Annotated in this window: 47 protein-coding genes (1 of these 47 cut by a window edge); 22 read left to right on the top strand and 25 right to left on the bottom strand. The window is 72.4% G+C overall.

Going from position 1 to position 57318, the window contains the following annotated elements; translation table 11 throughout:
* Together ABZ930_RS02005 and ABZ930_RS02000 are read right to left on the bottom strand one after the other, a co-directional pair.
* Positions 1-851, bottom strand: the 5' portion of a protein-coding gene (locus ABZ930_RS02005) for a helix-turn-helix transcriptional regulator (RefSeq protein ID WP_361539896.1). The gene continues 229 nt to the left of window position 1, outside the view; the window shows 851 of its 1080 coding nt (coding positions 1-851); it begins with the start codon at positions 849-851; the stop codon falls past the left edge of the window.
* A 1-nt stretch (position 852) separates the two neighbouring features.
* Positions 853-1737, bottom strand: a complete 885-nt coding sequence (locus ABZ930_RS02000; protein WP_361539894.1) for a DUF4097 family beta strand repeat-containing protein — start codon at positions 1735-1737, stop codon at positions 853-855.
* Between the two features lie 215 nt (positions 1738-1952).
* Between ABZ930_RS02000 and ABZ930_RS01995 the strand changes: the two genes are divergently transcribed.
* Positions 1953-2765 carry a hypothetical protein gene (locus ABZ930_RS01995; protein WP_361539892.1) on the top strand — a complete coding sequence of 271 codons (813 nt, stop codon included), beginning with the start codon at positions 1953-1955 and terminating at the stop codon, positions 2763-2765.
* Positions 2766-2777: 12 nt separating this feature from the next.
* Here the strand turns inward: ABZ930_RS01995 and ABZ930_RS01990 are convergent, their stop codons facing one another.
* Positions 2778-2963: a DUF6104 family protein gene (locus tag ABZ930_RS01990; protein WP_010061466.1), complete on the bottom strand. Its 186-nt coding sequence runs from the start codon at positions 2961-2963 to the stop codon at positions 2778-2780.
* Between the two features lie 172 nt (positions 2964-3135).
* On the opposite strand from ABZ930_RS01990, the gene ABZ930_RS01985 reads away from it, so the two are divergent.
* The 7 genes from ABZ930_RS01985 to fxsT all read left to right on the top strand — a co-directional run bounded on the left by ABZ930_RS01985 (position 3136) and on the right by fxsT (position 14383).
* Positions 3136-3480, top strand: coding sequence for a CU044_2847 family protein (locus tag ABZ930_RS01985; RefSeq protein WP_361539889.1), 345 nt, complete (start codon positions 3136-3138; stop codon positions 3478-3480).
* Positions 3480-5459 carry a trypsin-like peptidase domain-containing protein gene (locus tag ABZ930_RS01980; RefSeq protein ID WP_361539886.1) on the top strand — a complete coding sequence of 660 codons (1980 nt, stop codon included), beginning with the start codon at positions 3480-3482 and terminating at the stop codon, positions 5457-5459. Before ABZ930_RS01985 ends, ABZ930_RS01980 begins: the two co-directional genes overlap by 1 nt.
* Before the next feature lie 154 nt (positions 5460-5613).
* Positions 5614-6624 carry a MoxR family ATPase gene (locus tag ABZ930_RS01975; RefSeq protein ID WP_361539883.1) on the top strand — a complete coding sequence of 337 codons (1011 nt, stop codon included), beginning with the start codon at positions 5614-5616 and terminating at the stop codon, positions 6622-6624.
* A gap of 3 nt (positions 6625-6627) precedes the next feature.
* Entirely contained in the window at positions 6628-9939 is a 3312-nt protein-coding gene (locus tag ABZ930_RS01970) for an SAV_2336 N-terminal domain-related protein (RefSeq protein WP_361539880.1), read from the top strand.
* A complete protein-coding gene (locus tag ABZ930_RS01965) occupies positions 9936-10097 on the top strand; it encodes a hypothetical protein (protein WP_361539878.1) in 162 nt (53 codons plus the stop codon). Before ABZ930_RS01970 ends, ABZ930_RS01965 begins: the two co-directional genes overlap by 4 nt.
* Positions 10098-10144: 47 nt before the next feature.
* Positions 10145-11344 (top strand): FxsB family cyclophane-forming radical SAM/SPASM peptide maturase, encoded by a 1200-nt coding sequence (locus ABZ930_RS01960; protein WP_361540359.1) that lies wholly within the window; start codon positions 10145-10147, stop codon positions 11342-11344.
* Positions 11345-11413: 69 nt separating this feature from the next.
* A complete protein-coding gene (gene fxsT, locus ABZ930_RS01955; RefSeq protein ID WP_361539875.1) occupies positions 11414-14383 on the top strand; it encodes an FxSxx-COOH system tetratricopeptide repeat protein in 2970 nt (989 codons plus the stop codon).
* A gap of 77 nt (positions 14384-14460) precedes the next feature.
* On the opposite strand, the gene ABZ930_RS01950 is transcribed toward fxsT, so the two are convergent.
* The 4 genes from ABZ930_RS01950 to ABZ930_RS01935 all read right to left on the bottom strand — a co-directional run bounded on the left by ABZ930_RS01950 (position 14461) and on the right by ABZ930_RS01935 (position 21158).
* On the bottom strand, positions 14461-18255 hold the full coding sequence (locus ABZ930_RS01950) for a multifunctional oxoglutarate decarboxylase/oxoglutarate dehydrogenase thiamine pyrophosphate-binding subunit/dihydrolipoyllysine-residue succinyltransferase subunit (RefSeq protein WP_361539872.1): 3795 nt from the start codon (positions 18253-18255) through the stop codon (positions 14461-14463).
* Positions 18256-18495: 240 nt separating this feature from the next.
* Positions 18496-19644 carry a HAMP domain-containing sensor histidine kinase gene (locus ABZ930_RS01945; protein WP_361539869.1) on the bottom strand — a complete coding sequence of 383 codons (1149 nt, stop codon included), beginning with the start codon at positions 19642-19644 and terminating at the stop codon, positions 18496-18498.
* The gene (locus ABZ930_RS01940; RefSeq protein ID WP_361539866.1) at positions 19641-20378 is read right to left on the bottom strand and encodes a response regulator transcription factor; all 738 of its coding nucleotides are present in this window, start codon (positions 20376-20378) and stop codon (positions 19641-19643) included. Before ABZ930_RS01940 ends, ABZ930_RS01945 begins: the two co-directional genes overlap by 4 nt.
* A 93-nt stretch (positions 20379-20471) precedes the next feature.
* On the bottom strand, positions 20472-21158 hold the full coding sequence (locus tag ABZ930_RS01935) for a spermidine synthase (protein ID WP_361539863.1): 687 nt from the start codon (positions 21156-21158) through the stop codon (positions 20472-20474).
* 261 nt (positions 21159-21419) lie between these two features.
* On the opposite strand from ABZ930_RS01935, the gene ABZ930_RS01930 reads away from it, so the two are divergent.
* Positions 21420-22121 carry a rhomboid-like protein gene (locus ABZ930_RS01930; protein WP_361540356.1) on the top strand — a complete coding sequence of 234 codons (702 nt, stop codon included), beginning with the start codon at positions 21420-21422 and terminating at the stop codon, positions 22119-22121.
* Between the two features lie 60 nt (positions 22122-22181).
* Here the strand turns inward: ABZ930_RS01930 and ABZ930_RS01925 are convergent, their stop codons facing one another.
* Positions 22182-22832, bottom strand: coding sequence for a GNAT family N-acetyltransferase (locus ABZ930_RS01925; RefSeq protein ID WP_361539860.1), 651 nt, complete (start codon positions 22830-22832; stop codon positions 22182-22184).
* Between the two features lie 163 nt (positions 22833-22995).
* On the opposite strand from ABZ930_RS01925, the gene lon reads away from it, so the two are divergent.
* On the top strand, positions 22996-25398 hold the full coding sequence (gene lon, locus ABZ930_RS01920) for an endopeptidase La (RefSeq protein WP_361539858.1): 2403 nt from the start codon (positions 22996-22998) through the stop codon (positions 25396-25398).
* A 68-nt stretch (positions 25399-25466) separates the two neighbouring features.
* On the opposite strand, the gene ABZ930_RS01915 is transcribed toward lon, so the two are convergent.
* Complete coding sequence (locus tag ABZ930_RS01915; RefSeq protein WP_361539855.1) at positions 25467-26294, bottom strand: lysozyme; 828 nt, start codon at positions 26292-26294, stop codon at positions 25467-25469.
* 347 nt (positions 26295-26641) lie between these two features.
* On the opposite strand from ABZ930_RS01915, the gene ABZ930_RS01910 reads away from it, so the two are divergent.
* Positions 26642-27076, top strand: a complete 435-nt coding sequence (locus ABZ930_RS01910; RefSeq protein ID WP_361539852.1) for a MarR family transcriptional regulator — start codon at positions 26642-26644, stop codon at positions 27074-27076.
* Between the two features lie 294 nt (positions 27077-27370).
* On the opposite strand, the gene ABZ930_RS01905 is transcribed toward ABZ930_RS01910, so the two are convergent.
* Positions 27371-28159, bottom strand: a complete 789-nt coding sequence (locus ABZ930_RS01905; RefSeq protein WP_361539849.1) for a hypothetical protein — start codon at positions 28157-28159, stop codon at positions 27371-27373.
* A gap of 604 nt (positions 28160-28763) precedes the next feature.
* On the opposite strand from ABZ930_RS01905, the gene ABZ930_RS01900 reads away from it, so the two are divergent.
* The 6 genes from ABZ930_RS01900 (at position 28764) to ABZ930_RS01875 (ending at position 34561) form a co-directional block, all read left to right on the top strand.
* Positions 28764-31454: a nitrate- and nitrite sensing domain-containing protein gene (locus tag ABZ930_RS01900; RefSeq protein WP_361540353.1), complete on the top strand. Its 2691-nt coding sequence runs from the start codon at positions 28764-28766 to the stop codon at positions 31452-31454.
* Entirely contained in the window at positions 31451-31942 is a 492-nt protein-coding gene (locus ABZ930_RS01895; RefSeq protein WP_361539846.1) for a roadblock/LC7 domain-containing protein, read from the top strand. The genes ABZ930_RS01900 and ABZ930_RS01895 overlap by 4 nt, the downstream gene beginning before the upstream one ends.
* On the top strand, positions 31939-32355 hold the full coding sequence (locus tag ABZ930_RS01890) for a DUF742 domain-containing protein (RefSeq protein ID WP_111666305.1): 417 nt from the start codon (positions 31939-31941) through the stop codon (positions 32353-32355). The genes ABZ930_RS01895 and ABZ930_RS01890 overlap by 4 nt, the downstream gene beginning before the upstream one ends.
* Positions 32336-32953: an ATP/GTP-binding protein gene (locus tag ABZ930_RS01885; protein WP_361539843.1), complete on the top strand. Its 618-nt coding sequence runs from the start codon at positions 32336-32338 to the stop codon at positions 32951-32953. The genes ABZ930_RS01890 and ABZ930_RS01885 overlap by 20 nt, the downstream gene beginning before the upstream one ends.
* A 35-nt stretch (positions 32954-32988) precedes the next feature.
* Positions 32989-34245 carry a styrene monooxygenase/indole monooxygenase family protein gene (locus tag ABZ930_RS01880; protein WP_361539840.1) on the top strand — a complete coding sequence of 419 codons (1257 nt, stop codon included), beginning with the start codon at positions 32989-32991 and terminating at the stop codon, positions 34243-34245.
* Between the two features lie 184 nt (positions 34246-34429).
* Positions 34430-34561, top strand: coding sequence for a hypothetical protein (locus ABZ930_RS01875; RefSeq protein ID WP_361539837.1), 132 nt, complete (start codon positions 34430-34432; stop codon positions 34559-34561).
* Here the strand turns inward: ABZ930_RS01875 and ABZ930_RS01870 are convergent.
* Complete coding sequence (locus ABZ930_RS01870) at positions 34532-34933, bottom strand: hypothetical protein (RefSeq protein ID WP_361539834.1); 402 nt, start codon at positions 34931-34933, stop codon at positions 34532-34534. The genes ABZ930_RS01875 and ABZ930_RS01870 overlap by 30 nt on opposite strands.
* Before the next feature lie 183 nt (positions 34934-35116).
* On the opposite strand from ABZ930_RS01870, the gene ABZ930_RS01865 reads away from it, so the two are divergent.
* Positions 35117-39535 (top strand): HAD-IC family P-type ATPase, encoded by a 4419-nt coding sequence (locus ABZ930_RS01865; protein WP_361539831.1) that lies wholly within the window; start codon positions 35117-35119, stop codon positions 39533-39535.
* Positions 39536-39553: 18 nt separating this feature from the next.
* On the opposite strand, the gene ABZ930_RS01860 is transcribed toward ABZ930_RS01865, so the two are convergent.
* From ABZ930_RS01860 to ABZ930_RS01845, 4 genes are all read right to left on the bottom strand, one after another.
* On the bottom strand, positions 39554-40693 hold the full coding sequence (locus ABZ930_RS01860; RefSeq protein ID WP_361539828.1) for an NlpC/P60 family protein: 1140 nt from the start codon (positions 40691-40693) through the stop codon (positions 39554-39556).
* Positions 40694-40831: 138 nt separating this feature from the next.
* Positions 40832-41110: a hypothetical protein gene (locus ABZ930_RS01855; protein ID WP_361539825.1), complete on the bottom strand. Its 279-nt coding sequence runs from the start codon at positions 41108-41110 to the stop codon at positions 40832-40834.
* A 28-nt stretch (positions 41111-41138) separates the two neighbouring features.
* Positions 41139-41864 carry a helix-turn-helix domain-containing protein gene (locus ABZ930_RS01850; protein ID WP_361539822.1) on the bottom strand — a complete coding sequence of 242 codons (726 nt, stop codon included), beginning with the start codon at positions 41862-41864 and terminating at the stop codon, positions 41139-41141.
* Between the two features lie 112 nt (positions 41865-41976).
* The gene (locus ABZ930_RS01845) at positions 41977-42915 is read right to left on the bottom strand and encodes a diiron oxygenase (protein ID WP_361539820.1); all 939 of its coding nucleotides are present in this window, start codon (positions 42913-42915) and stop codon (positions 41977-41979) included.
* A gap of 125 nt (positions 42916-43040) precedes the next feature.
* On the opposite strand from ABZ930_RS01845, the gene ABZ930_RS01840 reads away from it, so the two are divergent.
* Positions 43041-44144 carry a ferritin-like domain-containing protein gene (locus ABZ930_RS01840; protein ID WP_361539818.1) on the top strand — a complete coding sequence of 368 codons (1104 nt, stop codon included), beginning with the start codon at positions 43041-43043 and terminating at the stop codon, positions 44142-44144.
* A 132-nt stretch (positions 44145-44276) separates the two neighbouring features.
* Positions 44277-45125 (top strand): hypothetical protein, encoded by an 849-nt coding sequence (locus ABZ930_RS01835; RefSeq protein WP_361539815.1) that lies wholly within the window; start codon positions 44277-44279, stop codon positions 45123-45125.
* On the opposite strand, the gene ABZ930_RS01830 is transcribed toward ABZ930_RS01835, so the two are convergent.
* The 6 genes from ABZ930_RS01830 to ABZ930_RS01805 form a co-directional block, all read right to left on the bottom strand.
* The gene (locus ABZ930_RS01830; RefSeq protein ID WP_361539813.1) at positions 45106-45567 is read right to left on the bottom strand and encodes a DUF3291 domain-containing protein; all 462 of its coding nucleotides are present in this window, start codon (positions 45565-45567) and stop codon (positions 45106-45108) included. The genes ABZ930_RS01835 and ABZ930_RS01830 overlap by 20 nt on opposite strands.
* Before the next feature lie 67 nt (positions 45568-45634).
* Entirely contained in the window at positions 45635-47107 is a 1473-nt protein-coding gene (locus ABZ930_RS01825; protein ID WP_361539810.1) for a penicillin-binding transpeptidase domain-containing protein, read from the bottom strand.
* Positions 47104-48489, bottom strand: a complete 1386-nt coding sequence (locus ABZ930_RS01820; RefSeq protein ID WP_361539807.1) for an FtsW/RodA/SpoVE family cell cycle protein — start codon at positions 48487-48489, stop codon at positions 47104-47106. Before ABZ930_RS01820 ends, ABZ930_RS01825 begins: the two co-directional genes overlap by 4 nt.
* A 40-nt stretch (positions 48490-48529) precedes the next feature.
* A complete protein-coding gene (locus ABZ930_RS01815; protein ID WP_361539805.1) occupies positions 48530-48883 on the bottom strand; it encodes an SH3 domain-containing protein in 354 nt (117 codons plus the stop codon).
* A 147-nt stretch (positions 48884-49030) separates the two neighbouring features.
* Positions 49031-50347: a HAMP domain-containing sensor histidine kinase gene (locus ABZ930_RS01810; RefSeq protein WP_361539803.1), complete on the bottom strand. Its 1317-nt coding sequence runs from the start codon at positions 50345-50347 to the stop codon at positions 49031-49033.
* Positions 50344-51105, bottom strand: a complete 762-nt coding sequence (locus tag ABZ930_RS01805; RefSeq protein WP_361539800.1) for a hypothetical protein — start codon at positions 51103-51105, stop codon at positions 50344-50346. The genes ABZ930_RS01810 and ABZ930_RS01805 overlap by 4 nt, the downstream gene beginning before the upstream one ends.
* A gap of 314 nt (positions 51106-51419) precedes the next feature.
* Between ABZ930_RS01805 and ABZ930_RS01800 the strand changes: the two genes are divergently transcribed.
* Positions 51420-52223: a nuclease-related domain-containing protein gene (locus ABZ930_RS01800; protein WP_361539797.1), complete on the top strand. Its 804-nt coding sequence runs from the start codon at positions 51420-51422 to the stop codon at positions 52221-52223.
* A gap of 314 nt (positions 52224-52537) precedes the next feature.
* Here ABZ930_RS01800 and ABZ930_RS01795 read toward each other — a convergent pair whose 3' ends face one another.
* Both ABZ930_RS01795 and ligD read right to left on the bottom strand, forming a co-directional pair.
* The gene (locus ABZ930_RS01795; RefSeq protein ID WP_361539794.1) at positions 52538-53440 is read right to left on the bottom strand and encodes an ATP-dependent DNA ligase; all 903 of its coding nucleotides are present in this window, start codon (positions 53438-53440) and stop codon (positions 52538-52540) included.
* Positions 53437-54324, bottom strand: coding sequence for a non-homologous end-joining DNA ligase (gene ligD, locus ABZ930_RS01790; RefSeq protein WP_361539791.1), 888 nt, complete (start codon positions 54322-54324; stop codon positions 53437-53439). Before ligD ends, ABZ930_RS01795 begins: the two co-directional genes overlap by 4 nt.
* A gap of 68 nt (positions 54325-54392) precedes the next feature.
* Between ligD and ABZ930_RS01785 the strand changes: the two genes are divergently transcribed.
* Positions 54393-55382, top strand: a complete 990-nt coding sequence (locus ABZ930_RS01785; protein WP_361539788.1) for a Ku protein — start codon at positions 54393-54395, stop codon at positions 55380-55382.
* 115 nt (positions 55383-55497) lie between these two features.
* Here ABZ930_RS01785 and ABZ930_RS01780 read toward each other — a convergent pair whose 3' ends face one another.
* The gene (locus ABZ930_RS01780) at positions 55498-56640 is read right to left on the bottom strand and encodes an acyltransferase family protein (RefSeq protein WP_361539785.1); all 1143 of its coding nucleotides are present in this window, start codon (positions 56638-56640) and stop codon (positions 55498-55500) included.
* Positions 56641-56780: 140 nt separating this feature from the next.
* The gene (locus ABZ930_RS01775; RefSeq protein ID WP_361539783.1) at positions 56781-57200 is read right to left on the bottom strand and encodes a helix-turn-helix transcriptional regulator; all 420 of its coding nucleotides are present in this window, start codon (positions 57198-57200) and stop codon (positions 56781-56783) included.
* Positions 57201-57318: the final 118 nt, after the last annotated feature.

Raw genomic sequence — 57318 nt, 5'->3', positions numbered from 1 at the left:
TAGTCGGCCGGGACCGCGTCCGACGCGGGGCGGAACTCGGGCTCGGGCGCCGGCGGTGTGCGCGGGGTGTCCTTGCCGAAGCTCTTGCCGAACTCGCCGAACTCCTTCGCCAGTTCGGACAGGCCCTCGCGGACACCCGTCGGCCAGTCACCGCGCGTGAAGTGGTCCTGCACCTGGTCCTGGACGCGCCGGGCCATGCGCTGGAACTCCTCCTGCGCCTGCTCCCGCACCCGGTCCTGCGCCTCCTTGGCCTGGCGGCGCGCCCGCTGGGCCTCGTCACGGGCCCGCCGGCTCTCGTCCTTCGCGCGCCGCGCCTGCTCCTTCCACTCCTGCTTGGCCCGGCGCATCTCCTCCTTGGCGGCCCGCCAGGACTCCTTGTCCGTGAGGTCCGTGAGGTCCTTGAGATCGCCCAGGTCGCCCAGATCACCGAGGTCGCCCAGCTTGCCGAAGGTGCCGCTCCGGGCGCGGGTGCCGGCCGCGGCGGCCCGCACCTCGCGGCGGAGCTCGCCCGCCGCACCCCGGACGTCGTCGCGGATCTCGGCCGCCAGCTCGGCGACCGACTCGCGGATCTCCAGCTCCAGATCGGCCAACTCGCCGCTGCGGTCCGCCAGTTCGGCCCGGCCCGCGTCCGTGATCGCGTACACCTTGCGGCCGCCCTCGGTGGTGTGGGTGACCAGGCCCTCGCTCTCCAGCTTCGCCAGGCGCGGATAGACCGTGCCCGCCGACGGCGCGTACAGCCCCTGGAAGCGCTCCTCGAGGAGGCGGATCACCTCGTACCCGTGGCGGGGGGCCTCGTCGAGCAGCTTGAGGAGATAGAGCCGGAGGCGCCCATGGGCGAAGACGGGAGACATGTCAGAGCACCTTCTTGTCGGCCTTGTCGGCGGGGCTGTCCTGCGGGGCGTCGTGCGGCTCCATGTCCGACGGGTCGTCCTCGCCCGGTGGCCTGCGCAGCAGCGCGATGGAGCCGGACACCGTCGTCGCCCGCAGTTTCCCCGAACCCGCGCCGAGCCGACCGCTGATCTTGTGTGCGCCCCACTGGCCGGAGACCCGGAGGCCGTCGAAGGCGTTCGACATCGCTCCGCTCGCCGTGTTCGCCTCGACGTCGGTGTCCGCCGGGTGCGGGATACGGATGGCGATCTCGCCGGAGACGCTGGTGAGCGCCACGTCCGTGGGGCCCGCCGGGTCCAGGTCCACGATCATCGAACCGCTCACGGTGTCCGCCTTCACGAGGGGCCCCGAACCCTCGACGACGGTCAGGTCCCCCGAGACCGAATTGAACCGGAGGTCGCCGGTGACCGCCTGTGCCTCGACGCTGCCGGAGACCGTGCTGGTGCGGACCGGGCCGGTGACGCCCACCAGGGTCGTGTCGCCGGTGACCCCCTTCACCTCCGTGCGCCCCGCCATGCCCGAGACGACCGCGGCCGCGCCGACCACGCCGACCTCTACCCGGGTCCCCGTCGGAACCGCGAGCGAGACGACCGCGCTGCGCCGGAAGCCCTTGTGGTCCAGCCACTTCAGGAAGCCCTTCCAGGGCAGGTCGTCGTACGCGACCGAGAGCACGCCGCCCTCCTGGCTCACGCGCAGCGGAGATCCCTCCAGGTCCGAGACCTCCAGGCGGGCGGAGCCCTCGTCGGTGCCCATCACGTTCACCGTGCCGTTCACGATGCGGACGTTCAGGGTCGTGACCGGATCATCGAAGACGAGCTTCTGCGGTTCCGCGACGGACCACTCGGACATGGCGCGACCTCCTTCGGGGCGAGTACGGGCATACGCGGGCGTGTGCGAGAGAGTGCGGACCGACGCCGGGCCGACACGCCATATCGCGTTCCCCGAAAACACGATATATCGCGGGTGGGGAAAGTCAAGACTGTCGCGATCGTCCGTCTCGCGACCGCACGCGCGAAGGCGGTCATTTGTGGTCCATACCGGGTGAATTGCCCTAGCGTGGGGCCATGCCGTCCTCCGAACCCGCCGGCGCCCTGCTGCTGTGCCGCGCCGAACCAGCCGTCGTCGGACCCGCCGCGCAGCTCCTGCGCGAGCGGATGGTGCTGGCCCGGGCCGGAAGCGAGTGGAGCGTCCTCGTACCCGAGACGAAACCCTGGCTGACCGACGAGGAGTCCGTCGAGCAGGTGCTCGGCGGCTGGGCCGGAGCGCTCGCCGTCGGCGCGCCCTGGCCGGTGCTCGCCCTGTGGTGGGACGCCGACCGCGGCGGCTTCACGCTCGCCTCCGGCTTCCGCCGCCCGGTCGGCTACGTCTGGCTGGCCAACGGCACCCCGGTCGGCGAACACGAGGCCCTGCGCACCTTCGCCGCCCGCCTCGGCCTCGACCCCGTACTCGACATGCAGTCCCTGGAAGCCCTCGCCCTGCCCGACTCCGAGGCCGACGCGAGAGCCCGGCTGCGCGGTCTGCTCGCCGTCCTCACCCGCGCCGGGCTCACCCTCCCCGCCGGGCTGAGCCCCGGAGAGCCCGCCGACCGGCTGCGCGAGGTCGCCCGCGTCCAGCCGGGCGCGGAGCAGGTCGACTGGACGGGTTGGCGGGACGCCGTGCACGCGGAGCTCGACGTCGTGGAGAGCAGCAGCATCGGGCCCTGGCTGCGCGGCCCCAGGGCCCGATGCCTGGCCGCGGCACAGCTCGCCGCCGGAGTGCCGCTCGCCTTCCACGGCCTGCGCCGGCGCAGCCCCGGCTGGGCGACCGCCGGGGCGATCCTGCTCGCCCACGGCGCGCTCGGCTTCGTCTACGACCGGGTGCGCGCCGCCCGTTCCTGACGGACGGGCGGGCTACTCGTCCTCGTCGTCCTCGTCGTCGAGCCGCGCCAGCCAGGTCGCCAGACGCTCCACCGGAACCTCGAAGTCCGGGTTCAGGTCGACGAACGTCCGCAGCTGCTCGGCGAGCCACTCGAACGTGACCTCCTCCTCGCCGCGCCGCTTCTCCAGCTCTTCGATGCCACGGTCGGTGAAGTACATGGGTCGAGTCTCTCCCGGATGCCTCGTGCAGATGGTTCTCGGCCAGCCTACGTAGAGTGCCGGACGCTTGGCCGGATATGGCCCCAGCAGGGCTCGCCCGCAACCGCGACGCCGCTTAACCTCGTCGCAGTTCACGACGTGCACACATCAGGCGGCAGGGGACGGGGGAGCGGTGGGCGCGATACAGGAGATCAGACTGCCGGACGGAACGGTCGTGCACGCACGGCTGAGCGCCTCCGAGGCGTACGGCGGTGACGACCAGGACATCGGCGTCGTCGACGGCGTCGTGGCCAAGGTCGAGCAGCTCGGCGAGCTGGTGCAGGGCGTGGGGCAGTCCGTGCTCGCCGCGGCCCGCGCCGCCCGCCCCGACACCGCCACGATCACCTTCGGCGTGGAGCTGACGGCCAAGTCCGGCGGAGCCCTCGCCGTCCTGGCCTCCGGCGAGGCGAAGGCCTCCATCCAGGTCACGCTCGGCTGGTCCTTCGCGGGGAACGGCACCGCTGCCGGATCGGCGTGATGATCGAGGCAGGCTCCCGCCTCGACTCACTCGCCCGTGCCGCCACCGTCCATCTGCTCCCCGCCGGGGTGGACGGGCCCGTGCAGTGGGGCAGCGGCTTCTTCGTGGCGCCGGGGCTCGTGGTGACCGCCGCCCATGTGCTGCGCCCCTACCTCGCGAAGCGGCAGGGCCTGCAGTTCGCGGTGCGCGGGGACGGGTTCCACGACGGCATCCCGGTCGCCGCCCGCCTGGAGAGCTGGCTGGTGCGCGATCCGGCCCGCGAGTCCGTGCCGGCCGACCAGGATCTCGCCCTCGTCCGGCTGCTCGACCCGGACGTGGAGCACGAGTGCCTGTGGCTGGTGGATCGCGCCGTCGAGTACACGGGACCGCTGCGCGTGTACGGATACCGGCCCGACGAGTCGGCCTCCGGCAGGCGCGTCGTGCCGTGGAGCGTCGATGCCGAGATCAATGTGGTGGACGGCGCGAGCGGGCTGCGCTTCAAGCCCGACGCCGATTTCCCCTCGGGTGTTTCCGGAGGCCCGCTGATCGACGCGGACACCGGTGCCGTCGTCGGTGTCGTCAAGTCCCGGCGCACCCAGAGGGACGGCGGGGCGGCCGTCTCCTCGCTCGCGCTGCGCGAGTTCGGGTCGCGCTACCGGAAACTGGTCGAGGACCACGACCGCTGGCACGGTTCGATGCCCTGCTCCGCCGACACCGGCGACAATTGGGTCGACCTGCAGTCCACCGAGCTCGGGCCGGTCCCGCAGTGGACGCCGGCCGACCGGCGCAAGGCCCTCGACCTGCTGGCCCGGGTCCCGGCTCCGTCCGACGCCCACGCGGTGCGCAAGCTCGCACTCGTGGCGCGCAGCGGCTCCCGCTGGCCGGGCGGGGACCCGGCCGTGTGCAGCTGGCGCGACGGTCACGGACTGCTCTACGAGGGCCGTCTGCCGCTGTCGCCCCTGACGTTCCTGCGCTACCTCGCCCTGGTCGGCGCGTACGCCTCCGTGCGGGGGGCGGACACGACCCCTCTGGACGCCTGGGTGAAGGAGCGGCTCCGCGCTCACCCGGACCGTTCGATGCACGCCCTCGTGACCGACGCCCGCCTCCCGGACGAACTGCGGCCCGCGCGGGACGAGCCCGCGCGCGTCACCGTGCCCTATCCTGCGCCCGGCGACGGCAGCACAGTGGTCACCGTCGTCCTCGACCCGGTCATCGGCGCCGTTCCCACCCGCTTCTTCTGGCAGATCTGGGTCGACGACGGCACCGGCGAGCCGCTCCTCGCCGCCGCGGACGGGTCCGCGGAGGGGTTGCCGTCGCATGAGCTGGCCCAGGTGCTGGGGGTGCCGCTGGCCCGTGTGTTCCGCTCCGGCGACCGTGAAGGACGACCCGCCCCGCTCGAAGTCGCCCTGCCCGTCGAGGAGTTCGACACGGAGGTGCACCGCTGGCGGTTCGCCACCGTGGCCGCGCTCGACGACCACCAGTACCTCGGTGCCCAGCGCCAGGTCGTCCTGCGCGATCTGGCACGGCGGCTCGAACCCGGCAATGAGGTGTGGACCGCCCGCTGGCGGGGGCTGCGCGACGCCACCGCCCTGACCGCCCACCGAGCGCCGGAGCACGGCCGGACGCCGCAGGCCGCCCGCTACGCCAAACTGCCCGCCACGCATGTGCCCGTGCTGTGCCGCCCGGCGGGCCGGGGCCTCGGCCGGCAGACGATGACCGCGATCCTCGAAGGCGGCCACCCCGTCGTCCTGTGGCACATCGACGGGCACACGGGGCGCGGCTGCGACGAGGCCTGCGAGGAGCTGCACCAGCGCGCGACGGACCTCATCGGCCGCGTCGGCTCGGTCGCCGAACTCCCCGACAGCGTCCGGGTCGTCCGTGAGGAGATCAGCTCCCACCGCGCGGACCGGCGCTGGGCGGAGCCCCTGGCGCTGCTGTACGACGATCCCGACCGGCCGGTCCCGGGCGGCGATCTCGACGTGGTGGACGCGCCCCAATGAGCGCCGGGCGGAACAACCACGCGTCCAACTCCCGGCCGGAAAGCAGCGGTTGGATGCGCGGTGTTGGGTACATTCCCAAGGGCCCGTCGCGTGGGAACGCTGCCTCCGTCGGCCATGACGTGGCATTCCACCGACCGTCGACGAGGAGCGCACCATGACCGAATGGTTCGTCTACGAGGGCGACGGCAGGCCGGATCCGGACAAGATCCGTCGGCTTCCGGACCCTCCGCCGTGGCGTGCCTTCGACGCTGAACCGGTGGCGTACGACGTGCCCGACGTCGACTCGGCGACCCTGCGCAGACTCGGCGCCACCACGGTCCCCCTGCCCGTCCAGGACGAGCGGGCGCTGCATCTGGTCAATGCGGCCCTGTATCTGCGCCGCCCCATGCTCGTGACCGGCGACCCGGGCGCGGGCAAGTCGACCCTCGCGCACGCGCTCGCGTACGAACTCGGCCTCGGGCGCGTCCTGGAGTGGCCGGTCGTCAGCCGCAGCGAACTCAAGGACGGCCTCTACACGTACGACGCGATCGGCCGCCTGCACGACGCCCAGCTCGACCGGGGCGACGCCGGGACCTCGTCCGAGGACATCGGCCGTTACATCAAGCTGGGCCCCCTCGGAACGGCACTGATCGCGGCCGACCGGCCCCGCGTGCTGCTCATCGACGAGCTGGACAAGAGCGACATCGACCTGCCGAACGACCTTCTCAATGTCCTGGAGGAGGGCCGGTTCGCCATCCCGGAGCTGGAGCGCATCGCCGACCGCGCACCGGAGGTCCTCGTCCTCACCGACGACGGGCGCCGGGTGAAGGTCACCGGCGGAGTGGTCCGCTGCCGTGCGTTTCCCGTCGTCGTGCTCACCAGCAACCGCGAGCGGGAGTTCCCCGCGCCCCTGCTGCGCCGCTGCATCACGCTGGACCTGCAGTCCCCACGCGACCAGAGGCTCGCCGCGCTCGTCCAGGCCCACTTCGGTGAGGGCGCCTACGAGGCCCATCACGACATCGTCGAACTGTTCACCGAGACCGAGACGGACGGCGCGATGCGCCCCACCGACCAGCTGCTCAACGCGATCTTCCTCACCCAGTACACGGCCCGCGAGCAGACCCCCGCACGGCGTGCGGAGACCGCCGGACTGCTGATGAGGCCGCTCGACCACGGGACACGATGACCCGTGTCCGCAGCCCGCGCGTCCCACGACCCCGGTGAGCCAAGCCGTGCGGGCACGCTGCTCACCGCGTTCGCGGGGCGGCTGCGGGAGGCGGAGCTCGACCCGGGCGTCGAGGAGCTGGCGGACGCGATGTGGCTCGCCGGATACCTGGACCCCGGCACGCCGGGCGTCGCAGGCCTTGCCGCGGGGCCCCCGGCGCCGTCAGGGCCGGAGCCGCCACCGGTGGCCGCGCCGATCTCCCTGCCCGATCCCTCGCGGCAGCAGCCTTCCGCGGCCCCCACCGGACTCGATGTGGCTGGACGCCTGTTCGTGCCCTCGGGCGACGACCGACAGCCGCACGGGTTGCGTGCCGTCCCGGTCCGGGTGCCGGCCCCGCCCGTGCTGCCCGACCCCGTGGGGCTCCAGCGCGGCCTGCGCCCTCTGCAGCGCTACCGGGCACCGGTCCGGCCGGCCGCCCGGCTGCTCGACGAGCAGGCCACGGCCGAACTCGCGGCCCGGTCCGGCGGGTTGGTGATCCCCGTGCTCGCCCCGCGGCGGCGCAGGGAGGCCCGCCTCCTGCTCCTCATGGATCTGTCGACGTCCACCGTCGTCTGGCGGGAGGCCCTCGACGAGCTGCGCCTCGTGTGCGAGCGCGCGGGCGCCTTTCGCGAAGTGCAGGTCCAGTACCTGCACGAGGACGAGGACGGTTGCCCGGGCACCGCCGCGGCCGTCGGCAACGCCGGCCGGCTGCGTGACCCCGCCCAGCTCACCGACCCCACAGGACGCCAGCTCATCATGGTGCTCAGCGACTGCGCGGGCCCCATGTGGCGCAGCGGCCGCATGCAGCGACTGCTGCACCGCTGGGCGCGCTCCGCGCCGGTGGCCGTCGTCCAGCCGCTCCCACAGGTCATGTGGGAGCGGACTCACCTTCCCGCCCGCCGCGGCGTGCTGCATCGCCGCGAAGGCCCCGCGGGACGCCTGGAGTTCACACCGGACCGCGGCCGTCCCGTGCCGGACGCGCTGCCCGTGCCGGTGCTCGCCTTGCGCCGCTCCTCCGTCGAGGGCTGGGCCGGGCTGATGGCGGGGTCGACCGGGCGGGCACTGCGCACCGCCGCCGGCTGGGTCGGCGCCGCTCACCCCGCCTCGTCGAGCCCGGTCCGCGCGCACCAGGAGGTCCCGGCGAGAGACCGGGTCCGTACGTTCCTGCGCCGGGCCACACCGCCCGCGCGCAAGCTCGCCCTCAGCCTCTCCGTGGTACCGCTGTACCTGCCGGTGATGCGCCTCGTCCAGCACGCGATGCTCGCCGGAAGCGGGCCGGACGTCCTGGCGGAGGTGTTGCTGAGCGGGCTGTTGCGGCGACGCGGCGACGCCGACGACCCGGAGGAGGTGCGCTACGAGTTCCTGCCGGACATCGCCCCCGAACTGCGTCGGCACGTCGACCCGCAGGAAGCGGAGCTGCTGCTCAAGCACTGCTCGGAGTACGTGGCCCGCAACTTCGGCCGCACCGCCCGCAACTTCCCGGCGCTCGCGGCCGCCTATCTGCGCGGCACGGTCCCGGCACCGGGTCCCGACGCCTCCCTGGAGCCCCTGGCCCAGGGCCGCGAGGAGCCGCCGGGCCTGCGGGCCTTCGCGGAGGTCTCCCTGGAGGTGCTGCGGGACCTGGCGCCCCGGGTGCCGCTCCCGGCCGGAGCCGGGGCGGGCGGAGACGCCCCGCTGGGGTACACCGAGCTGGTGCGGCGCGGGCTGACCGCCGAGAAGACGTACGCACGCGAGGGGAACGTACGGGAGCTGGAGCGGGCCGTCGAGCTGTACCGGGAGGCGGGACGGGCCGCGGGCACACAGGACGAGCGGTCCCACGCCGCGGAGTCGCTGGGAAGCGCACTGCTGCGACAGGCCATGGCCGGGGCGCCGCCGGAGAGCCTGCTGGAGGCGCTGGAGGCGCTGCGCGGGGCACCGTCGCTCTCGCCGCGCGGTCTCGTGGCGCTGGGACGGACCCTGGTGCAGCTGGCGGCGGCCGTGGACCATCGGGAGCTGTCGTTCGACCGTCTCCCCCTCCCCTTGCGGGACTGGGCGCAGGCGCAGGCCACGGACGAGACCCCGGCCGAGGAGTGGGCCGTGGCCGAACTGCTGCATCAGGGAGCCGGTGAACTCACGGCCCTGGCGGAGGAGGACCCCGAGGACGGGGAGTTTCCGGTGCTCCTGCTCGCTGCCACGCGCCAGCTCCTCGCCTACTACTACCGTGTCACGCGGCCGGACGGCCACTTCCGGGCGGCCCGCCCCCGTGACTGGTTCACCGGCCAGCTGGAGCTGGGTCTCGCCGCGCTGGAGATGCTGCCCGATGACACGTCCGCGCATCGCGTGCGGGCCGAACTCCGTCTCGCCCTCGCCAAGTTCTACGACGGACGCCTGCTCGGCGATGTCACACGGGACGAGGACGACCACGCGCGCGCGCTGCTGAACGCCGGCCTGGCGCAGGCCCAGTTCGAGATCTTCCTGGAGAAGTCCACCGATCCCGACGCCGAGGCCTGCCTGGGGCTGGCCGCCGCGCTGGGGATCCTGGGGGAGGACCCCGCCGCTGTCGTCGCGGCCCTGGACGAGGCACTCGCCGCCGCGGCGGAAGCCTCCCCGGAGCGCTTCGAGGCGCTGACGCGCACCGCCGAGTTCTGGGACGAGCGGTACCGGGACAGCGGAGAGCGGGACGACATCGACCGCGCCGTCGACGCGTGGGAGCGGGCCCTCCAGCCGCTGGGACCCGACGACGAGAAGCGGGCCGAGACGCTCACCCACCACGGGCGCGCGCTGCTCGAACGGGCGATGCTCCCGGACACATCCGCCGAGGACAGCCACCTCGCCGTGCAGGCACTGCGGGAAGCGGTCGACGCGACACCGGGCGGCCACCGGCTGCTGCCGTACCGCCGGATCGTTCTGGCCCGCGCCTGCATCACCCGGTTCCAGGGACAGGGTGTGTCGAGCGACCTGCACGAGGCCGACTGGATACTCGCCGAGGCGGCGCGCGAGTCCGACGACCCGGCGGAACTCGTGCTGATCTGGTTCCTGCGGTCCGTGGGCACCCGGCTGCTCGCGGACCGCACCGCGCGCCGGGACCTGCTGCACGTGGCGCTCCAGCACATCGAGACGGCCCTGGAGACCGCTGCCGAGTCCGGGCACGACTGGCTCGGCGACATGCACGGCGCCCGCGCCGACCTGCTGTCCGCCCTCGACCGCCCCGGCGAAGCCGTGACCGCCTACCGCGCGGCCCTCTCGCTGACGGCGGATGCCGGCGATCGCGCGCACCTGGAGGCACGCATCGCCGAGCTCGAGGCGGCCCCCGAGTGACGCCCACCCCACCGCACGGGCCGGACGACACCCCGCTGCCCGAGTTCAGGCTCCCCGCGCGCAGCGACCACCCGGTCCTCAGTGCCGTACTGGACGAACTGCGGCTGCGCGCTGTCGACCCCGAGCCGGTCGTGGCCCACTACGAGGACGCGCCGTGACCGCGGCCGCCGGGCGGACGCCGCGGCATCCGCGCTGGCCGCACGCCCTGCTCGACACCACGGCCCACACCCCGGTCCCGTTCCGCCAGTTCGTCCTGAAGGTCCACGGCCGGTGCAACCTGAACTGCTCGTACTGCTACGTCTACCACGCCCAGGACGACAGCTGGCGCGACCGGCCGGCCCGTGCCGACGAAGACGTCCGGCGCGCCACCGCCCGCCGGATCGCCGAGCACGTCACCACGCACGGGCTGCGCCGCGTACGGATCGAACTGCACGGCGGAGAGCCGTTGCTCAACGGTCCCGAGCACGTCCTCGCGTACGTCGACGCCGTCCGGACGGCCGTCCCCGCGTCCTGCGAGGTGCGCGCCACCGTCCAGACCAACGGCACCCTCCTCACGGCCTCCGTGCTCGACCGCCTCGCCACCGCGCGGGTGCGCGTCGGGCTCAGCCTCGACGGCGGCCTGGCCGCGCACAACGCCCGACGCGCCGATCACGCCGGACGCCCCGCCTGGCCCGCGGCGCATGCCGCCGCACGACGCCTCGCGGGCCGGCCGGGGACCTATGCCGGGATCCTGTGCACCGTGGACCTCGCCGCCGATCCACTCGACGTGTACCGCTCGCTCGTCGCGCTCGGCCCGCCCGGCATCGACTTCCTGCTCCCGCACGGCAACTGGGGCGCCCCGCCCCCGGGCCTCGGCGACCGGCGGCCCGCCCGGCACCGGCCCGACCCCGCGCCGTACGGTGCCTGGCTCGCGGACGTCTTCGACGCGTGGTGGGGCGCCGAGGACCAGGGGCGGGTCCGGGTCCGGCTGTTCCACGAGATTCTGGCGCTGCTGCTCGGCGCGCCGAGCACCGCCGAGGCCGTCGGGCTCTCGCCGGTCGCCGCGGTCGTCGTGGAGACCGACGGGGCCATCGAGCAGGTCGACTCGCTCCGGTCCGCCTACGCGGGCGCCCCCGCGACCGGTCGCGACGTCTTCCGGCACAGCTTCGACGACGCGCTGCGCCACCCCGGCGTCGCGGCCCGACAGATCGGCGCGCGTGCCCTGGGCGCGGAGTGCCGGGCGTGCCCCGTCGGCGCGGTCTGCGGCGGCGGCAACTACGTCCACCGCTACGCTCCCGGCTCCGGGTTCCGGCACCCGAGCGTGTACTGCGCCGACCTGGAGCGGCTGATCCGGCACGTGGCGCACGCCCTCGCCCAGCAGGTGTCCGTACCTTTGCGGAAATACGGGCCAACTTCCTTTGTCTGACGGGTTTTTGGCGCACACTTGAGTGACCTGTGCACACCCGTGACAGGACACCTGGAAAGGGGCAGGCGCATGCGGGGTGAGTCGGCCCACGTCACGGTCGTGTTCGCCGGGCAGAGCGAGTCCTGGGCCCGATGGATCGAGTACCAGGTCAGAGTGGCCGGCAGGGCCACCGCCCTGGTGCGCTGGGACCCGCTGCGGCGCCCGCCGACGCCCGAGGCGCTCACCGACCTGCTCAGCGCGCCCGGCCGGGTGCTGCTCGTCATCGACGACTGGTACGAGCGGCTCGGCAAGGCCCGCTTCGAGGCCTGGGGCTCGGTGCTGCGCGACGCGCTCCCGCACTACCAGGGCCGGATCGCTGCCGTGTCGGTCACCGAGCAGCCGCTGCCGGACGCGGTGATCCCGCTCGCCCCGGTCGCGCTGCGCGGTCTGCCGCCGGAGGTGGCCAGGAGCCGTGTCCTGGAGTGCGCCGGCATCGGTTCCCCCGAGCCGCCCGTCGTGCTCGACCGCGGGCCGCGCTTTCCGGACTACAAGCCGCAGGTGGTCAACGCACCGCGTGCCAACCGCCGCTTCCTCGGGCGGGCCGAGCTGCTCCAGCGGATGTACGACGCCTTCCGCGGGGCAGGAGAGGGCATCACCTCCGTCGTGCTGCACGGACCCGGCGGCATCGGCAAGACCCAGCTCGCCCAGGAGTACGCCGACCGCTTCGGCGGCGACTACGACATCATCTGGTGGGCGGGCGCCACCAACCGGCTCACCGCGCGCGAGAAGCTCGCGGCGCTCGCCCCCGAGCTCGGCCTCGACACCCACGGCGAACTCGGCGCAGACGTGCGCGCCGTGCGCCGTCGGCTCGGCTCGACCTCCCAGCCCTGGCTGCTGGTCCTGGACGCGGCGGACGCCCCCGGCAAACTGAGCGACCTGATCCCCGAGGGCGACGGTGCCCACCGCGGCCACGTGCTGATCACCTCCCTGGACACCGAGTGGGCCAAGCACGCGGAGGCCATCGCCGTTCCGCCGTTCGACCGCACCGAGTCGGTGGCGTTCGCGGTCCGCCGTACCGAGCGGCTCGCCGAGGAGGACGCGGACCGGCTCGCCGCCGCGGTCCAGGACCTGCCGCTGCTCCTCGACCAGACCACCGCCTGGCTCGACCTCAACCCCATGGCGGACGTCCACGACTACATACGGGACATCGAGCGGGGCGAGGACCGCATCGGTGCCGTCGAGTCCCCGGACTACCAGCAGAACTACCAGGTGGTGTGGGCCAAGCTCCTCAACACCCTGCGCCAGGACTCCCAGCCCGCCTGGCAACTGCTCAACCTCCTGGCCTGCTTCTCTCCCGAGGTCGTCCCCGTACGGCTGCTGCAGACCACGCGGGCCGGCGAGCTGCCGCCCGCCCTGGCCGATCTGGTCAGCGAGCCCAGCAGCTGGAACTCGGCACTGCGCAAGCTCTCCGAGATCACCTCCATGCGGGTCGAGTACGAGGAGGGCCCGCGCGACATCCAGGTGGTGCGTACCCTGCGCATGCACCGCCTCTTCCACCGGTACGTGCGGTCCGTGCAGGCCCCCGACGACGCCGCGCGCAATGCCGAGGTGGCTCGCCGCGTCCTCGTGTCCGCGGATCCGCGCGACACGGCGTCACCGGGCAACTGGAACCGCTACGCCGACCTCATCCCGCACCTCGACCCCTCCCACGCGCTCCAGTCGCGCGACGAGGACGTGCGCGGGCTCGTGCTCAACTGCATCGAGTACCTGAGGACGCGCGGCGAGCACACCGATGGCCGGCGGCTCTCGCGGCAGGCCGTCGACGCATGGCAGGACGAGTACGGCCCCACCGACCGATCCGTACTCGTGGCCGTGCACCAACTCGCCAACAACCTGCGGTCGCTGGGCCGGTACGCGGAGGCGGAGGACGTCGGCCGCGAGGTCCACGACCGCCTCGCCGCAGCCCCGGAGGGCGTCGGCCCGATCGAGCTGATCCGTGCGAAGGACGGCCTCGGCGGCACCTTGATGGCGCTCGCCCGCTTCGACGAGGCACGCGCCCTGTTCGAGGACGCGGCGGCCCGGGCCACCGCCGAACTCGGCGGCGAGGACGTGCCGCGGACCCTGTCCATCCGTAGCAACCTCGCCGTCGCGATCGGTCTCCAGGGCCACTACGCGCAGGCACACGCACTGCATCGGAAGATCTTCGAGACGCGCGTGCGGCTGCTCGGCGACAAGAACGCGCTGACGCTCAACTCCGCCCTGCGCACCGCGTGGATGCTCCGACTCCTCGGCCGCTACCGGGAGGCCCTCGCCATCCAGGGCCACAACTCGCGACTGCACCGCCAGGTCCTGGACCGCAGACACAGCCAGACCCTGGAGGCGGAGCACAACTACGCGCTGTGCGCCCGGCGCGAGGGCGACCTGGCGTTTGCCCGGTCCCTGATGCGCGCGGTCCGCGAGCGCGTGGTCGGCCGGCGGGGCGAACTCCATCCCGAGTCGCTCCTCGTCTCGTGCGACTACGCGATGCTGCTGCGCGAGCTCGGCCACACGCAGGAGGCGCTGGAGCTCGCCGAGGCCACCGCGGGGCGGTACGCCGACCTCCACGGTGAGTCCCACCCCTATGCCATCGGAGCCAGGGACAACGTGGCGACGGTGCTGCGCCAGCGCGGGGACGTCCGGGCCGCATGCCGGATCTCCGAGGAGACGGCTCGGGAGATGGCCCGCGCCGTGGGGGCCGGGCACCCCTGGGCTGTGGGCTGCGCGAAGAACTCCATGACGGCGCTGGCCGCGACGGAGCAGTACGAGGCCGCCGCGAGAACCGGTCGCGCGGCCCTCGACGCTTCGGCCGCGACGCTCGGGGAGAGCCACGTCCTGACCGTCAGCCTGCGCGTGGGCCTGGCCGGGGCGCAGCGGGTACTGGGCGAGGAACAGGAGGCGGACGAGCTGTTCCGCCGGGCCTCCGACCAGCTCACCCAGCTGCTCGGCGCCGACCACCAGCAGACCCGCTACATCCTCGAACAGCGCCTTCCGTACTGGGACTTCGAGCCGCAGCCGATCTGAGCCGCGCCCCCGCACGCCGCGGGCCCGGCCCCCTCCGCAGAGGGGACCGGGCCCGCGATGTGTGCCGTTGTCGAGACCTACGCCTCGAACACCTCACGCACCAGTTGCTCCTGCTCGGCCTGGTGGCGCTTGGCGGAGCCGACCGCCGGCGACGAGGAGTGCGGCCGCGAGATGCGGCGCAGGCGCTCGCCGTGCGGGATGTCGGCGCCGACCGCCAGGTCCAGGTGGTCGATCAGGTTGAGCGCGATGAACGGCCACGCACCCTGGTTCGCCGGCTCCTCCTGCGCCCAGATGTACTTCTCGGCGTTCGGGAACTTGCTGATCTCCGCCTGGAGTTCGGCACCCGGCAGCGGGTACAGACGCTCGACGCGGATGATCGCGGTGTCGGTGTTCCCGCTCTTCTTCCGCTCGGCCTCGAGGTCGTAGTACAGCTTGCCCGCGACGAAGACGACCTTGCGGACCGCGTTCGCGTCCACCGTGTCGTCGCCGATGACCGGACGGAAGCCGCCCGTCGTGAACTCGTCCACCTTCGACGCGGCGGCCTTGAGGCGCAGCATCGACTTCGGGGTGAAGACCACCAGCGGCTTGTGGTGCGGGTTGTGCACCTGCCACCGCAGGAGGTGGAAGTAGTTCGACGGGAGCGTGGGCATCGCGACCGTCATGTTGTTCTGCGCGCAGAGCTGGAGGAAGCGCTCGACGCGGGCCGAGGAGTGGTCCGGGCCCTGGCCCTCGTAGCCGTGCGGCAGCAGCAGGGTGACGCCGGAGGTCTGGCCCCACTTCTGCTCGGCGGCCGAGATGTACTCGTCGACGATGGTCTGCGCACCGTTGACGAAGTCGCCGAACTGGGCCTCCCACAGCACCAGCGACTCGGGACGCGCCAGCGAGTAGCCGTACTCGAAGCCCATGACCGCGTACTCGGAGAGCAGCGAGTCGTAGACGTTGTAGCGGGCCTGCTCGGGCGACAGGTAGAGCAGCGGGGTGTAGTCCTCGCCGGTCTGCCGGTCGATCAGCACCGCGTGGCGCTGGCCGAAGGTGCCGCGGCGCGAGTCCTGGCCGGAGAGGCGGACCGGGGTGCCCTCCAGGAGGAGGGAGCCGAGGGCGAGGGTCTCGCCCATGCCCCAGTCGATCGTCCCGTCCTCGATCATCGACGCGCGGCGCTGCAGCTGCGGCAGCAGACGCGGGTGGACCGTGATGTTGTCCGGGATGTTGACCTGGGACTCGGCGATGCGCTTGACGACCTCCTGGGAGATCGCGGTCTGCACCGGCACCGGGAACTCGGCCTGCGGCTGCGGGGAGGTCTCCTCGCTGCCGCTCGCGACGGCCTCGCGGACCTCGGTGAAGACCTTCTCCAGCTGCCCCTGGAAGTCCTGGAGCGCCTGCTCGGCCTCTTCGAGGGTGATGTCGCCGCGACCGATGAGGGACTCGGTGTAGAGCTTGCGCACCGAGCGCTTCTTGTCGATCAGGTCGTACATCAGCGGCTGGGTGAACGCCGGGTTGTCCGACTCGTTGTGACCGCGGCGGCGGTAGCAGATGAGGTCGATCACGACGTCCTTGTTGAACGCCTGACGGAACTCGAACGCGAGGCGCGCGACGCGGACGACGGCCTCGGGGTCGTCGCCGTTCACGTGGAAGATCGGCGCCTCGATCATGCGGGCCACGTCGGTGGCGTACATGGAGGAGCGCGACGACTCCGGGGCGGCGGTGAAGCCGACCTGGTTGTTGATGACGATGTGGACCGTGCCGCCCGTGCGGTAGCCGCGCAGCTGCGACATGTTGAGCGTCTCGGCCACGACGCCCTGGCCCGCGAAGGCCGCGTCACCGTGCAGGGCGACCGGCAGGACGGTGAAGTCCGTGCCGCCCTTGTTGATGATGTCCTGCTTGGCGCGGACGATGCCCTCGATGACCGGGTCGACCGTCTCCAGGTGGGACGGGTTGGCGGCCAGCGAGACCTTGATCTGCTCGCCGTCGAGGCCGGTGAAGGTGCCCTCGGCGCCCAGGTGGTACTTCACGTCGCCGGAGCCGTGCATCGACTTCGGGTCGAGGTTGCCCTCGAACTCGCGGAAGATCTGCGCGTACGACTTGCCGACGATGTTCGCCAGCACGTTCAGCCGGCCGCGGTGGGCCATGCCGATGACGACCTCGTCGAGGCGGGCCTCGGCGGCGGAGTCGATGACGGCGTCGAGCAGCGGGACGACGGACTCGCCGCCCTCCAGGGAGAAGCGCTTCTGGCCGACGAACTTCGTCTGCAGGAAGGTCTCGAAGGCCTCCGCCGAGTTCAGGCGGCGCAGGATGCGCAGCTGCTCCTCGCGCTCCGGCTTGGAGTGCGGGCGCTCGACGCGGTCCTGGATCCACTTGCGCTGCTTCGGGTCCTGGATGTGCATGAACTCGATGCCGACGGTGCGGACGTACGAGTCACGGAGCACGCCGAGGATGTCGCGGAGCTTCATCATCGACTTGCCGGCGAAGCCGCCGACGGCGAAGTCGCGCTCCAGGTCCCACAGCGTGAGACCGTGCTCGTTGATGTCGAGGTCGGGGTGCTTGCGCTGGTGGTACTCCAGCGGGTCGGTGTCGGCCATGACGTGGCCGCGGACCCGGTAGGAGTGGATCAGCTCGAAGACGCGGGCGGCCTTGGTGACGTCGTCGTCGTGCGACGCGTCGATGTCCTTGAGCCAGCGGACGGGCTCGTAGGGGATCCGCAGGGCCTTGAAGATCTCGTCGTAGAACTCGTTCTCACCGAGGAGGAGGTTCGCGACGATGCGCAGGAACTCGCCGGAGGCGGCGCCCTGGATGACCCGGTGGTCGTAGGTCGACGTGAGCGTCATGACCTTCGAGATGCCGAGCTTGTTCAGCGTGTCCTGGGAGGTGCCCTGGAACTCCGCCGGGTAGTCCATCGAGCCGACGCCCATGATGACCGACTGTCCGGGCATCAGACGCGGGACCGAGTGGACGGTGCCGAGGCCGCCGGGGTTGGTCAGGGAGACCGTGACACCGGTGAAGTCGTCCATGCCGAGCTTGCCGTCACGGGCGCGGCGGACGATGTCCTCGTAGGCCTGCCAGAACTCGAAGAAGTTCAGCGTCTCGGCCTTCTTGATGCCCGCGACGACCAGCTGGCGGTCGCCGTTGGGCTTCACGAGGTCGATCGCGAGGCCGAAGTTGATGTGCTCCGGCTTGACCAGCGTCGGCTTGCCGTCCTTCTGGGCGAAGGAGTAGTTCATCGACGGCATGGCCTTGATGGCCTGCACCATCGCGTACCCGATGAGGTGCGTGAAGGAGATCTTCCCGCCGCGGGCGCGCTTGAGGTGGTTGTTGATGACGATGCGGTTGTCGAACAGCAGCTTCACCGGGACGGCGCGCACGGACGTGGCCGTGGGGACCTCGATGGAAGCGTTCATGTTCTTCGCGACGGCGGCGGCGGGACCGCGCAGCGTCACGAGCTCGGGGCCGGCAGGGGCCTCGGTCGTCACTTGTTCAGCCTTCTTCGGTGCGGGTGCAGGTGCGGGCGTTGCGGGAGCGGCCTTCGCGGGCGCAGGCGCGGGCGCGGCGGCAGTCTGTGCGGGAGCTGCGGCTGCGGGCTTCGCGGCGGGCGCGGCGGGGGCCTGGGCGGCGGGCGCCGGAGCGGCGGCCGGGGCCGGAGGCTTCTGGGCCGGCTGCGCTGCAGGCTCAGTCGGCGCAGCCCCCGCGGCTGCGGCACCGGGCTTGTAGTCGGCGAAGAAGTCCCACCAGGCTCGGTCAACCGAATTCGGGTCCTGGAGGTACTGCTGATAGATCTCGTCGACGAGCCACTCATTGGGACCGAAGGCGGCCGCAGGGTTTCTGCCCTGCCCGGCTTGGTCGGTCTCGGTGGTCGAGTTACTGGGGGACTGTGGCGACACGGCGTGAACCGCCCTCTTCCGCTTCTCACAAGGTGATGGACAGCGGGAATAAAGGCTACGCCTCCATTGGCGGGACGTGCAGACCGGGCCGGTGATCCGTCGCGTAAGTCACACTGGAAGTCGTGTTTCGGGCCGGGAAATGGCGGGAAACAACCGGGGTTCCGCATGCACGGATCGCGCCACCGGCACATCCGGGTACGCCAGGGCGTGGCTTGACCACTGCCTGACCGAAACCCTACGTCAACTTTGCGGTCGGGGCTCTCCCGGAAGAGTGACCTTGATCCGGCAGCCCCGCTCGGATTCGGCCACACCGATCCGGCCGCCGTGCAGGTCCACCGCCCAGCGCGCGATGGCGAGGCCGAGGCCCGTGCCGCCGTCGCCCTTGCCGCTCGACCCGTTGTCCTTCGTACCGCGGTTGAACCGCTCGAAGACCCGGTGCCACTCGGACTGGGGGATGCCGGGACCCTCGTCCTGCACCTCCAGCTCCAGCGACTCCGGGTACAGGCCGCGCCGGGCCCGCACCGTGACCCGGCCGTGCGGCGGGGAGTGCTTCACGGCGTTGTCGATGAGATTCGCCACTACCTGGTGGATGCGCTCGGGGTCGGCGTGCCCGGTCAGCTCCGGCGGCGACACGTCGAGGTGGAGATGGACGTCCGTCCGCGTGTGGGTGCCGGACCCGGAGGCGATGCCGGCGCGCTGCGAGACGGCCATGTTGGCCTCCTTGAGCACGCCCGACAGGTACGGCCAGACCTCGAAGCGCCGCGCCTTGAGCGGCACGACACCGTTGTCCAGGCGGGACAGGTCGAGCAGCGTCTCGACGAGCCGGCCCAGCCGCTCCGTCTGTTTCAGCGCCGTGCGCATGGTCTCGGGGTCGGCGGACATGACGCCGTCCACCACGTTCTCCAGCACCGCGCGCAGGCCCGCGATGGGGGTGCGCAGCTCGTGCGAGACATTCGCCACGAGCTCCTTGCGCTGGTGGTCCTGGGCGGCGAGCTCGTCGGCCATGCGGTTGATGGTGACGGCCAGGTCGCCCAGCTCGTCGCGGCGGTCGGCGCCGCGCACGCGCCGCGTGTAGTCGCCGTTGGAGATCGAGCGGGCCACGGTGTTCATCTCGTCGAGCGGCGCCGTCAGCGAGTGTGCGACGAACTGCGTGATCAGCAGCGTGGCGATGATCGAGAACACCGTGATGAAGCGCAGCTCGGTCGCCGTGTACATCGCGACCATGAGCAGGCCCGTGGTGATGAAGACCGAGATGACGACGAGGGTGCCGAGCTTCGCCTTGATGGAGAAGGGACGCAGCCCGCCGGTGGCCCAGTACGGGTTGAGCGGCGGCTTGAGCGCCTTCGGCCGGTCCGGCCGGCTGTGCTGTGCCCGGTCCCCGACGCTCATGGGGTCGGCGTCTCCAGCGCGTAGCCCACACCGTGCACGGTGCGGATGCGCTCGGCGCCGATCTTCCGCCGCAGGGCCTTGATGTGGCTGTCGACGGTCCGGGTGCCGGAGGCGTCCGCCCAGTCCCACACCTCGGCGAGCAGCTGCTCGCGCGACAGGACGGCCCGCGGGGTGTTCGCCAGGCACACCAGGAGGTCGAACTCGGTGGGCGTGAGGTGCACGTCGTCGTTCCTGACCCGCACCCGGCGCTGCGCGTGGTCGATCTCCAGCTCGCCGAGCCGGAGGATGCCGCTGCGCGGCGTCGACGCGGCGACGGCCGCGCGCTCCACCCTGCGCAGCAGGACGTGCACCCGGGCCGCCAGCTCCCGCATCGAGAACGGCTTGGTCATGTAGTCGTCGGCGCCCACGCCGAGCCCGACGAGCATGTCCGTCTCGTCGTCGCGCGCGGTCAGCATGAGGACCGGCACCGGTCGCTGCGCCTGCACCCGACGGCACACTTCCAGGCCGTCGAAGCCCGGCAGCATGATGTCGAGGATCAGCAGGTCGGGCTGCCAGGCCTCGGCCGTGTCCACCGCGGCCGGGCCGTCCTGTGCGGTTTGCACCAGGAATCCCTCCGCGCGCAGCCGGGCGGCGATGGCGTCCACGATCGTGGGGTCGTCCTCGACGACGAGGACCCGTCGTTGAGCCCCTGTCGTCGCCGTGCTGCCGTTGTGGGAGGTGTGTGTCTGCTCCATCGCCCCGCCCCTGAATGCACGCCTTCGTGGCGCGCTTGACGCTTGAATGATCGGGTTTCGGGCCTCAGCGTACGGGGAGTTACCGCCGGTCGGCTACGCGCCCCGTACTGCGAGGTGCACCACGTCGGGTACGCCTCGGACAACGGGGATCTCTTCGGTGCGGACCCGTCGGAATCCGGCATTCCGCAAGGTTCCTTCGAAATTTGCGGACGGCTGCGCGGACCAGACGGCGAGCACGCCGCCCGGGTGGAGGCGGGCGGCGCAGGCGGCGAGACCGGCCGGGGAGTAGAGGCTGTCGTTGCCCTCGGTGACGGTCCAGTCCGGGCCGTTGTCGATGTCGAGGCAGAGCGCGTCGTACGCGGCGGGGCCGGCGCGCAGGTGGTCGACGAGGTCGGCCTCGACGATCTCGGTCCTGGGATCCGCCAGCGCCTCGGCGGACAGTCCCGCGAGCGGACCGCGCTCGTGCCAGTCGATGACGGCCGGCTCGCGCTCGACGACGGTGATCCGGCCCCAGCGCGGGTCCGCGGCGGCGTGCGCCAGGGAGAAGCCGACGCCGAGACCGCCGATCAGCACGGCGGGCCGCTCGTGGCCGGGGCCCAGTTCGCCGAGGGCGGCGTCGACGAGGAGCCGCTCGGAGCGGCCGTCGGAGGTGTCCATCAGGAAGGTGCCGTTGGCGATGATCTGGAGCAGGTGGCCGTGCTGCCGCAGCACCACCTCGCCGTAGGGGCCCTCGCGGCGGTCCAGGACGACAGGGGCTTCTTCCGGGTGCGCGACGCTCATGCGGGCCATCTTGGCGGATAAGGGTTTGCCGTGTCGTGGTTCGGTTGCGGACGCGGCCGGGGGCTGTGAGGTTGCTGTGCATCGCGTCTCACGTGGCGTCCGTCATAGACAGGGCGGTCGGCCGGGACGAAGTCTGGGGCGGATGCGCGCGAAAGGGGTGCCCTCGTGGAACCAGGAGGCGTGATCACCGGTGCCGGTGAGACGGCGGTCGCCGACGGCCGCCCGCTCGACGGCATCCCCGCCCAGGCAGGGCCTCCGGCCCTGGAGACGGTGCGGCGCGCCCGCCCCCGTCGCCCGCGGCCGTGGCTGCTGCTGCCCACTCCCACCGGGACCCCGTTCACCTTCGGCTACGCGGCCGTGCTCGTCGTCACGTCCCTGTACATGGAGTTCGCGCCGCCGGCCGCGGTGTCCGCCGCGCTGCGTGCGTCCAGCACCGATGTCACCCATCTGGCCCAGTCCCCGGCACTCGTCCTGGTGGCGAGCGCGCTGTGGATCGCGGGCGGTCTCACGTCCCCCTTCGTGATCGCCTTCGTCGTCGTGCTGACCGCGCTGGAGCGGCGGATAGGGGGCCTGCGCACGGCGGCCGTCTTCCTGCTCGGCCATGTCCTGGCGACGCTGGCCACCGAGGTGCCGGTGGGTCTGTCGGTGGCGGTGGGCCATCTGCCGGACAGCTCGCTGCACCGCCTCGACTACGGCATCAGCTTCGGCGTCGCCGCGAGCATCGGCGCCCTCGCCGGGCTGCTCACGCCCTGGCTGCGCTGGCTGGTGCTCGGCGTGTTCGCGGCGACGCTGCTCCAGGACCTGATCGCCTTCACCGACCCGATGACGAGCTGGGGCCACCTGCTGGCCCTGGCGATCGGAGTGGCCACCTGGCCCTGGCTCCGCCGCCGCACATCAATCCCCTCCGGGGGACGCAAGACGAGCCCCTCCGGCGGACGTCATACAAGCCCCTCCGGCGATTGAGGAGCGGGGTCCGGGGCGGAGCCCCGAGACCTCGGCTTCAGCCCGGCCGCCGCCAAAAATTCAGCCACCCACGTACTTCGCATTGGTGAGCGGCGCCACGATCTCCCACCCCAGCGACGAGTACAGCAACCGCCCCTCGGGCGTACAGGACAGAACCCCGCGCACCGCCCCCTGGGCATACGCGGCAGCCTGAAGCGTCCGCATCACGACACTCCCGAGCCCCTTGCGGCGATGGTCCGGCGAGGTCTCGATCTGGTCGACGGTCGCGCGGGCCCCGACCGGCGCGACCTGCCCCCGCGCGGCGAACGTCCCGTCGGAGTCGGTCACCAGAACCCGGGTGACACCACCCCGGGACCACGAGCGCAGCCGATACCCGGCCGGCGCCTCCGGGGCGGGCGCCGGTGTCAGCCCGGTCGTCATCAGGAAGTCGTCCGCGCCGTAGGGCTCCCAGCCCGCGCCGAGCCAGGGCAGCACCCGCGCCCGGTCGGCGAAGACCTTCAGGTGGGTGCCGCGCCCGGTGACCGCCCCGGCGACCTTGCGGACGTCGTCCTCGCGCACGTCGTCGTTGGTCGCGCCGAGCACGTGCCGCCCGACCTGATCGGCCAGGCCGACATAAATCGTGTAGCCCCACGGTTCCACCAGTGGGGGAGCGGCTCCGCGCGAGACGACCCAGCCGTCGATCCAGTCGCGTACACGGTCCTCGCCGGTCATGCGCACCCCCGGTGTAATGGTTGATAGCGGTAACTGAACCTTACGCACCGCATGCCCGCCCCGGGCAGATGTGATCGCTGAGAGCGAACACCCGGCCGGGAACATCCTGAGCCTCCCGTGCATTGAGTCGACATAGCTCAACTTGACTGCCAAAGGGGAGATCATGGCTTCGACGTCCGCACCGCTCACCCTGCCTGTACTGCCGCTCGACGACGAGGTGGTACTTCCCGGCATGGTGGTGCCGCTGGACCTGAACGACACCGACGTACGCGCCGCGGTGGAGGCCGCGCAGGCCGCCGCGCGCGGCGAGCCCGGCAAGCCCCGGGTGCTGCTCGTGCCGCGCATCGACGGCGCGTACGCGAACATCGGCGTGCTCGGCACCGTGGAGCAGGTGGGACGCCTCGCCGACGGCGACCCGGGCGCCCTCATCCGGGGCCGCGACCGGGTACGCATCGGCGCGGGCACGACCGGCCCCGGCGCAGCCCTCTGGGTGGAGGGCCTGACCGTCGAGGAGACCGCTCCCGACCCGCTGCCCGGCGCCGTCGCCGAGCTGGTCAAGGAGTACAAGGCGCTCGCCACCAACTGGCTGAAGAAGCGCGGCGCCTGGCAGGTCGTGGACCGCGTCCAGCAGATCGAGGGCGTCTCCGCCCTCGCGGACAACTCCGGGTACTCGCCCTTCCTGACCACCGCGCAGAAGGTCGAACTCCTGGAGACCGCCGACCCGGTGGAGCGCCTGAGGCTGGCGACCGCCCAGCTGCGCGAGCACCTGGCCGAGCAGGACGTCGCCGAGACCATCGCCAAGGACGTCCAGGAGGGCGTCGACAAGCAGCAGCGCGAGTTCCTGCTGCGCCGCCAGCTCGAAGCCGTACGCAAGGAGCTGCGCGACATCAACGGCGAGCAGGACGGGGAGGAGTCCGACGACTACCGCGCCCGCGTCGAGGCCGCCGACCTTCCGGAGAAGGTCCGCGAGGCCGCCCTCAAGGAGGTCGACAAGCTGGAGCGCTCCAGCGACCAGTCGCCCGAGGGCTCCTGGATCCGCACCTGGCTCGACACGGTCCTCGAACTCCCGTGGAACGAGCGGACGGAGGACGCCTACGACATCAAGGGCGCCCGGGACGTCCTGGACGCGGAGCACTTCGGCCTGGACGACGTCAAGGAGCGGATCACCGAGTACCTGGCCGTGCGCAAGCGGCGCACCGACCGCGGGCTCGGCGTCGTCGGCGGACGGCGCGGCGGCGCGGTGCTCGCGCTCGTCGGCCCGCCCGGCGTCGGCAAGACCTCGCTCGGCGAGTCCGTCGCGCACGCCATGGGCCGCAAGTTCGTCCGCGTCGCCCTCGGCGGCGTCCGCGACGAGGCGGAGATCCGCGGCCACCGTCGTACGTACGTGGGCGCGCTGCCCGGCCGCATCGTGCGGGCGGTCAAGGAGGCCGGGTCGATGAACCCGGTGGTGCTCCTCGACGAGATCGACAAGGTCGGCTCCGACTTCCGCGGCGACCCGGCCGCGGCCCTGCTCGAAGTCCTCGACCCGGCGCAGAACCACACCTTCCGCGACCACTACCTGGAGGTCGAACTCGACCTGTCCGACGTCGTGTTCCTCGCGACGGCGAACGTCCTCGAAGCCATCCCGGAGGCGCTGCTCGACCGGATGGAGCTGGTCCGGCTCGACGGCTACACCGAGGACGAGAAGGTCGTCATCGCCCGCGACCACCTGCTCCCGCGCCAGCTGGACCGGGCGGGCCTCGCGGAGGGCGAGGTCACCATCGACGAGGGCGCGCTGCGCAAGCTGGCCGGCGAGTACACGCGCGAGGCCGGCGTGCGCAACCTGGAGCGGGCCGTCACCCGCGTCCTGCGCAAGGTCGCGGCCCAGCACGAACTCGGCGACCGCGAGCTGCCGTTCACCGTCGGCGCGGACGACCTGCGCGCGCTCGTCGGACGGCCGCACCACGTGCCCGAGTCGGCGCAGGATCCGGCCGAGCGGCGCACGGCGGTGCCGGGTGTCGCGACCGGACTCGCGGTGACCGGCGCGGGCGGTGACGTGCTCTTCGTGGAGGCGTCGCTGGCCGACCCGGAGACGGGCGCGGCGGGCCTGACCCTCACCGGTCAGCTCGGCGACGTGATGAAGGAGTCGGCGCAGATCGCGCTCTCCTTCCTGCGCTCGCACGGCGCCGAACTGGAGCTGCCCGTCGCGGACCTGAAGGAGCGCGGCGTGCACATCCACTTCCCCGCCGGGGCGGTCCCCAAGGACGGCCCGAGCGCGGGCGTGACGATGACGACGGCGCTGGCGTCGCTGCTCAGCGGGCGGCTCGTCCGCACGGACGTGGCGATGACCGGCGAGGTGTCGCTGACCGGCCGGGTGCTGCCCATCGGCGGCGTCAAGCAGAAGCTGCTCGCCGCGCACCGGGCGGGCGTCACCACCGTCATCATCCCCAAGCGCAACGAGGCGGACCTGGACGACGTCCCCGCCGAGGTCCTGGAGAAGCTGGACGTCCACCCGGTGACGGACGTCCGCCAGGTGCTCGAACTGGCCCTGGCCCCGGCCGGGGTGAAGGTTCCGGTCGCGGCGTGACGGACGCCTCCGGATGACGAAGGCCCGGCCCCCGTGAGGGGCCGGGCCTTCGGCTTGCCGTCGTGGGCTCAGCCGTTGGCGAGCGCCTGGACGCGGTCGAGCGCGCCGTTGAACTTGTCGTGGTCACCGACCGTCGGGCCGGACGAGGTGTACTGCCACATCGTGTAGAAGCCCCAGCCCGCCGGCAGCGTGCCCACGCTGGCGGCGTAGCGCGCGACCCACAGCGGGTTGTTGGCCGCGAAGCCCGCGTAGTTGCCGGTGCACTCGGTCCACCAGCTCGTCGCCGTGTAGATGACGGCGTCCCGGCCGGTACGGGCCTTGTACTGGTTCAGGAAGCTCGCGATCCAGTTGACCATGCCGCTCTGCGAGAGGCCGTAGCAGGACGCGCCGTAGGGGTTCCACTCGATGTCGAGCACGCCCGGCAGCGTCTTGCCGTCCTTGGACCAGCCGCCCCCGTGGTCCACGAAGTAGTTGGCCTGGGTGGCGCCGCTCGTCGTGTCCGGCGTCGCGAAGTGGTACGAGCCGCGGATCATGCCGACGTTGTACGCGCCGTTGTACTGCTGGGCGAAGTACGGGTTGGTGTAGTACGTGCCCTCGGTGGCCTTGGTGTAGGCCCACTTCACGCCGCTGCCCCAGAGCGTCGCCCAGGCGACGTTGCCCTGGTGGCCGGAGACGTCGACGCCTTCCGTCTGGGTGGCGCTGCCGGACGGGGCGGAGCCGGTGTCACCGTCGTGCGCCGCGACGCCGACGCCCAGGTAGGCCTGGCCGCGGGTGGGGGTGTCGGCGGCCTGCGCCGCACTCGGCAGGGTGAAAAGGAGCGAGAGCGCTGCGAGGAGCGTTCCGGCCACGCCGAAGCGGGTGCGGCGGCGGGACGTTCCGGGTCTGTGCACGGGCATGGGTGTGCCTCCGAAGGCCTCGTGGGGGATCAGTGGTGCTGATCAGGGACCTGTGCTGGGCTGTGCCGTTGACCTGTTGGCATGTCGCCGTGCGGATGATGGTGTGAACATGCCATGCATGACGCTACGCATGTAGACCTGGCCGGGGGAAGAGGGTCCGGGTGCTGCCGTTGGTCTACTCCTGCGAAATACTGGCGGAGCTGCGGCAATGGCGGCGATTGGCGAAAACTTTCAGAATCTCGAAACCCGGGGACACTGTGGCCATGGGCGCTGACGTGCACGAAGGCGGGAACGGCAGGCGACGGAGTGCGGAAGGTACCGCGAATTCCGATATCGCGCCGACTGGTGTGGACCACGAATTCCTGGCGCTGGAGCGGGAGTTGACCGTCTTCCTGCGGCGCGCCCGGGCCTCGTCCGGGGAGATGGCCCGCGAGGTCCACCCCGATCTGGAGCCGGCCGCGTACGGACTGCTGGTGCGCCTGGAGGAGTCCGGGGCGCAGCGGGCCACCGAACTCGCCGGGTACATCGGGGTCGGGAAGGCGACCATGAGCCGTCAGCTGCGTGCCCTGGAGGACCTCGGCTTCGTCGCCCGCGAGCCCGATCCGGCGGACGGGCGGGCCTGGCTGATCTCCCTCACCGACCTCGGCCGGGAGAACTTCCGCCAGGTCCGCGATGCCCGCCGGGCGCGTTATGTGCGCCAGCTCGCGGGCTGGGACCGCCTGGAGGTCGCCGAACTGGCCCGGCTGCTGCACCAGTTGAACGCGGGCGCCGAACACGAGTAGCTCCGCGGGTTCTTCCGTGGTGACCTGCGGGCCGGTGGCCGCTTCTCGCGCAGTTCCCCGCGCCCCTGAAGGATCCGCGTCCGCCCCGCGAGGCATCGTCGCCACCTGACGGCCGGTGGCCCTGCTGCGCGCAGTTCCCCGCGCCCCTGAGATGCGCACTGCGTGCGCCATCTCATCAAGAGAGGCGCGCGCGGCGCAGCCTCAGGGGAGGCGGCGCGAAGCGCCTGCCTCAGGGGCGCGGGGAACTGCGCGAGAAGCCCCACCGGCCCGCGGGCGAGAACGAACCTCGGATGGCTACAGCTCCACGTACGTCACCGTCGCGTCGTCGTGGGTCTTGCCGCGGCGCAGATACGTACGGGCCTCCGCGTCCGCGAGCTCCAGGGCCCGGACCCGCGCCACCGTGGCCTCCGTCCCCTCCTTGCGGACGAGTGTGAACAGGTCGGCCCACGTGCCCTCGCGGAACTTCTCCACCCAGCGGGTGACACCGTCCGTCATCGCGGCCAGCGCCCGCACATCGGCCCGCGCGAGGGTGCCGGTCACCGCCCTGGCCGCCACCGCCGGATCGGCCGCCGCCGTGAAGAAGCCGCCCTCCTTGTTGCGGACGGTCGCGTCGGCCACCGCGGCCGAGACGAGGGAGGCGCGCGGCACCCGGTCCAGGCGGTCGTCGACCAGCGCCGTGACCGCCCCTGAGGGCGCCTCGACGAGCAACACCGAGTCCGACAGCACCAGATGCTCGACCCGCTCGGCGTCCCAGCGGACCAGCACGACGGTTGCCTGCGGAGTGCGCGGGTGAGAAAGGTCACAGGTGGCCCGATGGGCGTCGGCGGTCCGGGCCACGGCGGCCGCGAGAATGTCACGCAAAGTCATATCCCGCCGCGAACCGGACAGTTCAAGCAGGGCACCGCCGAGCCGGGCGGTGAACCAGGGGACGGAATGCAGACAACCGTCCTCCGTGGGAGGGGGTGTGACACCGTCCAGGACGACGAGGGATCCGCCCTGCCCGGAGGCCGGAAGCGCTACTGATGTGTAGTCCTCGTCGGGGCGGGCGGGGTCGCCGGGCTCGCTGGTCAGTTCGATGCGCATCCGGCCAGTCTGCACGACCTCTTCACAGGCGCGGCGGACATCGGCCGCTCGGCCCGTCGTAGCAGGTCAGACGCCTGTTTTGGGTCGGAATGATCGACTCCGGCGGCAACCGGCAGGGCATCTTGCCAAAGCCCGTGAAGGACGTCCAACCGGCGCGCTGTGAAAAGGTGGTGACTGTGCCGAGGGAACTTGCCCGCCAACTTCCGTTCGGGGTTCACTCCTTCGGGTGGCGGGCGAGGTGATGTGCGCCCCCTGCCCACCGGCGCTGGAATGGTCGGGAGCCATGCCAGAAGGGCCCATGTGGTGACGAATCGTCATCCGGGCCCACGGGTAGGACGAGTCAGGAATGCGAGCATCAGTGCGGAACACCTCCGGCGGTAACGGGTCCCAGGGGCTGGCGCAGCCGGACGGCGCGGGGGTGTCCGGAAGCGGCCCCTCGCCCCGGGCGACCGAGGGCACGCGGCCCCCGCAGGGCGCCGCAGGCACTGAAGCCCCCGAGGCCCCCGGCGCGGCAGCTGGTTCGCGCCCCGCACCCAAAGCGTCCGTACCGAACCCCACGCCTCCGCCGGGCCCCACGGGCAAGCGCAAGCGGGTCCGCAACCGGCTGATCATCGCGGTCGCCGTCGTCGCCGCGGCCGTCGCCGGAGCGGGCACGCCCGCCGTGCTCGCCGCCTCCTCCCAGGTGGGACAGACGCAGGAACTCGTCGACGACGCCGCGCGCACCCAGCAGGCACTCGCCCTGTCGCACGCGCTGGCCGACGAGCGGGACGAGGTCACCGCCTTCATCGCCGCCGGACGCCCCAAGGGGAAGGGCCTGAGCGAGGGCCGCAGCGCCCGCGTCGACCGCCAGGTCGAGGAGCTGCGCGCCGACGCCCCCGGATCCCTCAGCGCCGCCCTCGGTGACGTCGCCGCCGTCCGCCGCGCCGCCCTCACCGGCAAGGACTCCGCGCTCCAGGCGCACACCGCGTACTCCGACGCCATCGGCGAACTGCACCGGCAGGCCGAGGAGCTGGCCGAGCGCATCCCGGTGCGGGCCGGCCACGGCGCCCGCGCGATCGCCGATCTGGACCGCGCCGTCGACCAGGCCTCGGCCGCGCGCGGACTGCTGCTCGCCGCGTACTCCGTCCCGAGCACCCCGACCACCACGACGACCATCGACCCCGTCACCGGGCTGCCGAAGACCGTCACCGGCCGGTCGTCCTCCGACAGCAAGCAGCGCGACGCCCTCACCGCCGCCGCGATGCAGGCCAGGGTCGCCGAGCAGGCCGCCCTCGACGCCTTCCGCGAGTCCGCGCCGGGCGCCACCGTGGACGCGTACGACTCCACGGTCACCGGCCCCGACGCGAGCCGCGCCGAGAAGTACCTGGAGCAGCTGACCGACGCCCCGACGCTGTCCGACACCGAGGCCGGCTACAGCAAGAAGAGCGTCGACGCCGCGCTGACCTCCCGCGTCGACCTGATGCGCGGCGCCGAGTCGGCCCTCGGCGACCAGCGGCTCAAGCGCCTCGAGCAACTGCGCGACGACGACGTCACCGCGCTGGAGATCCGGATCGCGCTGGTCGGCGTCCTGCTGCTCGCGGCCGTCGGCGTCGGCATGGGCACGGCCCGCTCCCTGACCCGGCCGCTCGCCGCGCTGCGCATCGGGTCCGCCCGGGTGGCCGAGTCGCCCGCGACCGAGGAGCCCGTGAAGTTCACCGGGCGCAACGACGAGTTCGCCCAGGTCGTCCGCTCGGTCAACGCGCTGCACGCGCACGCCGTCGCCCTCCACGAGCGGCTCACCACGCTGGAGTCCGACCGCCGGCACCTGATCGGCGAGCGGCAGCGGATGGCCGACGACCGGGACAGGCTGCGCACCGAACTGGCCGACGCCGCCGTGCAGGTGGAGCGAGCCAAGGGCGCCATACACGGCACGTTCGTGAACCTGGCCCTGCGCACCCTCGGCCTCGTGGAGCGCCAGCTCGGCGTGATCGAGGGCCTGGAGGAGCGCGAGCAGGACCCCGAGCGGCTCGGCACGCTCTTCAAGCTGGACCACTTCGCCACGGTCATGCGCCGCCACAGCGAGAACCTGCTGGTCCTCGCCGGCGCCGACCACGGCCAGAGCCACGCGGGCAGCGTGCCGCTCGTCGACGTCGCCCGCGCCGCCGTCTCCGAGATCGAGCGGTACGAGCGCGTGCGCATCGCCGCGCTGCCCCCGCACGCGCACATCGCCGGGTTCGCCGCCGACGACCTCAGCCACCTGGTCGCCGAACTCCTGGAGAACGCGACCTCGTTCTCGCCGCCGGACGCCTCCGTCGAGGTCTCCGGCTGGCTCCTGGAGAACGGCGAGGTGATGCTCTCCGTCCAGGACGAGGGCATCGGCATGGCCGAGGACCGGATGCGCGAGCTGAACGCCCGCCTCGCGGCCTTCACCCCCGAGCAGGGCCACGACCCGGAGGACACCGACGGGCTCGGGCTCGGCCTGTACGTCGTCGCGCGGCTCGCGGCGCGGCACGGGGTGCGGGTCCGGCTGCGGGAGCAGAAGCAGGGCGGCATCGCCGCCGTCGCCGTCCTGCCCACCACGCTGCTCGCCGCCCCCACCGCTTCGGTGCCGCCGCCCGCCCTCGTGCCTGGTGGCGCGCCCGCCGTGCACCTGCCCGGCTCCGAGGCGGAGGCCAACTCCAACGTCCTGTCCGGGCGTTCGCTCCCCGACGCGGACTCCGGCTCCGGCGCCGACCCGCTGATCGAGGCCGCCGAGGAGGCGGTACGGGCGGCCGGGACCGAGCCCGGTACCGACGCGGCCGCCACCGCGGCCCCGGCAGAGAGCCCCGCCGAGACCACGATGGAGCTCGTCGCGCCGGTACCCCCGGCCGAGGAGGAGCCGGCCCCGGAGCCTTCGGCCGAGCGGCCCGCACCGCCCGCGCCGCCCGCCGCCGAAGCCGGCCTGCCCGTCCGTCCGCGTACCCTCCCCGCGCCCGAACCGGAGCCCGACGCCCACGAGCGCACGCCCGACGCGAGCGCCCGGGGCGAAGAGGTCCCGGCGCAGCGCACCGAGAGCCGTGAGCGCCTCACGGACAAGGGCCTGCCCAAGCGCACCCCGAAGATCGCCGCCCCCGCCTCCGCTCCGAAGCCGCGCACCGGCTCCGTCGACGCGGACGCGCTGCGGCGCAGGCTCGGTGGCTTCCACCGGGGCGCCCAGGAGGGGCGGCGCGACGTGGCGGCCGAGATGGGTGACACCGACGACATCGGTGACACCGGCGACACCACAGCACGTATTGGAGAAGCCAAGGGGGACACAGCCGAGGAGGCAAGCAGTTGACTGCGCCCACCCCTGCACTCAACAACACCGCACTGAGCAGCGAAGCACGCAATCTGCACTGGCTGCTGACGAACCTGGTCGAGGAGGTGCCAGGGCTGCTCTCCGTCGCGGTCGTCTCGTCCGACGGGCTGCTCCTGCTCTCCTCCGACCCGGGAAGGAACACCGAGACTCCCAGCGACCACCGCGGCGGGCCGAAGGGTTCCAGCGCCGACCTGGCCACCATCGTCTCCGGCGTCGGCAGCCTCACCATCGGCGCCGCCAAGCTGATGGACGGCGGAGGCGTCAAGCAGACGATGGTCGCCATGGAGGAGGGCAGCCTCTTCGTCATGTCCATCAGCGACGGTTCGCTGCTGGGCGTGCACGCCACCCCGGACTGCGACATGAGCGTCATCGCGTACCACATGGCGCTCTTCGTCGGACGTGCCGGGCACGTCCTGACGCCCGAACTCCGCAGCGAGCTGCGCCAGTCGATGGAGAGCACCCGATGACCCCCGGCAGTACGAGCTCGACCCCGAACAAACTCCCCAAGCGCGGCGGCGACCGCAGACCCGCCCGCGTACGGCCCTACTCGCTCACCGGCGGCCGCACCCGCTTCGGTCACGTCCTCCTCGTGGAGACCTTCGTGGCCGCGCTGGAGGCCCCGGACGAGCGCCTCGAACTGGGCAAGGGCACGCTCGCGGGAGTGATGCCGGAAATGCGCGCCATCGTCGAACTGTGCCGCCGCATGCGCACGGTCGCCGAGATCGCCGCGCTCCTCAAGATGCCCCTGGGCGTGGTCCGCGTACTGCTGAGCGACCTCGCCGACCAGGGAAAGATCCGTGTGTACGGAACCGGTCACGGCCCGGGCCAGCCGGACCGCGCGCTGCTCGAAAGGGTGCTGAGTGGACTCCGCCGTCTCTGAACTCCTCGACGACGAGGAGCAGGTGCAGGCTTGGCAGACGGACCGAACCCGGGCCCCCATCGCGACGAAGATCGTGGTCGCGGGCGGCTTCGGAGTCGGCAAGACGACGATGGTGACCTCCGTCTCGGAGATCCAGCCCCTCCAGACGGAGGCGCTGATGACCCAGGCTAGCGAGGGAACCGACGATCTGACGGCGACGCCGGACAAGACGACCACCACGGTCGCCATGGACTTCGGCCGCATCACGCTCGACGACGACCTGGTGCTCTACCTCTTCGGTACACCGGGCCAGCAGCGGTTCTGGTTCATGTGGGACGACCTGGTGCGCGGCGCGATAGGCGCCGTGGTCCTGGCCGACACCCGCCGGCTCTCGGACTGCTTCCCGGCCCTCGACTACTTCGAGAGCTGCGGGCTGCCGTACGTCGTCGCGGTCAACCACTTCGAGGGATCCGAGGAGTTCGAGGAGATCGACGTCCGCGAGGCGCTGACCGTGCCCCCGCACGTACCGGTCATGATCATGGACGCGCGCCGCCGGATCTCGGTGATCGAGACGCTGCTGTCCCTGGTCGGCCACGCCCTCGACGCCACCCCCGCGTAACTCCCGCTCCCCGTAACCCAGTTAGAGGCATCCCCATGTCACGGAAGATACTCGTCGTCGGAGCCGGCCAGTCCGGTCTCCAGCTCGCCCTCGGGCTGCAGTCCCAGGGCTACGAGGTCACGCTGATGTCCAACCGCACCGCAGACGAGATCCGCTCGGGCCGGGTCATGTCGACGCAGTGCATGTTCCACACCGCCCTCCAGCACGAGCGCGATCTCCAGCTCAACTTCTGGGAGTCCCAGGCCCCGAAGATCGAGGGCCTCGGCGTCTCCGTCGCCGCCCCCGGCTCGCACGACCCGGGCCCCACCCAGCGCGCCATCGACTGGGTCGGCAAGCTCGACGGCCACGCCCAGTCGGTCGACCAACGCGTGAAGATGGCCGGCTGGATGGAGACCTTCGCCCAGCGCGGCGGCCAGCTCGTCATCCACGGCGCGGCCGTCTCCGACCTGGACTACTTCTCCCGCACCTACGACCTGGTGCTCGTCTCGGCCGGCAAGGGCGAGCTGGTCTCGATGTTCGGCCGCGACGCGGAGCGCTCCCCGTACACCGAGCCGCAGCGCGCGCTCGCCGTCGCCTACGTGCACGGCATGGGCGTACGCCCCGAGCACCCCGACTTCGACGCGGTCCGCTGCAACCTGGTGCCCGGCGTCGGCGAGCTGTTCGTCATGCCGACGCTCACCACGTCGGGCCGCGCCGACATCCTCTTCTGGGAGGGCATCCCCGGCGGCCCGCTGGACGCGTTCAAGGGCGTCAAGGACCCCTCCGAGCACCTGGCCCTCACCCTGGAGCTGATGGAGAAGTTCACGCCCTGGGAGTACGCGCGCGCCACCAAGGTCGAACTGACCGACGCCAACGGGACGCTGGCCGGCCGCTACGCCCCGACCGTGCGCAACCCGATCGGCCGCCTGCCCTCGGGCGGCGCGGTCCTCGGCGTCGCCGACGTGGTCGTCGCCAACGACCCGATCACCGGCCAGGGCTCCAACTCGGCCTCCAAGTGCGCCGCTTCGTACCTCGCCTCGATCGTCGAGCACGGTGACAAGCCGTTCGACGAGGACTGGATGCAGTCGGCGTTCGACCGCTACTGGGACACCGCCCAGCACGTCACCAAGTGGACGAACACCATGCTCCAGGCCCCGCCGGAGCACGTCCTCAACCTGATCGGCGCCGCCGGCCAGCTCCAGCCGGTCGCCGACCGCTTCGCGAACGGCTTCAACAACCCGGCGGACTTCGAGAACTTCTTCTACGAGCCCGACAAGACGGCCGCCTACCTGGCGTCGGTCTCCGGAGCCTGACCCGCGCAGAGGCCGCCCGCGGACCGTCCTGAGACGGCCCGCGGGCGGCCTTCGTGGTGTCGCCCCGGAGTCACCGCTCCCGGTTCGTCCCGCCGGTGCTTGCGCTCCGCGCCCAGCGGGCAAAGGAGGCGCACGCACCGTCGACGCGACCGGACAGGACCCGGTGGACAGGAGGAGGATCCCCATGGGCAGTTTTGTGCAGGCTCTGCTGGTGAAGGTCGGGCTGATGCTGGCCGAGGCGCTCGTCGTCCGCGTCGTCCAGGAGATGTACGCGGCGTACGCGCGCTCACGACAGGTCGCTACCGCGACCGCCTGACACACCTTCCGGTTCGTGTGCGACTCCCGGGCGGTCCGCACGGCCTTCCTGCTTGCTCCGGATCACCCAGGTGGCCCCGGCGACGGCCAGGGCCACCGGCCATTCCAGGGCCCCGGCCACCGCGAGGGCGCCCAGGCCGCCGTAGTAGATCAGGTCCTTCGCCGGCCCCGGTGAGGGCAGCCAGCCGGTGACGGTCCGCGTGTTGTTCGCCAGGTCACCCGGGGTGAAGTACGGGATGGGCAGCTTGGCGTTCAGCGTGTGGACCACCAGATGCTGTTCGCTCTCGTGCGCCTGGATCCGCGCGGAATCCCCGACTGAGGGCGCGGGCCCGGGCTCGGCGCTTTCCTTCTTGCTCTTGGCTTGAGTGGGCATGACAGCTCCTGGTCTCGTTGCCTGAGAGCGGTGTGCGTACCCCTGCCCGCCCGGCTCACACCCGCCTTCCGGTTCGCCGGCGGACCGGGGCCGGACGGCCTGAATGGGGCCCTGCCCCGGGGGCGGCCGTGCGGGACGATACCCACCTCCCGGCCGCACGGCCGCGGGAAGGTGGGCCGCACGATGTGGGATCTCGGAACCGCCCGGCTGTCCGCGCTGCTCGCGCCGCTCCTGTCGGACCTGCGCGAGTCGTCGGGCTCCCGGGTCCGGGTCCGCGGCGAGCGGGCGCACATCGCGGTGCGCGGACTCGCGGGCCCCCAGGGCGGCCTGCTCGCCGTCGCCTGCAGGCAGCGGCTGTCCGCCGTTCCCGGGGTGCGCTGGGCGGCGGTGAACCGTCCGCTGGGCCACGCCGTCGTCGCGGTCGACGGCCCCCTCGGCCCCACGATGACCGGCGCCCTGGCCGACGCCGTCGACGCGGTCGAGAGCGAGCACGCCGTCGACGGCCCACTGCCCGGCCACCCGCTGTCCCCGGTGCCGACGCGGCACGCGCAGATCGTGCTCGCCGCCCACCTCGCCGCCCTGCCGGTGGCCGTCCTGACCCGGCTGGCCACCCGCACCCCCGTGCCGACCGCCGTGGTCCCGGTGCTGAGCGCACTGGACGCCCTGCCCCGCCTGCGCCACTCCGTGGAGCACGTGCTCGGGCTCCGGGACACGTCGGTGACCCGCGCCCTGCTCGGCGCGGCCGCCCACGCCGGGTCCGGGCTCAGCCTCGGTCTCGGCGTGGACGCCGCGCGCCATGTCCTGCGCCTGACGGAACTGCTCGCGCAGCAGGCGGCCTGGCAGGCGGCGGAGCCCCGGCTCACCGACACCGCGGACCGGTTCGCCGCCCAGGACGGAGCACGGACGCCGCGCGAGGTGCCCCTGCGCGCCGGTCCCGTCGAGCGGTACGCCGACCGTGCGCAGACCGTGGCCGTCGGCGCTTTCGGCGGGGCGCTGGCGATGACCGGCCGGCCGCTGCGCGCGGTCGGGGCGGCCGTGTCGGTCATACCGAAGGCGCCCTGGCTGGCCCGTGAGGCCTTCGCGTCCGTACTGGCCCGGGGACTCTCCCGGCGCGGACTGCTCGTCACCGATACCGGGGCGCTGCGGCGACTCGACCGCGTGGACGTCGCGCTCCTCGACACCGAGGCCCTCATGACGGGAGGCCATCAACTCACCGACCTGGCCCTCCTCGACGGCGAGGACGACGAGAACGACGAGGGCGACGGCGACGGCGACGGCGACGACAGGGCGGAGTCGGCCGCCGCGGCGCACAAACTGTTCGACCCGCGCAGCCTCGACCAGAGCCACGAGGACGGCCCGTGGCGGCTCGACGCGGTGGACCGCTGCCCACTGCCGGATCCCACGCGGGCGCGGTCGTACGCCGCCTACTCCGACGCGCGCACCCGGCTGGAGCGGAACGGCGCACGCCGGATACTCGGCCTCGTACGGGACGGCCGGCTGGTCGCCCTGGTCGGGGTGGTCCCCGAGGCGGACGAGGCGTCGAGCGCGCTGGTCCGCGCGGCGCGCCGCGCCGGACTCGAGGTGCTGATCACCCGCGGCGACTACCCGGAACCGCCCGGGGCGCTCGCGGGCGAGCGGACCGCCGAGGGCGGCGAGCGGCTCGTCGACTCCGTGCGCGCGGCCCAACGGAACGGCTCGGGCGTCCTGTTGGTGTCCCGGCACCGGGCGGCCCTGGCGGCCGCCGACATCGGCGTCGGCCTCACCTCGGACACCGGGGCGCCCCCGTGGGGCGCCGATGTCCACGCCGGCATGGAGCCCGGGCGGGCGGCCGTGCTGCTCGCGGCGTGCGCGTCCGCGCGGTCCGTCTCCGGGTGGGGCGTGCGGCTCGCCCAGACATCGGCCGGGCTCGGGGTGGCGATGACCGCGGTGCAGACCGCCCGCAGGCCGCTCGGCCACTTCCTGCTGACGGTGAACGGAACCGGCGCGCTGGGCATGGCGGCCGGGGTGTGGTCCGCGGCCCGCGTGCTGGCGCGGCCCGACCCGGTGTCGGCGGCGCGCGCCCCGTGGCACGTGATGGACCCGGCCACGGCGCTGGCCAGGATCGGCAGCCGGGAGCAGGGGCTGACGGCCGGGGAGGCGGGGGAGCGCCTGCGGCCGTCCGGGCGGGCGGCCCCGCGGCCCTCCCTGGGAAGGGCGTTCGTGACCGAGACGGCCAACCCGCTCACGCCGGTCCTCGTCGGCGGGGCCGCGCTGTCCGCCGCGGTGGGCGCGGTCCTCGACGCCTCGATGATCCTGGCCGTGACCGGTGTGTCCGGCCTGATCGGCGGCGTCCAGCGCTATCTGGCCGACCGGACGGCGGCGCGCCTGTACCTCCGGGCGGTGATTCCGGCCCGGGTCGTGCGCGACGGCGAGGAGACGGAGATCGCCGCCGAGCGGCTGGTGGCCGGGGACGTCGTGACGCTGCGCGCGGGCGACGCGGTGCCCGCGGACGCCCGGCTTCTCGTGGCCGACGGGGTGGAGGCCGACGAATCGGCGCTGACCGGCGAGTCGCTCCCGGTGGCCAAGTCCGCCGCGCCCGCCCTCGCCCGGCATCCCGCGGGGCGCACCTCCATGGTCCACGAGGGCACGACGCTCGCCGCCGGGCACGCCCGCGCCGTCGTCGTCGCCACCGGCGAGGCCACCGAAGCGGGGCGCTCCGCCGAGGACGCCGAGGACGCTCCGCGGACGGGAGTGGAGCGCCGCCTCGCCCGGATCACCCGGGCCGCGCTCCCGGCGGCACTCGCCTCGGCCGGTGCCGTGGTGGCGGCGGGCCTGTTCCGCGGCCGCCCGGTCCGCGAGACCATCGGGGCGGCCGTCGGGCTCGCCGTGGCCAGCGTCCCGGAGGGGCTGCCGTTCCTGGTCACGGCCGCGCAACTGGCCGCCGCGCGCAGGCTCGCCGAGCACGGTGTCCTCGTACGGAACGCCCGGACCATCGAGGCGGCAGGCCGCACCGATGTCCTGTGCTTCGACAAGACCGGCACGCTCACCCACGGGCGGCTCGAACTCGTCTCCGTCCACGCCCGGGGCCGGACGCTGCCCCTGAGCAGCCGCGAACCGCACCACCGGGCGGTCCTCGCCGCGGGGCTGCGGGCCACGCCCCGCGCCCGCGGCAGCCGCCGCCTCGCCCACGCCACCGACCGGGCCGTCGCCGCCGCGCTCCGCGCGCAGGGCGTGCGCCGGGACACCGCGGCGCCCGGGTGGAAGGCCACCGCGTCCCTGGCGTTCGAGCCGAGCCGCGGCTTCCACGCCGTACTGGGCCACAGCCGGGGCGGGGTCCTGCTGTCCGTCAAGGGGGCGCCCGAACAGGTCGTGGAGCGCTGCACCGGCCGCGACGGCCGGCCGCTGGACCGGGCCGGCCGGCAGGAGGTGCTGGCCGAGGGAGAGAAGCTGGCCGGGGCCGGGCACCGCGTCCTGGCCGTCGCCGAACGGCGCGGGCCCGCCGGGACGGACCCGCCGCCGGGCAGCGCCGAGCTGGCCGACGAGGACGTCGACGGCCTGGAGTTCCTGGGCTTCCTGGCCCTGGTGGACCAGGTGCGCGGGGGAGCCGGCACCCAGATCGCCCGGCTCGCGGACGCGGGGGTGCACATCGTGATGATCACCGGCGACCATCCCGACACCGCCGAGGCGATCGCCCGGGAACTCGGGGTGGTCAACGGCCACCACGTCGTCAGCGGCACCGAACTCGACCACCTCGACGACGACAAGCTCACCGAGATCCTCCCCACGGTCGGCGTCGTCGCCCGCGCCACCCCGCACCACAAGGTCCGGGTCGTGCAGGCCTTCCAGCGCATGGGGCGCACGGTGGCCATGACCGGGGACGGCGCCAATGACGCGCCCGCGATCCGGCTGGCCGACGTCGGCATCGCCTTCGGCAGCCGCAGCACGCCGGCCGCCCGCGCGGCGGCCGACCTCGTGGTGACCAACGGCCGCATCGAACCCGTCCTCGTCGCGCTGATCGAGGGCCGCGCCCTGTGGGTGACGGTGCGTCAGGCGCTGTCGATCCTCGTGGGCGGGAATCTCGGGGAGATCGCGTTCGCCGTGACGGCCGCGACGCTCACCGGGCAATCCCCGCTCACCGCACGGCAGTTGCTCCTGGTGAACCTCTTCACCGACCTGGTCCCCGCGGTGGCGGTGGCCACCCGTACGCCCCGCGGGCCGCTGGACAGGGCGCCCCTCAAGGAAGGGCCCGAGGTCTCGCTGGGGGCGGCGCTGGCCCGGGAGACCGGGGTCCGCGCGGGCGCCACCGCGCTCGCCGCGCTCGCGGGCTGGCTGGTGGCCCGCCGCACCGGCCGCCCGGCCCGGGCCCGCACGATCGCCCTGCTCTGTCTCGTCGGCGCGCAGCTGGGCCAGACCCTGCTGACGGCGCCGCGCAGCCCGACGGTTCTCGCGGCGGGCCTGGGTTCGGCCGCGGCGCTGGCCGCCGTCGTGCAGACCCCGGGCGTCAGCCGGTTCTTCGGCTGCACCCCGCTCGGCCCCGTCGGGTGGGCCACGGCCGCGTTCTTCGCCGCGGCCGGCACGGCGGCCGCGGCCCTCGCGCCCCGGCTGCTGCCCCGCCTCGGCTGAGCCGCCCCGCCCGCTCTGTCAGCCGTCCGAGGAAGGAGCGCCGGCCGCGCCGTACCCCGCGTCGCCGCCCGTCGTCGCGTCCCGCGGCAGCTCGGGCGCCCGGTACCCGGTCATCGCACCGGCCCCCGGGTCCGGCCGCACCGCTCCGAGCAGCGGATTCGCGGCGATGGGGGAGACCTTCACCCGGGCCCCGGGCCGCGGCGCCTGCACCACCATCCCGTCGCCGAGATACATCGCCACGTGCGTCGCCTTCGGGAAGTACACGACCAGGTCCCCGGGCCGCAGCTGCGACAGCGGCACCTTCGGCAGCGTCGCCCACTGCTCCTGCGACGTGCGGGGAATCGGCCGCCCCGCGTGCGCCCACGCCTGCGAGGTGAGCCCCGAGCAGTCGTAGGACGCCGGGCCCTCCGCGCCCCACACGTACGGCTTCCCGATCTGCCGGACGGCGTAGGCGAGCGCGGTCTCCCCGGCCTTCGACGGCGACCGGCCCACCGAGCTGAGCGCCCCCGACGCCATGAACGTCCGCTGCGCGTCCGCCATCCCCGCGTCCTCCAGCCGGGCCAGCTCGGACAGCTGGTCGGCGGTCAGCGACGCCAGCAGTTCCTCGACCTCCTTCAGCCGGGCCTGCACCGCGTCCCGCTCCTTCTTCTGCCGGGCCGCGAGCTGCAACTGCTCGTCCAGCGCGGCCCGCGCCCTCGTCGCCACCGCGTCGGCCTTCTTCTCGCTGCCCACGAGCCGGTCGACGGTCGCCTCCCGCTCACGCGCGGCCCGCCGCAGCACATGCCCCTGATCCATGGCGTGCTGCGGATCGCGGGCCAGCAGCAGCCGCACGTACGGGGAGATCTCGCTGCTGCCCTGGTACTGCTGGCGGGCCAGCCGCCCCGCCGCCACCCGGCTGCTGTACAGCGCGCCCCGCGCCGTGGCCAGCTTGCCGGACAGGTCGTCGGCGGCCTTGCGGCGCTCCTTGAGCCGCTCGGCCGTCGCGTTGTACGTCTCGGTGGCCTCCTCGGCCTGCTGGTACAGGCCCTGAAGGTCCGTCAGGAGGTCCGCGACGGAGCGGCCTCCGTCGGGGCCGGGCACCGCGCCCGCGGCCGTGGGGGACAGCAGCGCCCCCGCGACGGCCGCCGTGCACACCCACCGCATCACACTACCTGACACCACGTCACCTCCGGTGCGGGCAGCCCCGGTGCCGGCCCGCACCGTGAACATCAACAGACAGCCACCTCGTCCGCCCGGAGGGCTGCGCGGTTCGGCCCAACCACACCATCCCTTGAGGGGGTGCGCGGCGAGCCGCCTTTACGCGTCGCCCGGCGACTTCTTCGACCAGGGCCACTTCACGGAGCGCTCCACCTTCCCGTCCGGCGCGAACGCGTACCGCCATTTCTGCACGAGCCGCACCGCCCGTCCGTCGGGCACGGGCTCGCGCACGTAGACGAGGACGGTGTCGGGCCCGCCGTCCGGGTCCGGCACCGGGACCCGGTACACCTTGGGCGGATTGCCGGTGGCGGTGACCAGGACCGGCAGGGTGCGCCCGTCCAGGGGGCCGCCGGCGAAGGGGATGTCTTGGCTCTTCACGCCTACCAGTAACGCACGTCCCGGCCGGTCACAGCAGATGGACCGCGTCGCTCACCACGGGCAGCACCCGCCGCGCCAGCCGGCCGACCGGCCCCTCCGGGGTCTCCAGGGCGAGGGCGTGCCGGACGACGTGGGCGGTCTCCTCGTCGCGGCACGCGGTCGCGGTGAGCGCCGCCATGAAGTGGTCGACGAGACCGTCGCGCAGTTCGTCCAGCGGCGGCTGCTTCTCCTCGTCGAGCCAGATGAGCGAGGCCGCCTCGACCGCCGTGATCCACATCCGGACCGTCATCCGCAGCCGGGCGCCGGGCACCGTGACCGCGAGATGGCTGAGGATGTGCTCGGCCGCGGCCCGCCGCACCCCGTCGACGATCGCCGTCGTCCGTGAGGTCTCCACGACGCTGCCGCCCTGGAGCAGCGCGGCGAACCCCATGTCGTGCTCGTCGACGAAGGCGAGATAGCGGTCGAGCGCCCGCGCGAGGCGAGCCGTGAGGGGGCCCTCGGCCGGTTCCGCGAAGCACTGTTCCAGCACGTCCGCCGCGGAGCGCAGCGCTGCCTCGTAGAGCTGCTGCTTGCCGCCCGGGAAGTAGCGGTAGACCAGCGGGCGGGACACGCCCGCGGCCTCCGCCACGTCGTCGAGGGAGACCTCCTCGGGCGCCCGGTGCGCGAACAACGACAGTGCCGCTTCGAGGAGTTGGGCCCGCCGCTCCTCGACGCTGAGCCGTCTGTAGGTGGGCGTGCCGGTTGCCGACGTCATGCTCCGCAGGGTAGCCGGACGGGGGTGCCGTCGGCCCTGTCCGTTCGGCTGCGGGCCGGTGGGAACTGCGCGACCAGCCACGACGGGACCCGCACTCGACAACCCACCGCGCTCAGGCCAACAACCCGGACGAGCGCCACATCCGGCGCCCGACCCCGCGCAGGACCCCGATGTCGTCCAGAAAGTCGGTGAGCCGCTTGGCGCCGGTCTGCATGATCTCCCGGCGATGCCCGGACGCCTTGACCTGGGCCATGGCCTCGGCCTTGTCGAGACCGACGTTCGCGTACACGTCGGGGTTGATGAAGGCGACCGAGAACACGCGCGCGAACTCGCCCGAGGTGAGCCGGGTGAACTCCTGCGACCACTTCGGCGCCGTCACCATCTGGCGCCGCAACTCCTCACGCGCGTACCGCACGTGCCGCGCCTCCTCGACGACGTGGATGCGGGTCACCCCGCGCACCAGCGTCTGCACCCGCTCGTCCGGGAACGTCAGCCGCTGCATCCAGTCGAGGATCTCCTCACCGAGCAGCGTCGCCGTGAACGAACCCGGCGTCGTCGAGATGGTCTTGAACAGCCGGCCGAGATTGTGGTGGACGCGGGCCACCGGGTAGTGCGGGGTCTCGCCGCGCGTGATCAGCCGCGCGAACATCTTCGAGTGCCGGCACTCGTCCTCGATCTCGGTGAGCGCGTACCGGACGTGGGCGCTCGTCGCCGCCTTGTCGTAGACGTGCCGCACGAGCAGCTGCATCAGGATCAGCTCGAACCAGATGCCGAGCGAGGCGAGCGCCGCCGCCTCGTGCCGGGAGAGGTCGATCCGCTGCTCCTCGCTCATCCGCTTCCACAGCGGGGTGCCGTACAGCGACACCAGCTCCGGCGGCCAGAACCACTTGCCGTCCTCGAACGGCGCGTCCCAGTCCAGCTCCTTGTCCGGGTCGAAGGAGTGCTTGGCGGAAGAGTCGAGCAGTCGCTCGGCGACCTGCTCCCGGTCCTTGAGCAGACCGAGCGCGTCCCGCAGCCCTTCGAGCGCGTCGGCTTCCGTCACGGTGGTCATCGCTGACTTCCCATCCCTGTAGACGATCTGCCCTCGACTCTTATGAGACTGCGCGTCAGTAAGGCCGTCAATCCCTCGCGCACGACTTGTTGACCGCGCGTCTACCACCGTGTGAGCCTGCCGGTATGTCGACCCATGAGCTGTACACCGAGGCCGTGGGCGAGCCCAACTGGCAGGTTCCATCGGCCAGTTCGGCCCGCCTCAGCTGGGAATACGACGACGGGCGCGACCGTCTGCTGGCCCTGTACCAGAAGGGCAAGGACAAGCAGTGGGACGGTGCCAAACGCATCGACTGGGAGCTGGAGGTCGACCCGTGCGACCCCCTCGGCACCCCTGACGAGTCGATGTCCCTCTACGGCACGCCGTACTGGGCCAAGATGACCGACAAGGACAAGGGGGAGCTGCGCAAGCACTACGCGTCCTGGCAGTTCAGCCAGTTCCTGCACGGGGAGCAGGGCGCGATGGTGTGCGCGGCGCGCATCGTCGAGTCGGTCCCCGACCTCGACGCCAAGTTCTACTCCGCGACCCAGACCATGGACGAGGCGCGGCACGCGGAGATCTACGGCCGCTTCCTCCACGAGAAGATGGGGATGCTCTACCCCATCAACGACAACCTCCAGGCCCTCCTCGGCGACACCCTGCGCGATTCCCGCTGGGACATGCCGTACCTGGGCATGCAGGTGCTCATCGAGGGGCTGGCCCTCGCCGCGTTCGGCCTGATCCGCGACACCACCGACAAGCCGCTGCCCAAGCAGATCCTCGCGTACGTGATGCAGGACGAGGCCCGGCACGTCGCCTTCGGGCGCATGGCGCTGCGCGACTACTACAGCCAGCTCACCGACGCCGAACTGCGCGAGCGCGAGGAGTTCGTCATCGAGGGCTGCTACCTGATGCGCGACCGGCTGCGCGGGGTGGAGGTCCTGGAGAACTTCGGCATCCCGAAGGCGCAGGCCGAGCAGTACAGCGAGGAGTCCGAATTCCTGGCCATGTTCCGGCAGTTGCTGTTCTCCCGGATCGTGCCGTGCGTCAAGGACATCGGCCTGTGGGGCAAGCGCCTCCAGCAGGCGTACGTGGACATGGGCGTCTTCGAGATGGGGAACTCCAACCTCGATCTGCTGATGGCGCAGGACGAGGAGATCGCGGAGCAGCTGGACGCGGAGCGGTTCGCCGCCGAGGAGCGGGAGCGGGTGGCGGAGGTGGACGCCACGATCCGCTCCGCGGAGGGCTGAGCGTCTTCGGCCGCCGGTGCGTCGTGGCTGGCCGCGCAGTTCCCCGCGCCCCTGGAAGCGAGCTTCGCTCTCCCAGGGGCGCGGGGAACAAAGGGGAACCCGGTGTCCTCCGGATGGAGTAGCGTTTCGGTCGTGTCCACGCCACCGCCGCCCCCGCCCCAGCAGCCCAACCCGTACGGCCAGCAGCCCGGCCCCTACGGCCAGCCGCAGCCCCAGCAGCCGCAGCCGCCCTACGGCCAGCCCCAGTTCGGCCGGCCCACCGACCAGCCGCCGGCCTACCCGGGCTTCCCGCAGCAGCAGTACCAGGGCGCCCCGCAGTGGGGCGCGCCCCCGCCGCCGCCGAAGCGCCGGGTCGGGATGATCATCGGGATCGTGGTCGGCGTCGTCGTCGTGGTCGCGCTCGGCCTGGGCACGCTCGCCTACATCGGGCTGAAGTCCGACAGCGGCTTCCCCGAGGCGAAGTACAGACTGACGCTGCCGCAGAAGGTGCTCGACGAGAAGTACGAGCTGGTCCAGGACCTGTCCTCCTCGAAGGGACAGGCGCTGGAGGACGAGGCCGACGGCGCCTGGGACGCGCGGGACACCAAGGCCGCCATCGGGCAGTACGCGCTCGGCGGCGACCAGAGCAACGGGGTGCTCGTCATCTCCGGCATGTACGGCCGGTTCAAGAACACCGACGACGCGCGCAAGAACATGATGAAGGGCGCCGCCGAGTCCGACAACGCCTCGGTCGCCGTCCCCCCGAAGGACTTCCACCCGTCCGGCACCGACGTCACCATCACCTGCGAGGTGCTGACCCAGAGCAGCGGCGCCACGAAGATCACCATGCCGATGTGTGCCTGGGTCGACGGCAACACCGGCGCCTCGATCGGCGAGATCACCGCGGACACCGCCACCAAGGACCCGCAGGACGTCGACCTGGACGCCGCCGCCGAGACGGCCGCGAAGATCCGCGAGGAGATCAGGCAGCCGGTGGGCTGAAAGAGCTCCGCAAGCCGAAGGCGTAGGCCGTGGGGCCGTCCTCGCGCAGCCGCGTGAGGCGGTCCTCGGCTTCCCCGATCGTGGGCCGGTGCCCGGCCGGCACCCACCACAGCGTGGTCACCGCCTCACTCAGCCGCTCGAAGAACTCCCGCCTGCGGGCCAGGAGTTCACGGTGCACGCCCTGGTACATGAAGGCCGTCAGCGCGTCCTTGTCGCGCCACACGGACATGTTGACCAGGAGCCAGTCGTCTCCGTAGAAGCGGAAGACGGTCGCGTCGTCCCTCTCGCCCGCTTCGTCCCTGAGCCGCCACACGAAGCCGTCCGACGCGTCGGCGACCGCGTTCACGGGCTCCAGATTGTCCGTGAAGTCCTTCATCCCCGGCGCGTCGAGCGGTGCCCTCAGACGGCCGATGTTCACCTGCGCGAGTTCGTACGTCGTCATGATCGGGAACTTAGGCGGTGCCCGGCCGGCCGTGGAGGGCCAATCCCGGCGCCCGTTCGGGGACCACTCAGCCGTCGGACGAGTCGAGCACGGCCTCCATCACCGACCGGGCGATGGGGGCGGCGCTGCCGCCGCCGCTGATGTCCGCCCGGTTCGCCGCCGCGTCCTCGACCACCACGGCGACCGCCACCTGCGGCGTGGAGGCGTCGGGCCCCTGCGCGTAGGAGATGAACCAGGCGTAGGGCACGCCCTCGTTGTTCACGCCGTTCTGCGCGGTGCCGGTCTTGCCGCCGACCGTCACGCCCGGGATCTGCGCGTTGGTGCCCGTGCCCTTGGTGACGACGTCGACCATCAGCTGCTGGAGCTGCGTCGCCGTGTAGGCCGACATGACCTGCCGGTAGCTCTTGTTGTCGGTGGTCGACACCGTCGTGCCGTTCTGCTTCGTCGTCTTCTCCACCAGGTGCGGCTGCATCAGCGTCCCGCCGTTGGCGACGGCCGCCGAGACCATCGCCATCTGCAGCGGGGTGGCCGCCGTGTCGAACTGGCCGATGGAGGAGAGCGCGAGCTGCGCCTTGTCCATGTCCGTGTCGAAGTTCGACTTGGCGGCGGTCATCGGGATCCGCATCCCGGTGTCGTTGAACCCGAAGTTCTCCGCCATCTTCACCATGCCGTGGAGCCCGACCTTCACCCCGAGGTTGGCGAACACGGTGTTGCAGGAGGCCGCCATCGCGTACTCCAGGGTGGCGTTCTCACAGGCGTCGGACGAGGACTCGTTCGTCAGCCGCGTCGTCGTGCCCGGCAGGGTGTACGGCGACGGGGTGTCGGTCGCCGTACCGGTCCCGTCGACGATGCCGTCCTCCAGCACCGCCGCGGCCGTGACCACCTTGAACGTCGAGCCCGGCGGATAGGTCTCCCGGATCGCCCGGTTCAGCATCGGCCGGCTGGAGGAGCTGTTCAGACGGTTCCAGTTGTCCTCGTCGGACTGCCCGGTCCCGGCGATGTTCCCGGGGTCGTACGACGGGGTGGAGACCAGCGCGAGGATCTTCCCGGTCGACGGGTCGATCGCGGCGACGGCGCCCTTCTTGCCGCCGAGCCCCTGGTAGGCCGCCTGCTGCGCGGCCGCGACGATGGTCGTCCCGACGTCGCCGCCCGGGTTCTGGAACCGGGAGATCTCGTTCCAGAAGGGCACCGTCGACAGCATCGCGTCGGTGCCGGAGAGCACGTCGTCCTCGGCGCTCTCCACGAACGTCGTGCCGTACGTCTGCGAGGCGTACCCGGTGACGGGTGCGTACAGCGGCCCGTTGGTGTAGGTCCGCTCGTACTGGTACGTCTCCCCGGTGTCCCGTGAGCCGGTGATGGGCTTGCCCTGCACCAGGATGTCGCCGCGCGGCTGGTCGTAGCGCTGGATGGTCTCGCGCCGGTTCGCCGGGTTGTCGTCCAGCGACGGGGACTCGAAGACCTGGATCCGGGCCGCGTTCAGCAGCAGCGCGACCAGCAGCACGAAGCAGAAGACGGAGGCGCGGCGGATGTACTTGGTCATGGGCGGGCCTCCGAAGCACCCTCGGGGAGCAGCGAGCCGCGCGCCGAGTCACTGATCCGTACGAGGATCGCGACGATGACCCAGTTGGTGACGAGGGACGAGCCGCCCTGCGCGAGGAACGGCATCGCCATGCCGGTCAGCGGGATCAGCCCCATCACGCCGCCCGCGATGACGAACACCTGGAGCGCGACGATCGAGGCGAGGCCGATCGCGAGCAGTCGGCCGAACGGGTCGCGCAGCGCGAGCCCCGCCCGGTAGCCCCGTTCCACGAACAGCGCGTACAGCAGGAAGATCGCGGTCAGCCCGGCCAGCCCCAGCTCCTCGCCCGCCGTCGCCAGGATGAAGTCCGACTTGGCGGCGAAGCCGATGAGGATGGAGTGGCCCATGCCGAGGCCGGTGCCGAGCATCCCGCCCCAGGCGAACGCGAACAGCGACTGGGCGAGCTGGCCGGCGCCCAGGCCCGCGTCGATGGAGGCGAAAGGGTTCAGCCAGTCCTGTACGCGGCTGTGCACATGCGGCTCGAAGGAGCCGACGAGGACCGCGCCGACGGCGGCGAGCACCAGCCCGATGGCGATCCAGCTGCCGCGGCCCGTGGCCACGTAGAGCATCACGATGAAGAGGCCGAAGAAGAGCAGCGACGTACCGAGGTCGGTCTCCAGGACCAGCACCCCGACGCTCAGCAGCCAGACCACGAGGATCGGGGCGAACACCCGCATGGTGGGGAACTGGAAGCGCCACACCTTCTTGCCGGTGTAGCGCAGGGCGTTGCGGTTGGCCGCGAGATAGCTGGCGAAGAAGATCGCGAGCAGGATCTTGGCGAACTCACCGGGCTGGATGGAGAAGCCGCCGATCTGGATCCAGATCCGGGCGCCGTTCACGGCGGGGAAGAAGATCGGCAGGATCATCAGGACCAGTGCCGCGACCACCGACAGGTACGCGTACCGCTGGAGGACGCGGTGGTGGCGCAGGAAGACCACGAAGACGGTGAACAGGCCGACGCCGAGCGTCGACCAGACCAGCTGGGTGGGGGCCGCGTCCGAGTCCGGGGTCTCCAGGTCGAGCCGGTAGATGAGGACGAGCCCGAGCCCGTTGAGGAGCACGGCGATCGGCAGCAGCAGCGGATCGGCGTACGGGGCGCGGAAGCGGACCGCGCAGTGGGCGAGGAGCGCGAGCACCCCGAGCCCGGCGCCGTAACCGGCGGCGCCGGGCGGAACGGTTCCGCTCCTCGCGAGCCCCACGTCGCAGTATCCGTAGACGCTGAGCAGCACGGCGAGCACGATCAGGACGAGTTCGGTGCCCCGGCGCCGGGGGACGCGCACGGCCGGAACCGCGGAGGTGGCCGTGGCGGCCACCGGTCCCGATGAACCCGTTGATCCGGTCATGACCGGAACCTAGCAAGTTCACCGGTGATATCTGGATATGTCAGCACCAACGGGGTGCCGCGCCGATGTTCGCGATGTACTTCGCCGAGCCCCAGGCCCAGGTGCCGTCGGTCAGCAGGTACCAGAGGTGGTTGCCGCCGATGTTGTCGCCGCCCGTCTTGCAGAAGATCGGGACGATCGCGTTGTACGGCTCGGTGCGCACGATGCGGCTGCCGCGGGTGGGCGCGTCGCGCAGGTTCAGACCGCTCTTGGACGTGACCCGGCCCTTGTAGACCGGGTGACCGCCGCTGCCGGACGTGGAGTCGGCGGCGAGGGCGGGGGACGCCGTGGCGGCCAGGGTCGCGACGGCGGCGACGGCTATGCCGAGACGGGTGGCTGCGGTCCGAGTGCTCATGGAGCCTCCTTGGGGAGGGTGGGCGGCGGGTACCCGGAAATGGGTGTGAAGCCGCACTTCACACTAAAAGCGTGACGGAACGGGCGCAAAGGGTCACAGCGCGTACTGCGCCGCCCGGGTTCCGCCCTGTCGCCGCCAAGGCTGCCTCTAAGGCTGCGCGGGCTCGTCGTACGGCAGCGTCAGCGTGGCCAGCGCCCCGCCGTCCACCGCGTTCGTGAACTCAAGGCGCGCGCCCAGCACTTCGGCCTGCCCGAACGCGATGGTCAGGCCGAGCCCGTGCCCGCGCGCCCCGCCCTCGGTGCGGAACCGCTGCGGGCCGTGCTCCACCAGGTAGTCCGGGTAGCCCTCGCCGTGGTCCCGCACGGTGATCACCGGCCCGTCGACGGTCAGCACCACCGGCGGACCGCCGTGCCGGTGGGCGTTGCCGACGAGATTGCCGAGCACCCGCTCCAGGCGCCGCCGGTCGGTCTCCACGCACACGTCCCGCACGACGACCACCTCGGTCGGCCCGGAGTCGGTCCCCGAGGCGCGCACGACCCGCTCGGCGACCGGCCCGAGCCAGGTGGCGTCCGGCTCCACCCGCTCGCTGCGCGCGTCGAGCCGGGAGATCTCCAGCAGGTCCTCGGTGAGCGTGCGCAGCGCGGCGACCCGGTCGCGGACCAGCTCGGTGGGGCGGCCCGGCGGCAACAGCTCGGCGGCCGCGTGCAGTCCGGTCAGCGGGGTGCGCAGCTCATGGGCGACGTCGGCGGTGAAGCGCTGCTCCGTGAGGATGCGGGCCTGGAGCGAGGAGGCCATCGAGTCGAGCGCGCCGGCCACCGCGGCGACCTCGTCCTGGTGGCGCTGCGGGTCCTTGGTGCGCGGGTCGTTGACGCGGGCGTCCAGCTCGCCCGCGCTGATCTTGCGGGCGACCCGGGCCGTGGTGTGCAGCCGCCGCGTCACCCGGGTCACCGCGAACGCGCCGACGAGCAGGGTCGCGCCGATGGCCAGCACCGAGGAGCCGAGGATCGCGTTGTCGAGGCCGTCGATGGTGCGGGCGCTCTGCTCGTAGTCGACCTGCACGGCGAGGGTCCGGCCCGCGCCGGCCGGGCCTCCGGGCTCGGTGCTGTCGCCGCCCGAGGCCGGCCCCGCCGCCCACATCACCGGCCGCGGCCCCGACCGGCCGAGCATCGTGCCGTGCTCGCCGCGCGCCGCGAGCTCGCGCAGCGACGCGGGCAGCTCCGTCGGGTCGACCGCGGCGTCGGGCCCCAGCCGGTCGCCCGCAGCGAGCGCCCCGGCTGCCTCATCGAGCCGCGTCAGCGCCCGGTCCCGGGCCTCGCCCACCGTCTGCCGGGTCACCGAGACGTGCACGAGGATCCCGAGCAGCGCGGTGAGCGCACAGCACATCACCGTGATGAACGCCGCCGCCTTCCAGGTGAGCGACGCGGTCCACGCGGGCAGCCACGGCCGGCGCGCGGGGAACGTCATGACGCGCTCGGGGAGGGGCTCGCCGAGGGCGTCGCCGACGGGGACGCGGAGGGAGACGCGGGCTGCGCCTCGGACGGGCCGGCCGACGGGGTCTGCGGCGGCCCGGTCCGCACGATCTCGTCGCGCGTCGGGAGCATGGCCTTCTGATGGGAGTCGTACGACCACGAGGTCCGGTACTCGTACCCCGACAGATCCGCGACGGCCCGCACGACCACGGTCTTCCCCGCCAGCTCGACGCTGATCACGGCGTCCTCGTCGTTCATGATCTGGGTCAGGGTGCCGCCCCGGTACGTGTAGACGCGCACCACGAGCTGCTGCTTCGGCGCCTTGACGCCGACGACCATCTCGTCGTCGCCCTCACCGGTCAGATCGGCGAAGTAGGCGGACAGCACCGGACAGCCGGACCCCCGCTTCCCCGGATCGCCGCAGTCGGCGAGACCCGCCGCGATCTCCTTGTACGTGTCCGGGTCCGCGGCCTGCTGGGCGCGGATCACGTCGACCGGGTCCACCCGGTGCAGATCGCCGCCCGGCACGGTGACCCCCTTGACCACCTCGGTCTCGCCCGAGCCGTAGTCGTCGACCGCGGCGGAGGCGGGCGTCAGGGACGGCCACAGCTCGCGCGGGCCGACCGCCGTCGGGGTGGGGCCCGCGCTCTCCAGGCCGCCCGTGTCGCCGCAGCCCGAGAGCAGCAGCGCGGCGGCGGGCACGACGAGAGCGAGCGCCGCCGCCGGGCGACGGCCGGCGCGCCAGGGCTTCACTGCGCTCCACGCTCCTGTCTCCGACGGCTCCCTCACCCCGTACACCATATGGTCAGGGAAGTTCTTTTTCGGCGAGAGGTCCTGTTTATTAGCCCGTCGGGCCGTGCGCACCAGGTGGGGTGGCGCGGGGTGGCACTTCATATGGTTCGACGCGTTGAGCAGGAAAAGTCCGCCATGGCGGCAATGTGCCGACGGCGCGCGGACCGCTCGCGGGCCCCTCCCGGAGCCCGCTCCACGGCGCCGGGAGCGGCCTGCGGACTTCTTGCCTGCGGCCGTTCTTGCTGCTCCCATGGTCGGAGGGGTGGTGATGGGGCATGAGCGGACTGCGCGTCATTCCGACCTGGCGGGACGGTCAGGAGCGGCTCTACGTCTATGGGGAGGACGGCACGAACATCGCCTGGTACGACCGGGAGGCGGGCCGGGTGAATCTGCTCAGCGAGTCGAGCAGGGAGGCCGTGCTCGCGGTGCTCGGCCCGTTCATCACCGGGCAGTTCACGGTCGGGCCGCCGCCGGTGCCCACGCCCGTGGAGCTGGCCCGGCTCAGTCTCCACCCGGACGACGACCTCGCGCCGAACCGGCCGGGGGAGGCGCTGCTGATCTCCCTCGACCGGGCGCCCGCACCTCCGCGCAGGCTGCGCCAGGACCCGCGCCGCAGGGCGCTCGCCGCGCAGCACCGGGTCGGCGAGGCGCTCGACGGGCTCGAGGCGGCCGGCTGGCGTGTCCTGCACTCGGTGCCGCTGCCCGGCGGCGCGTGCGTCCACCATCTGCTGATCGGCCCCGGCGGCCTGTTCGCCGTGCACGTCCTGCCCGCCCGCAGGCAGCGCATCCGGATCGCCGACCCCCTGGTCGCGGCGGGCCGCACCACCCCGGAGCCCCTCCTGCGCCGAGTCCGCGCGGACGCCTCCCGCGCCTCCTTCGCCCTGACGGCCGAGGTGCGGGCCGTGCTGGTGCTGGTGGACCCCGGCCCGGTCGACATCGCGGCGCCGCCGCGCGACGTCCGGGTCCTGACCGAGGCGGAGCTCCCGACCCTGGCCCACTCCGGCGCCCTCCTGAAACCAGCAGACGTCGAGGCCCTCCACGCCATGGCCCGAGACCGGGGAACGTGGCTCAGGGTCTGACCATGCGCTCCGCGCAGCCTCCCCTGGACGAGCGCAGCTCGCTTCAGGGGCGCGGGGAACGGCGCGAGAAGCCCCCACCGGCCCGCGGACGAGGAACGACCCAGGGGCGCGGGGAACGGCGCGAGAAGCGGCCACCGGCCCGCGGACGAGGAACGACCCAGGGGCGCGGGGAACGGCGCGAGAAGCGGCCACCGGCCCGCACCCGACCGGCAACCCAACAGGGGCGCGGGGAACTGCGCGCCCAGCCCCCACGCACCCGCACCCGACAACGCACCCCTCCACCCCTCCACCCCTCTCCCCACCCCCACCCCACATCACCGAAACCGAACAACCTCCGCCGAAAACACCCCGTGCCGAGTACTCCGCTGCCGAACCTCCACCACCAACTCCCCATCCCCCCGAACCAGTTGATACGGCACATCCCCCACCCCCACCCCCACGACAACCCCCACCTCCCCACTCCCCGCCACCCCCACCACCCGCCCCGCCTCCCCCCGAACCCCCGCCGCCAACGGCACACTCAACACCGGCTCCCCGTCCCCGGCCACCACGACCACCAACGCCCGCGGAGCCCCCGCCGCCCCCGTGAACCCGACCACCACCGCGTCCTTGGTGTCGCTGTGCCGGATCTTCAGCCAAGCCCGCCGCCCCCCGCGATACACCCCGTCGAGCCGCTTGGCGACCAGCCCCTCGACCCCGGTGGCGACCAACGCCTCGTACCAGACCAGCGCCGTCCCCCGATCCGTCGTAGCGGGCACGGCCTGCAACGGCGGCCCCAACGGTCCGAGCAGCCCGACCAGCCGCTCCCGCCGCTCGCGATAGGGGAGCCCGCGCAGGTCACGCCCCCCGTCCCCCAGCACATCGAACGCGGCATAGGACGCGGGAAGCTCACGGGCGAGCCCCCGCGCCCGCCCGGCACTCGCGGCGGCGGCCCGCCGCTGCACGGCGGCGAAGTCGGTACGCCCGTCGTGCCAGACCACCACCTCCCCGTCGAGCACGGTCCCGGCCGGCAGGGCCAGAGCGGCATCGACGAGATCCGGGAAGGCCCGCGTCACCGTCCGCCCGGACCGGGCCTGGAGCACCACCCCGTCCTCGTCCCGGAACACCACCATCCGATGCCCGTCGAACTTCGGCTCGAACGACCAGGCCGCCCCGGTACCGTCCACCGGCAGCTCATCGACCGGATCGGCCAGCGCCACCTCCACGGGCCGCTTCATCCCGGCACCCGCCCGGCCCGGGAGGGATTGATCAGCGGCCCGAGCAGATCCCCGTACCGGCGCAGCCGCGGCGCGATGTCGTCGGCGCGGAAGACCAGCTCGTCGGCGTGCGCACAGCCCGCGACCTCGTCCCAGGTCACCGGCGCCGACACGGTCGGCTCGGGCCGGGCCCGCAGCGTGTAGGGCGCGGCCGTCGTCTTCGCGGCGGAGTTCTGGCTGTGGTCGACGAACACCTTGCCGGGCCGCAGGCTGCGCGCCATGCGATGCACGACGAGATGCGCCAGCGCGCCCTCGGCCTCCTGCGCGAGCGCCTTCGCGTAGGCGCTGACCCGGGCGGACGGGGTCGGCACCAGCGGCACGAGAAGGTGCAGCCCCTTCGATCCGGAGGTCTTCGCGTAGGCGTGCAGCCCGTCCCCGGCGAGCCGCTCACGCAGCCACAACGCCACCTCGCAGCACTGCACGACATCGGCCGGCGCCCCCGGATCGAGGTCGAGGACGAGCCGGTCGGCGACGCCCGGCGCGTCCGCCTGCCACTGCGGGGTGTGGAACTCGGTGACCAGGTTCGCCGCCCACATCAGCGTCGGCAGGTCCTGGACGAGGATCTGCCGCGCACTCTCCCCGTCCGAGCGCGGCACCTCGGCCGTCTTCACCCAGGCGGGGGTGCCCGGCGGCACGTTCTTGGCGAAGAAGCGCTGGCCCCCGGGGCCGTCCGGGAAGCGCAGGAAGGAGACAGGCCGGTTGTACAGGTGGGGGAGCAGGGCTCCGGCCGTGGTCGCGTAGTAGTGCAGCAGCTCGCCCTTGGTGAACCCGGACTCCGGATACAGCACCTTGTCCAGATTGCTGAGCACGAGCCGCCGACCGTCCACTTCTGTGATGGGCGCCATGCACCCATACTGGAACAATCTTCTTATACGCACCTTTCTCGCTCATCTGGACAAACGGGAGGTACACCGTGCGCTCCATATGGAACGGCGCCATCTCGTTCGGCCTGGTCAGCATCCCCATCAAGCTGGTCAACGCCACCGAGAACCACGCGATCTCCTTCCGCCAGATCCACCTGGAGGACGGCGGGCGCATCCGCTACCGCAAGGTGTGCGAACTGGAGGACAAGGAGGTCACGGCCGCCGAGATCGGCAAGGGCTACGAGGACGCCGACGGCTCGATCATCCCGATCACCGAGGACGACCTGGCCTCCCTCCCCATCCCGACCGCGAAGACGATCGAGATCGTCGCCTTCGTCCCGGCCGACCGGATCGACCCGCTCCAGATGGACGCGGCCTACTACCTCTCCGCGAACGGCGTCCCCGCCGCCAAGCCGTACACCCTGCTGCGCGAGGCCCTGAAGCGCAGCCAGAAGGTCGCCATCGCCAAGTTCGCCCTGCGCGGCCGGGAGCGGCTCGGCATGCTGCGCGTCGTCGACGACGTCATCGCGATGCACGGCCTGCTGTGGCCGGACGAGATCCGCGCCCCCGAGGACGTCGCGCCGGACACCCAGGTCACGGTGCGCGACGCCGAACTCGACCTGGCCGACGCCCTGATGGACACCCTCGGCGAGGTCGATCTCGCCGACCTCCACGACGACTACCGGGAAGCGGTCGAGAACATGATCGCGGCGAAGGCCTCCGGCGACGAGCGGGAGGAGGCCCCCGCGGCGTCCGGCGAAGGCGGCGGCCGGGTGATCGACCTGATGGCCGCGCTGGAGAGCAGCGTGAGAGCCGCGAAGGAGGCACGCGGCTCCGGCGACGACGTGGCCGAGGTGACGCACCTCGCGGGCCGCACCCGCAAGAAGACGGCGGCGAAGAAGACGACGCCCGCCAAGAAGACCACCGCGGCGAAGAAGAAGACGGCGGCGAAGAAGACGACCGAGGCGAAGAAGACGGCCACGACGAAGAAGGCAGCCGCGGCGAAGAAGGCGACCCCGAGAAAGAAGGCCTCCGCCTGAATCCGTCCGAACCCAAGAAGTGGGGCGCCCGGAGTCACCTGCACACTCCGGACGCCCCACACTCGGTCTCAGGCCCTGCCCGCCCTGCCCTGCACTGCCAGCCTCGGCCGACGGCCTACCTCCGGCGGGCCACCTCGGCGGCATCCTTCTTGAAGGCCCATTCCATCTTCGGTTCCATGACGAACCGGAAGGCGCGCTGCACGGGTGGCGTGCACAACGCGGTGATGACGGACATGGCGATGACGGTGACGACGATCTCGCCCCAGGGCGTGTGCACCCAGTTCACGTCGTACCAGTCCCAGAAGCGCGAGCCCTTCGCCAGGAACCCGTGCAGCAGATACCCGTACAGCGTTCCGGCGCCCAGCGCGGTGAACCAGAGCTTGCGCCCCGGCACCCAGGCGAAGAAGCAGGCGGCCAGGACCGCCGAGCAGCCGAACATGGCGAGGGTCATGACCGCGCCGGACCAGCCGGGCGCCGCCAGTTCCTGGGCGCTGTCGCGACGGTAGAACCAGGCCGCGTTCATCCGAGGCGCCGCCCAGTAGGCGAACAGCAACGCGCTCGCGAACACCGGCACGGCCAGCAGCCGCGCTTCCTTGCGCCGCACGAGCTGGAAGTGCTCAGGCTTGAGGCACAGCCCGAGCACGAAGAACGGAAGGAACTGCAGCACGCGCTGCAGATCCAGGTCGTCCCCGATGTCCGGCGAGACGGACGCCAGGACGGCGATCGCGAGCGACAGCGGCAGCGGCCAGCGGACGACCTTCCAGAACGGCGTGGACAGCCGCCACACGAACAGCGCGATCAGGAACCAGGTCAGGTACCAGGGATCGAGCAGGCTGATCGGGTAGTCGGGGTCGCCCCCGGCGGTCCGCTTGAAGAACGTGTACGCCACCTCGAAGACGACGTAGGGCACGGCCACCCCGGTGATCAGCCGCTTCAGCCGGCCCGGGCTCGCGTCGAAGGACCGCGAGAAGTAGCCGGAGATCACGATGAACGCCGGCATGTGGAACGCGTAGACGGTCATGTAGAGCGCGGACGCCGCCCGGCTGTCACCGCGCAGCGGCTCCCAGGAATGTCCCATCGCGACGAGCACGATCGCCAGGTACTTCGCGTTGTCGAAGAACGCGTCCCGCGCCTTGCCGGGCTTCTTCTCCGCCGCGGCGGCGGGCGCCGCGGCCGTGCTGCCCGTGGAGGGTGCGGCGGCGGCGCGCTGGTCCGGCAGTGGGGCTCGCTGCGCCGCGAGCTGAAGTGGTTCGCTCATGATCCCTCCCAGATGGAACCTCGACTCTCGTCTTCGCGTCTTCTCTGGTTTACGGGATTCATGTGGCGGCGAGACATCTCAGGCACCGTAGTCACCGATTGCGGCGCACGTAAACCTGTGCCGGACATGGGTGGTGTCTGTCACACGCCCGTGGAACGGTCCGGCTGCCCCTTGACCGGCCGCGTATGAATACGGGACAAACAGGCTGGCAGATCCCCGCCCTCGGCACGCCCCCGGGCCCGGTAGGCACTGGGCGTTTCCCCCACCAACTCGGTGAACCGCGAGCTGAACGACCCCAGCGACGTACACCCCACCTCGAAGCACACCTCGGTCACCGACAGGTCCCCCCGCCGCAGCAACATCTTGGCCCGCTCGATCCGCCGGGTCATGAGATAGCTGTACGGAGTCTCCCCAAATGCGGCACGAAAGCTCCGCGAGAAGTGCCCCGGAGACATCAACGCGGTCTGCGCCAGAGCGGCGACATCCAACGGCTCGGCATACTCCCGATCCATCCGGTCCCGGGCCCGCCGCAACCGAACAAGGTCCTGCAAATTGGTCACGCCACAACAATCCCACGCACCGCGCCGCCCCGACGGCGAACCGCAACTCCGGAAAACACCAAGTGGCCGACGGCGCCCGTCATCAGACGTACCCCGCTCATTGCCAGAGCCAGGCGGG

This window comes from Streptomyces sp. NPDC046716 (genome assembly GCF_040645755.1).
GTDB lineage: Bacteria > Actinomycetota > Actinomycetes > Streptomycetales > Streptomycetaceae > Streptomyces.
The sequence above is the reverse complement of the archived record's forward strand: the minus strand, read 5'-3'. Positions and strand labels throughout refer to the sequence as shown.

Bases quoted from the DNA above. Each gene is read 5' to 3' on its own strand.
- ABZ930_RS01810 (WP_361539803.1), bottom strand. From the start codon at position 50,347: ATGACGTTCCCCGCGCGCCGGCCGTGGCTGCCCGCGTGGACCGCGTCG.
- lon (WP_361539858.1), top strand. From the start codon at position 22,996: ATGGCTTCGACGTCCGCACCGCTCACCCTGCCTGTACTGCCGCTCGAC.
- fxsT (WP_361539875.1), top strand. From the start codon at position 11,414: ATGCGGGGTGAGTCGGCCCACGTCACGGTCGTGTTCGCCGGGCAGAGC.
- ABZ930_RS01845 (WP_361539820.1), bottom strand. From the start codon at position 42,915: ATGACCACCGTGACGGAAGCCGACGCGCTCGAAGGGCTGCGGGACGCG.
- ABZ930_RS01850 (WP_361539822.1), bottom strand. From the start codon at position 41,864: ATGACGTCGGCAACCGGCACGCCCACCTACAGACGGCTCAGCGTCGAG.
- ABZ930_RS01940 (WP_361539866.1), bottom strand. From the start codon at position 20,378: ATGGAGCAGACACACACCTCCCACAACGGCAGCACGGCGACGACAGGG.
- ABZ930_RS01975 (WP_361539883.1), top strand. From the start codon at position 5,614: ATGACCGAATGGTTCGTCTACGAGGGCGACGGCAGGCCGGATCCGGAC.
- ABZ930_RS01890 (WP_111666305.1), top strand. From the start codon at position 31,939: ATGACCCCCGGCAGTACGAGCTCGACCCCGAACAAACTCCCCAAGCGC.
- ABZ930_RS01990 (WP_010061466.1), bottom strand. From the start codon at position 2,963: ATGTACTTCACCGACCGTGGCATCGAAGAGCTGGAGAAGCGGCGCGGC.
- ABZ930_RS01945 (WP_361539869.1), bottom strand. From the start codon at position 19,644: ATGAGCGTCGGGGACCGGGCACAGCACAGCCGGCCGGACCGGCCGAAG.
- ABZ930_RS01780 (WP_361539785.1), bottom strand. From the start codon at position 56,640: ATGAGCGAACCACTTCAGCTCGCGGCGCAGCGAGCCCCACTGCCGGAC.
- ABZ930_RS01870 (WP_361539834.1), bottom strand. From the start codon at position 34,933: ATGCCCACTCAAGCCAAGAGCAAGAAGGAAAGCGCCGAGCCCGGGCCC.
- ABZ930_RS01925 (WP_361539860.1), bottom strand. From the start codon at position 22,832: ATGACCGGCGAGGACCGTGTACGCGACTGGATCGACGGCTGGGTCGTC.
- ABZ930_RS01800 (WP_361539797.1), top strand. From the start codon at position 51,420: ATGAGCGGACTGCGCGTCATTCCGACCTGGCGGGACGGTCAGGAGCGG.
- ABZ930_RS01880 (WP_361539840.1), top strand. From the start codon at position 32,989: ATGTCACGGAAGATACTCGTCGTCGGAGCCGGCCAGTCCGGTCTCCAG.
- ABZ930_RS01980 (WP_361539886.1), top strand. From the start codon at position 3,480: ATGATCGAGGCAGGCTCCCGCCTCGACTCACTCGCCCGTGCCGCCACC.
- ABZ930_RS01825 (WP_361539810.1), bottom strand. From the start codon at position 47,107: ATGACCAAGTACATCCGCCGCGCCTCCGTCTTCTGCTTCGTGCTGCTG.
- ABZ930_RS01915 (WP_361539855.1), bottom strand. From the start codon at position 26,294: ATGCCCGTGCACAGACCCGGAACGTCCCGCCGCCGCACCCGCTTCGGC.
- ABZ930_RS01865 (WP_361539831.1), top strand. From the start codon at position 35,117: ATGTGGGATCTCGGAACCGCCCGGCTGTCCGCGCTGCTCGCGCCGCTC.
- ABZ930_RS01995 (WP_361539892.1), top strand. From the start codon at position 1,953: ATGCCGTCCTCCGAACCCGCCGGCGCCCTGCTGCTGTGCCGCGCCGAA.
- ABZ930_RS02000 (WP_361539894.1), bottom strand. From the start codon at position 1,737: ATGTCCGAGTGGTCCGTCGCGGAACCGCAGAAGCTCGTCTTCGATGAT.
- ABZ930_RS01935 (WP_361539863.1), bottom strand. From the start codon at position 21,158: ATGAGCGTCGCGCACCCGGAAGAAGCCCCTGTCGTCCTGGACCGCCGC.
- ligD (WP_361539791.1), bottom strand. From the start codon at position 54,324: ATGGCGCCCATCACAGAAGTGGACGGTCGGCGGCTCGTGCTCAGCAAT.
- ABZ930_RS01820 (WP_361539807.1), bottom strand. From the start codon at position 48,489: ATGACCGGATCAACGGGTTCATCGGGACCGGTGGCCGCCACGGCCACC.
- ABZ930_RS01830 (WP_361539813.1), bottom strand. From the start codon at position 45,567: ATGACGACGTACGAACTCGCGCAGGTGAACATCGGCCGTCTGAGGGCA.
- ABZ930_RS01875 (WP_361539837.1), top strand. From the start codon at position 34,430: ATGGGCAGTTTTGTGCAGGCTCTGCTGGTGAAGGTCGGGCTGATGCTG.
- ABZ930_RS01905 (WP_361539849.1), bottom strand. From the start codon at position 28,159: ATGCGCATCGAACTGACCAGCGAGCCCGGCGACCCCGCCCGCCCCGAC.
- ABZ930_RS01795 (WP_361539794.1), bottom strand. From the start codon at position 53,440: ATGAAGCGGCCCGTGGAGGTGGCGCTGGCCGATCCGGTCGATGAGCTG.
- ABZ930_RS01840 (WP_361539818.1), top strand. From the start codon at position 43,041: ATGTCGACCCATGAGCTGTACACCGAGGCCGTGGGCGAGCCCAACTGG.
- ABZ930_RS01815 (WP_361539805.1), bottom strand. From the start codon at position 48,883: ATGAGCACTCGGACCGCAGCCACCCGTCTCGGCATAGCCGTCGCCGCC.